This is a genomic window from Pseudoalteromonas sp. AWH4_217 (genome assembly GCF_056161105.1).
Window position 1 is genome coordinate 1 of record NZ_JBSWYM010000015.1, and the last position, 56438, is coordinate 56438.

Consider the following 56438-nt stretch of genomic DNA (forward strand, 5'->3'; position numbering starts at 1 on the left):
GCTTCGGTGGCCTTTTTTATTGCTTGAAAAGAGCTAACTCTTGGCAGCGATACCCACGACAAGAGTGGATCGATGACAGCCCGTGGATGCGTATGTTCCGCAACGCACGTAAGAATGTGAGTTAATTGAGAACTCTATAATAGAAAAAGGTCACTTCGGTGGCCTTTTTCATTGCTTGAAAAGAGCTAACTCTTGGCAGCGATACCCACGACAAGAGTGGATCGATGACAGCCCGTGGATGCGCATGTTCCGCAACGCACGTAAGAATGCGAGTTAATTGAGAACTCTATAATAGAAAAAGGTCACTGCGGTGGCCTTTTTTATTGCCTGTAATATCACCCTGTTCATCGTTTAGTATTATTTGTCCCTTATACTATCTCTCCTTAAGTTTTCTGTGCAAATACCGATAAGTTGTTTGAATTAGTGGCCCTCTTAATCGCCAAAGCGGTGCGGAAGGCCAATAATGGCAATCAAGGAGTGAGTATGGATATACAAATACACCCAGGCAGCGCGCCTGTAAGTAAGCCCGTATCGCATTCGCAAGTTCGCAACAACAGCGATAAAGTCTCTGATGCTACCCCAGGCGAAGAAGCACAAAGCGGCGATGAGGTCGACACAGCCCCCCCGTTGCTATCAAAAGAATTGGATGAAGAAGCGGGGCAATATAAAGAAGACAACCCGGTATTCAAAGAGGATTATGAGGATCTTGAAAAAGCCATGGAGCTGATCCAGGCCTTGATGCGTAAATTACAGGCCCAGATCAACAAGTTAATGCAGTCCGTTCAGCAGCGCCACTTGCAGGTACAACAGCACGTAGAAGCTGATACATCAGAGGAGTCAGTGACAATTGAGCATATCGGTTTGAAGCAATATCGTGACGCATCAAAGGTGGATGAAATCGAATTGCTTGAACAGCAGTTGTCCGAATATAAGCAACAGGAAGCGGATATTCGCGTTAATATGATAAAAATGATCCTCGCTGAGCGTGAGCGACTGGAAGAGCTTAAGCGCAAGGGTAAATTATAATCGTGTCTATTGCCAATATGATGGCTAACTTGTAAGGGACTTTTGCAGGCTTAACATCTTCTTACTTTGGCAAACATTACATCGCCATCAAGATCCCTTACACTTAAGCCAGTTTTCACTAACTGCCTGGTACCTATGCGGCGCTTTTTTCTTATTCTGCTGTTTGCCCTGTTTACGATAGGGATCACTGTCTATTATTTTCGCGTGCCACTGACACTCACCATTGGCAAGCAGATACTGACTGAAGAACAGGGCTTACTTGAGTGTCTGGACTGGTCAGTCGACAGCTGGGATCGCCTGGCGGTCGAGCGACTGTGCTGGCGCAGTGAAGCGGTGTCGGTTGAAATCAGTAACGCCACCTTTGATGGGGATCACTTTCAGGTAGCCAGTATGATGGTGACTCATCAGCATACCCAAACCGATAATACGACCGAGGTGGTCCATTCCCCGGCGCCTTTAGAGCTCGACTTGCCAGAAGGCATGCCTAGTTTTGAGGTTGAAGCGCTCACCGTATCCAGTCCGTTGCTGGCAGAGCCACTCAATCTCAGTGTAATGCAGAAGGGGGATTTCGCATTTGCCATCAGTGGTGATGTGGAGGCAGATGTTACCCTGAGTGATACACAATTGCGTGCAGCACTGAAGTTGTCCAGTCCGGTTATACAGACGTTTTTACAGCAAGCAGAACTCCCCGTTACTGTTTCTGAGCTGGCCGGAACCTTAGAGTCAACATTTGATGGTCAGGCTGTCAGTATGGATATCCTGCTGAGTAGCTTATTGGTTTATCCATCTGCTCAGTGCCAGCCAGTGGCCCAGGTTAACGGGGTTATCACGGGGCAGTGGGACCTCACCAGCAGTATTGGCAAGCTGGATCTGAGTCAGCTACCGGTTGAAGTGAATACATCCGGATGCGAGTTGCTGTTTGCACAGGCTAAAAAACCCTGGCTGGACAGCCTCTGGTCAAAGCAGTGGCAGATCCGAATGGCTGAGCCTGTGACATTTAATACGCAAATGGCCAGCTTACCAAAATTATATGTGTATGGTGCAAATGAAGCCACGTCAGCCACGCTAAGCGAACTGGAGTATCAGATTGCTGGTCAGCAGATACATGGTAAGTTGAGAGTTTCACATCAAAGCGAGGTACTTAATCTCCTTGATGTGCAAGCTGATTTTTTGCTCGCTGACATGCAGCTGGAGAGCACTGGTGTTGCCACGATTGAAGTGTCTCAGGCACCGGCAGGGCTGCCCTTTGATTGGCAGGAACTGGCGTTGCAAGGTCAGTTTTCACTGGCCGGAGATATGACTGAGCTGCTGACGTTCAATACCACACTGCAGCCACAGGCTAATTCAGTTTCGCTGCAAGAGATACGATTAGATAACCTGTCTGGCACCCTGTCCACTAGTACAGTGTTGGCCATGACTGAAGGCAATAAACTGGCGGAACATGCGCTATTTGAAAAGGTGAAGTGGGAATTAGAAACACAAGCCGAGCGCTATCAGATAGGCTCAGTTCAGGGGCGTAGTTTAGTCCTCAGCGGTCAGGGTGACGTCAACGGACAGCTGGAAACAACCATCAAAGCAGACATTCAGGTTGGCTCATTTAAACATGATGAGTTCCGTGGCAAAGATCTCAGCCAGCACCTGGCGTTTACCGGCCAGTGGCAACCAGAAGGACCAAAAGGTGAGCTATTAGGGCGTTCAACGATAGAGCTGCTCGCGCATCCGCAATTAGTCCTCAGAGATGTTGCGTTGCAAAGCGAAGGGAGTGTTGCCGGCAGCGAGCAATTGACATTAGATCACCTGCTCACACTGGACAATATTGAGTTGCAGCTGACACATCGTCTGGAAGCGGGATTAATGCCATTCACTCTGACTCTTGCCGAGCACGGCCTGGGCGCATTGCAACCGCTGGCCAGCCAGTTTGTACCTAAGCTCAAGATTGAGCAGGGTCTGATAAATGCCGAGATTTCAGGTGAATTAACGCGTCAGATATTTGATTTTCGGCTTAACGTGAATGATGCTGCATTTTTGTATGAGCACCATTATGTCTCTGAGCTGGATTTACCGGTAAAGGGCAAATGGCATGCTGGCGAATTAATCATAGAGTCTTCCCCCTTGAGTATCACTGAAGTACGCTCAGGGCCGGTATTAACGGAGGTGCGAGGTCAGCTAACGTCAGATAATAATCTGCCGGTATTACGTGAGCTTAGTGCCAGAGTCTTTGGTGGTCAGTTGGCGGCCGAGCAGGTATTACTGAGTAAGCAGGACCAGGAGATTTTAGTGACGGCCAGTGGTCTCGATTTGATGCTGATCTCAGAAGCGGGTAGGGAATCCGGGGTGGAGCTCCATGGCCGGGTATCTGGCAGGTTACCTGTGTTTATGCGCGGCGGCCAGGCTGAGATCCGCGATGGTTACCTCAGTAATGAGATAGATAGCATGCTGAAAGTAGAAGATAATGCGTCGTTTAATGCGTTAAAATCTCAGCGTCCGGAGCTGGAAACTGTGTTTGGCGTGCTGGATGAATTAAGTATTGAAACCTTGAGCTGTGATGTGAATATGGCTCAGGACGGACAACTGGAACTGGCTGTGAAAATTGCCGGCGAGAACAAGCAGCAAAAACAACCTGTGAATTTTAATTATACGCACAGTGAAAATATTTATACCCTGTTCAGGGCATTGCGCCTGAGTGACGAAATCACTCAGGAAGTAGAAAAAGCTTTAAACCAATAGGAGCAACTCAGCATGAAATGGATGCTAACTTTGGTGTTTGCTTGTTTGGTATCGGCTTGTACGCACAAAGTACAGGTCGAAACCAAAGAGCCTATCACCATCAACTTAAACGTCAAGGTTGACCACGAGATCCGTGTTAAGGTCGACAAAGAGCTGGATGACCTGTTCAGCGATGACAGTGAACTATTCTAAGGAGCCAGATCATGAATGCATCTAAGTTACTGACAACGATTGCCGCGGCTTGCATGAGCTTTTCGGTATTGGCTATTTCACTGGATGACGCTAAGTCACAAGGTCTGGTGGGAGAAACCGCAGCGGGTTACCTTGGCGTGATCAAAGGCAACGGTGAAGTCCGAAAACTGGTTGATGAAGTAAACAGTAAGCGCAAGGCCAAGTATCAGCAACTTGCCAAGAAAAATGGCATCAGCCTGAGCCAGGTAGAAGCTATGGCAGCTAAGAAAACTTTTGCAAAAACGGCCCCTGGCCACTTTGTTAAAGTCGATGGTAAGTGGGTTAAAAAATAGCAACCCGGGCGGCTCTAACCGCCCCAATATCTAATCCTGGCGCGGGTGACACTGGCGTAGCAGTTGCTGCCAAAAGGCGGCGCCTTTTCTGCGTGCCAGGCGGATATTATTATCCGGAATTGACTCCGGATCGTCGTAGGTTTCCAGCGCTTCTGCCATACTCGCTTCACGGATTACATGTAAAGCAGGATATGGAGCCCGGTTGGTGTAGTTGGCCGGATCATCTTGCTCTGAGTCAGCGAATACATAATCGGGGTGGAAGTTAGCAAGCTGGAAAACCCCCTCATAACCCTGTGCGACCAGCAGTGCATTGGCTAAATCGACCAAATCTAAGAACTCATCAAAATCGCTAAAGCCAGCAGTAAAAATAAGCAAGCTGGTTTCCCGCTCAGGTGTGTCTGACAGTGCCTGACACTCATCCAGCATGTCCATGACGGCATCTTCGTGTTTTTGTGACTCGCAGACACGGTAATGAATGGCATTTTGCTCAACTTCCTTACGGGCGAACGGACAAAAGTTATATTTTACGATCACTGAGCTGACCCAGTTTTGCATCGCTTTGACGGCAATATGGTGCATTTATTTTCCCAAAAGAGCGTTTATCATAGTAATACTGCGCGCAATGGCGCCTTGATTGCGTGCCAGACAGGCTTTGGCGTGTGCCCCAAGCTCTGTGGCATCTTGCTTCGAACGCAGATAGACCAGCAAAGTATCGGCAAGCATCTGAGGATCTGCCACCTCTATGGCACCTTGCATCGAGATTAGCTCGGGGTAAATATGGGCAAAGTTATAGGTATGTGGTCCAGTCACAACCCCCACCGAACAGGCTGCCGCTTCCAGCGGGTTGTGACCGCCACGCTCAATCAGGCTGCCGCCAATGTAGGCAACCTGACCACATCCGTATAGCAGCTTTAATTCGCCCAGAGTGTCTGCCAGCAGGACTTGTGATGATGCGTTGTATTGCTGACTGCGGCGGCTATAGCTAAGTGTCTGTGCTTCAATCAAAGCCGCGACTTTCTCAAATTGTTCAGGGTGTCTGGGAGCTATGATCAACAGCGCGTCGGGCAGCTGAGTCAATATTTGCTGATGCGCTGCCAGCACCTGTTCGTGCTCCATAGGGTGCGTGGATCCAGCTACCCAGACAGGCCGTGTGCCCAGTTGCGCTTTGAGTGTATCAATTTTTTCCTGTTGATTATCATCCAGGCTGATATCGAACTTGATGGATCCCGTTACCGTCACTTTTTCTCTTGCCAGTCCCAGTTCGACAAAACGTTCTGCATCCTCTTTATTATGGCTTGCGAGCATATCTATCTGGCCCATCAGAAAGGTGCTCAGTGGTGCTACTTTTTGATAACCGGCCTGAGATTTTTCAGACAGGCGCGCGTTCACCACAGCAACAGGACAGGCTGCCTTTTTTGCGTAATAGAATAAATTAGGCCAAAGCTCGGTTTCGAGCACCAGCAGCAGCTTTGGGCGCAATTGGTTGATAAATCGTCGTGCCGCGAAAGCAAAGTCAATTGGCAGGTAGCAAATCGTGATATCCCGAGTCTCTTTATCAAACAACTGAGTGAGTTGCTCCCGTCCCGTTGGCGTGTTGCATGTTAGTACAAAAGGGGCATCGGGGTGTTCCGCCAGTAGTACTTTGATAAGTGGTGCTGCGGCTAATACTTCGCCAACAGAGGCGCAGTGCACCATAATCGCCTGGCGTGACCTGCTTGAGGGGACAAAACCGAAACGCTCAGAGAAATTGGCCTTATATAAAGCGTTCTTTTTTCCTCTTATAACGTATAGATACGCCACAATGACAGGGCTCAGCACTAGCAGTAGCAGGGAATATAAACGTCTAATCATGGTAGCCATCAGTGTAAAAAACGCTTATTTTAACTTGTCGGACTGAAAAAGCGATAACAGGCGTACAAATTATCACAGTTGTTGAGGTGCTCCGCGGACGGGAATTTGCTAGGATCGGGCAAAATCTCCAATTTTAAAGGTTTTAAGTTGTCCTTTCGTACAATCACGCTGTCTTCTTTGTGCTTGCTAGGTGCAGCGCAGTCTTTTGCCATGCCAACGGCTTTTTTACCGCTCGGCAAAGACAACATTCTTGAGTATCAAATTGATCAGATGTTCGCCTTAACGGGCACAACGCCTATGGCAAAGCCATATCGTATTACTGAAGTCAATAAAACCTTGTTTGAGCTAAAAACACTAGACCCAGCTTTGTTTCAGAGTATAAAAACACGATTAGCCCCTTATCTGCAAAGAGACGCGATTACGCGCCGTGGCGTCAAATTACGGATAGATTCGGGCGAATCACAGCAGCTTGCGAACGATCGGGGAAATTACAGCAGTGAGTATGCGGAGCTATCGCTCGGTGGCGTATGGCGCGGCAGTGATACCAGTCTGGTTCAAATCGGTGCACAATATCGCGTAGATGCCGAAAAAATTGTGCCCTACAACACTTTTTATGCTTTAGGCGGTGAGAATCTACAACTGACTTTAGGCTACAAAGAGCATTGGTTCTCACCGTTCAAGCACAGTGCTCCGGTATACTCAAACAATGCCAAAGCTCCATTGTCAGCTTCATTAGGTTTAAACCTGCCGCTGGACAACTGGTGGAATTTTGATTTCGAGCTATTTTACTCCGAACTGGAACATGTAGAGAAAGGCATTCATTACCAAAACAAGCTACATGACGGTACACCAAAATTAGCGGGCACGCATATCAGCTTTGAACCGTTGGATAACTGGAAAATCGGCATAAACCGTATGATGCAGTTTGGGGGAGGACCAAGAAAAGTCGACCTGAAAGATGTCGTAAAAGCCTATTTTGACCCTGCCGGTAACGATAACAGCGGGCTAACAGGTGGTAGGGATAATGAGCTGGGAGATCAATGGGCTACTATCACCAGTACATTCACAACTAATTGGATCCAACCTGTTCAGTGGTATCTGGAATATGGTGGTGAAGATACCAAAAATCATAAAAACTACCAGTTTGGTAATACGGTAGCCAGTTTTGGTGTGTACCTGCCATCACTGACCAAAGATATCACACTGCGCTACGAATATACCAATATGCACAGTCTCTGGTATGTAAACGGAATTTATGAAAAATCGGGTAACACAATAGATGGTTTTGTGGTGGGTCATGCTGCGGCGAACCAGCGCACATTTGGAGATGCGACGCCTACAGATGTACACATGCTGGAAGTGAGCTATCGAGAGAGTCTGGAGTCTCTTTGGCGAGTTAAACTCTCAACTATAGACAATACCAGCAATTACCTTAATGAACTTGGTCAAACTGGCGATGCATATGAGCAAGCTGTTGAGCTGTCTGTCTCCAACACACGGCAGATGTATGACAAGCAAGTGGAAACAGCATTGACCTATGGTAAAGACGTGTTCGGAGAAAGCTACACTTGGCTGTCCGTCGATGTATACTGGTAATTGGGTGCGAAGTGCCTCCTAATTATTAAAACACGGGTTATATTTGATTTTGCAACGAATGCAAAGTCGCATTATTTTTTTAAGGATCACTATGTCAATCAATGATCACATCAAACAAAGCTATCAGGCCAGCTTAGAGCGACACATGGCGTTGTTCGCAAAAATGGCGGACTATCACACCCAGTCACTGGAATTACTGGCTGCTTGTAAAGCAACGCTGGAAGCTGGTGGCAAGGTGATCTGGTTTGGTAATGGTGGCAGTGCGGCTGATGCGCAACATTTAGCTGCTGAGTTTGTGGTTCGTTATAAGTTGGAGCGCGGACCACTGGCGTCCATTGCGTTGACGACTGACACCTCCATTTTGACCGCGCACAGCAACGACTACCACTTTAATACGGTTTTTGAACGCCAGGTTCAGGCTCTGTGTAAACCTGAAGACTTGGTGATTGGCCTGACGACTTCGGGTACCAGTGAAAACATTAACCTTGCACTTAAGGCTGCGAACGAAATCGGCGCTTTTACCGTTGCTTTGACTGGCCGCAGTGGTGGGACAGTAAAAGACATTGCTAAGTTGCCAATTATCATAGACTTTGACGAAACAGCACGGATCCAGGAAGCACATATGTTCATTGGCCACTGGTTATGTGAAGCTGTGGACATGGTCATTGCGGAGCAATCAGCATGAACCTGAGTGCACTGAGAAACTTAAATCAGGCCAAAGTTCTGGTCGTCGGCGATGTGATGCTGGATCGATATTGGCATGGTGACACAGGGCGGATATCTCCGGAAGCGCCTGTCCCGGTAGTTAAGGTTAGCAGCCTAGAAGACAAAGCCGGTGGTGCTGCAAACGTGGCGAAAAACATTGCCCATCTGGATGGACAGGTTGGCTTGTTGGGCCTTATTGGTGAAGACGACAATGGTCGTCAGCTTGAATCGATTCTGGCTAAAGAGCAGATTGCCTCGCAATTGGTGACGGTTGCTGAGCTGCCAACAATAGCTAAAATGCGCGTGATCAGCCGTCACCAGCAGGTTGTCCGGTTGGATCTTGAAGAGCCATTTATACAGTCTCATAGTCAGCTGCTGTTAACCCGCCTGGAACAGGTTGTCAACGACTATGATTTTGTCCTGTTTTCGGATTACAACAAAGGGGCGCTGACCTGCATTGAGGAGATGATTACCGTGGCCAAAGCAGCGGGTAAAACGGTTTTGATTGACCCGAAATCGTCTGATCTCAGCCGTTACCGGGGGGCGGATTATATTACGCCTAACCTCAATGAATTCCGCCTTGCGGGTGGGGATGACCGTGATGAAGCAGCGCTGACAGCCAGTGCCAGAGCACTGATAAAACAAGCCGGTATTGGTGCTATGCTACTGACTCGCTCAGAGCAGGGCATGTCGCTGATCACCCAAGATGAAAAACACGATTTTGCTGCCCAGGTCCAGGAAGTAAGCGACGTTACCGGTGCCGGTGATACTGTGATTGCAACACTGACGACTATGCTGGGGGCCGGATTTTCGCCCAGTGAAGCGGTCGAGCTGGCTAACCTGGCGGCAGGTATCGCAGTTGCTAAACTGGGCGCTGCGACTGTGACTCCAGAAGAGCTGAGCCGCAAGTTAGGCCAGTACCTGCGTCAGACTGGCGAGCATTATCAGACGCCATATGAAGAAGTGCTCAAGCACATTGAGTTTGCCAAGCAAAATGGTGAAACCATAGTGTTCACCAATGGCTGCTTCGATATTCTGCATGCCGGACATGTCCGTTATCTGGCGCAAGCAAAAGCCAGAGGTGACAGACTGGTAGTCGGTCTCAATAACGATGAGTCAATTGCCCGTCTTAAAGGTCCGGAGCGGCCAATTAACCCGCTCAATGAACGGGCTATGGTGTTGTCTGCGTTGGCCTCTGTTGACTGGGTGATCCCCTTCGGCAAAGAGAGTGAAAACGATACCCCTGCTAAACTGATTGAACAGATCAGCCCACATATCCTGGTGAAAGGTGGTGATTACCAGGTGTCTGAAATCGCTGGTGCTGATCATGTCTTAGCGATGGGCGGGCAGGTTGATGTCCTGCCATTTCTGGATGGCTGCTCGACGTCTAACATCATCGCTAAGGCGCGAGACACTGAATAACCCGTGATGTTATAGAACGAATAAGCCGGTTTATACCGGCTTTTTTGTCATTGCATCCTGGTAAGCATCGAGACATGTTTGCCAGTCGCGCTCAGAGCAGAAGAACTGTGCTGAACGGGATGCCTCTTTTTTAAGTGAGCGTGCCAGCCTGTCTATGTTTGCTTGTTGCCAGGCGGTCTCGGGCGTTCTGAGTGCACCTTTGTCAAAATCTATCAGGTAAACCTCGCCGCTTTCATCAAAGAGAATATTGTTGCAGTTTAAATCGTCATGATACGCACCGGCCTGATGAAATCGAGCGAGAGTGGATGCAACCTGCTGCCAGTCGTGCGCAGGCAAAGGGGCCGATTGCAGCCGTTCACATAAGCTTTGTGCACCAGCGATTGCATCCGTTAATATATCGGCGCGATAAATTCCGGCTGATACGCTCACGCGAGCTCCTAAAGGCGTTGGAACCGACAAGCTCAGATTGGCAAGCTGATTGAGCAAATCCAGCTCCTGGTACACTCGGGTATGTTTTAGGCCGGTATACAAGTATTGATCTTTGAGTAACTTGCCAATCAAGCCACCACGCCAATAATGTTTGAGCACCGCGATATTATGCGGTGTATAGCGCACGAACCAAGCCGCTGCGCGCCCCTGCTTAGAAGTCACAACGGCGTTGTGTTGTTGCCAGTAGGTCAGGTTAAACCAGTCCAGAGACAGGGCCTCAGGTGTATGGCTGGTACGAAGCAAATAATGAGTATGGTGTTTTTCTATTTTTAGCATGACTTCTCTGTAGTGCGCGCTGCAACGACAGGCGCCAGTGTAACGACTTTTCCCCTCGGGGAAAATCTCACTGGTTGCAAAATGATGGGTTTTATTTAAGATCGGATGCTTATTTTCAGTTACAGGCGAAATGTGTGTCTCAGGCAATTTCTTCTATTTGTATTCTTCGGCTTTCGGCTATTGGTGATGTATGCCATGCCGTTGCAGCGGTTCAGGCGATTCAGCGGGCGCACCCTCAGGCAAAGATCACTTGGGTGATTGGCAAGGTTGAAGCCATGCTATTGGCGGATCTGCCTGGGGTGGAATTTGTTATTTTTGACAAAAAGCAGGGCAAAGCGGCGTTTAAGCAGCTAAAAGCCCGGTTTAAAGGACACAAGTTCGATGTGCTTCTGCATATGCAGGTGGCGTTTCGCGCCAACCTGGCCGCCCGGTGTATTCCTGCAAAAGTTAAAATTGGCTTTGATAAGGGCCGCTCTAAAGAGCTGCATTCACTGGTGATCAACCAGCGCATTGAACCGCAAAGTGAGCCCCATGTGCTGGAGGGGTTTCAAAATTTTGCCCGTGCGATAGGTGCAGAGTGTGATGCCCCACGCTGGGAAATGCCAGTGAGTGAGGCAGATAAGCAAGAGGCAAGCGTACTTTTAAACGGGCTGACACGCATCTTTGTCATTTCTCCCGCGGCCAGTAAAGCCGAACGAAACTGGTTGCCTGAACGGTATGCAGCACTGGCAGAACATGCTGCGGCGCAGGGTTTTAGCGTGGTGCTCACTGGTGGACCGACTGAGCTCGAGCGCACTCTCAGTGACGAAATAATTCGTCATGCTCAGTGCGATATTTTAAATCTGGTTGGTAAAACAAAACTAAAAACCTTGTTATGCGTGTTAGAGCAGGCACAGCTGGTGTTGGCGCCAGACACCGGACCTGCCCATATGGCGGTGACGGTTGGCACGCCCGTGATTGGTTTATACGCACACTCTAACCCTAAACGCACCGGTCCATACCTCTATCAGGATTATGTGGTCGAGGTATACCATGACAGCGTCTTGGCACAAAAGGGCAAAACGGCACAGCAGCTTAAGTGGGGCACTCGTGTGAAGGGCAGCGATTTGATGAGTCAAATCTCTGTAGAGCGGGTGACTCAGATGTTTGATCATGTAGTACAGCAGGAACAGTTATGACACACAAAGCCGTGTTTTTAGACAGAGATGGGGTGATCAATCAAGACCATGCCTATGTCCACAAGATTGAAGATTTTCAATTTATTGATGGCGTGTTTGAGGCATGTCAACACTTTCAGGCTCAGGGCTACAAGCTAATTGTAGTTACTAACCAGTCAGGCATCGGCCGAGGTTATTATAACGAAGCTCAGTTTGCACACCTGACAGACTGGATGTGCCAGCAGTTTCTGGCCCATGGCATAGAGATTGAGCGTGTGTATTTTTGTCCTCACCATCCACATAAAGCCCAGCCTCCCTACCAGCGAGAGTGTGACTGTCGTAAACCTAATCCAGGAATGTTGCTTCAGGCTATTGAAGAGTTTGATATCGATCCCAAGCGCAGTGTGATGGTTGGAGATAAAGGATCAGACATGCAGGCAGCGCACGCTGCAGGCGTGGCAACCAAGATATTGGTGGAATCTGGCCAGACTTTCAGTGAAGAAGTGCGGGCAACGGCTGATTATGTGTGTAGCTCACTTCGTCAGGTTATTGATGTACCTCCGTTTATCTCATAAACGTTTACAATACGCTGGTGAACAAGATAATCACAAACCGTGCAATTAAGGTGCGAACCTTTTAAAATATCAACAATGATCTAAATGACACAGTCGGTATTGACCATAAACGATATCGGCGTTTTAGTGTGTGCCAGGTGTACACACTCCGTGCAACTAATGGAGACTCCCGATGAGAGCAGCGGCATTTTTCAGCCAGCTTCAGCAACAGATTGAAGAAGTAAAAGCTGAGGGTTTATACAAAAAAGAACGTGTGATCACTTCTCAGCAACAAGCAGAAATCGCAGTATCAACCGGCGAAAGTGTTATCAACTTCTGTGCAAACAACTACCTTGGCCTGGCCAATCACCCAGACTTGATTGCAGCTGCTCAGCGTGGTCTGGATGATCATGGTTTTGGTGTGGCGTCTGTGCGCTTTATCTGTGGTACTCAGGATATCCATAAAACACTGGAAGCCAAAATCAGCGATTTTCTGCAAACTGAAGACACCATCCTGTATTCTTCGTGTTTTGATGCCAACGCGGGTCTGTTCGAAACTATTTTAGGTCCGGATGATGCGATTATTTCGGATTCTCTGAACCATGCATCTATCATTGATGGTGTGCGTCTGTGTAAAGCAAAACGTTTCCGTTATGCCAACAACGATATGGCTGACCTTGAAAAGCAGCTGATCGCAGCAGATGAGGCGGGCGTAAAAACTAAGCTGATTGCAACTGATGGTGTGTTCTCTATGGATGGGGTTATCTGTAACCTGTCTGAGCTATGCGATCTGGCGGATAAATATGACGCACTGGTCATGGTCGACGACTCTCATGCCGTGGGCTTTGTTGGTGAAAATGGCCGTGGTACGCCGGAGTATTGTGGTGTTATGGATCGTGTTGACATCATTACCGGTACTTTGGGTAAAGCACTGGGTGGCGCGTCAGGTGGTTATACATCTGGTAAAAAAGAGATTGTAGAGTGGTTACGTCAACGTTCTCGTCCTTACTTGTTCTCAAACTCGCTGGCTCCGTCTATTGTCACAGCTTCAATTAAAGTGCTGGATATGATGAAAGAAGGTCAGGCACTGCGTAACAAGTTGTGGGAAAATGCCGCGCATTTCCGTACTAAGATGGAAGCTGCGGGCTTTACCTGTGCAGGTAAAGACCATGCCATTATTCCTGTGATGCTGGGTGATGCAAAAGTGGCATCAGATATGGCTGACCGTTTGCTTGCGGAAGGTATTTATGTGATTGGTTTCTCTTACCCGGTGGTACCAAAAGGCCAGGCACGGATCCGTACTCAAATCTCTGCGGCGCATACCACAGAGCAGCTGGACAAAGCGATTGATGCCTTTATCCGCATTGGTAAAGAGCTAGGTGTTATTTAATTACTCCTGGTGGCGTTCAGCTATAAGCGAATTTTAACGCAAGCCACAGGCTTGCGTGTTTCTAACGAGTGAAAACACATGAAAGCATTATCCAAGTTAAAAGCAGAAGAAGGGATTTGGATGACGGATGCGCCCAAACCGGAAGTCGGGCATAACGATCTGCTGATCAAAATCCGTAAAACCGCCATTTGTGGCACAGATGTCCATATTTATAAGTGGGATGAATGGGCGCAGAACACCATTCCAACCCCCATGGTGGTCGGGCACGAATACGTGGGTGAAGTGGTCGATATGGGTCAGGAAGTGCGTGGCTTTGAGATTGGCGACCGCGTATCGGGCGAAGGCCATATTACTTGTGGTCACTGTCGTAACTGTCGCGGTGGTCGCGTCCATTTGTGCCGCAACACAATCGGTGTTGGGGTAAACCGTGAAGGCTCTTTTGCAGAGTATCTGGTTATCCCGGCGTATAATGCGTTTAAGATCCCGGATAATATCTCAGACGAACTAGCCTCTATTTTTGACCCATTTGGTAATGCGGTGCACACGGCGCTGTCTTTTGACCTGGTTGGTGAAGATGTTTTGATCACGGGGGCTGGCCCGATTGGGATCATGGCTGCCGCTGTTGCTAAGCATGTGGGTGCCCGTCACGTTGTGATCACCGACGTGAATGAATATCGTCTTGAGCTGGCGCGCAAAATGGGGGCAACCCGTGCTGTGAATGTTGCCGAAGAAAAGCTTGAAGATGTCATGACAGAGCTGGGCATGACAGAAGGCTTTGATATTGGTCTAGAAATGTCGGGTGTGCCAGTAGCGTTTAATAGCATGCTAAATAACATGAACCATGGTGGCAAAATCGCCATGTTAGGTATTCCACCAAGTGATATGGCGGTAGACTGGAATCAGGTTATTTTTAAGGGCTTAGTGATCAAAGGCATCTATGGCCGTGAAATGTTCGAAACCTGGTATAAAATGGCCAGTCTGATCCAGTCGGGCTTGAACCTGGAGCCGATCATTACCCACCAGTTCCACGTCGATGAGTTCCAGCAGGGCTTTGATACGATGATCTCTGGTCAATCGGGTAAAGTGATCTTAAACTGGGATTAAGGTCCACACTTACCTTGTTAAAACACCTCGGGCCTGTGGCCATCAACGAGGTGTTTTTTGTGTCTGCTTAATGAATTGAGAGTATTATGAGTTTTAAACATATTTCAGTGGCCCAAACGAAAGACATGCTGGCGCAATCGGATCTGGTTATTGCGGATATTCGCGATGCTAACTCGTTTGCACAGGGACATATTCCCGGTGCCGAGCACCTGTCTAATGACAATCTGGGACACTTCTTACAGGAAAAAGAGTTTGAGCAGCCTATCATTGTCGTGTGCTATCACGGTATCAGCTCACAAGGTGCTGCAAATTATCTCGCTGAGCAAGGCTTTGAAGACGTCTACAGCATGGACGGCGGCTTCACACAGTGGGCACAGGAACTGCCTGATAGCGTAGCAAAATGAAACTGTCAGGCTCCCACAATAACCCTCGCGCGGTTCAGGGAGCCACAGCCTGTCTGAGGACTGAGCATATTCAATGCCGTGTTGTCAGAAAAAATGGACAATGGCCACAGGCAAATAATACCTGGCAGGAATGTGTTACCAGTCTATATCACGACCAGTTTCTCGATACCTTCTGGCAGCTGCCCCGACGGGCTCACCACTGGTATATCAGGGAACTTGGCTGAATATGTGGCGCCGTTTTTGCCAACTGAGTTGGATCCTCAAAGCTGTCTTTATTACCTCGTTGGGTATTTTTCTGAGTTTCTATGTGTATGGTGTCGAGTCTGTCTTTAATATCTTCCAGTTTGAGCCTCACACGCCCTGGCGCTGGATCACACCTGCTTTTTTGCACTTTGGTTTATTGCACCTGGTAGTCAATCTTTTCTGTTGGGTATATCTGGGCAATCTGATAGAGCGTCGTTTAGGAAACTGGGTGCTAAGCGCGCTGTTCATTGTCGGCGCCTTGCTGAGCAACTGGGTTCAGTATCTGTTGGCAGGTGCTAACTTTGGGGGGCTCAGTGGTGTGGTTTATGCCCTGTTAGGGTTTTGCTGGATCCACTCGGTATTACACCCTAAATCACCGCCGTTGATATGCGCGCCCGTTGTGGGACTTATGTTGGTTTGGATGGTGTTAGGTTTTACAGATGTTTTGTTTATCAACATGGCAAACTGGGCGCACTTGTTTGGTTTACTTGCCGGTATTGGTGTGGCGATCTTGGTCCGAGCCCGAGATTGAGCTGAGTAGCAGGCCCATTCGATGTGTCTAATGATATAAATATTTGGTAAACAGCACTTCCCGGATGATTTCTTGTCCGGTCTCTTCTTTTAATAAGGTTTTAAGCTTTTCAGCACAGCGCTGGCGAATTTCTTCACGTCCGGTTAGTGACTTTATTGTTTCTTCTGGCTCTTTACTTAAAATCTGGACAATGGCGTCACGCAGTAGTGGGGTGTGGTGTTCGACAACCGCGATATTACTCACGTCATCGAGCATTAAATCGACTGTAACGCGCACATACCCCAGCTTCTTATTAGATTGTCCGATATAGTTCGTAATGATGTCAGGCTCAAATCCGAAGTAACCAACGGTTGATTCAGCGCGTAAGTTTGTACTCACACAAATCAGCACAATTGCCATCAACGCGACACAGATACGATTCATAATAGCCTGAAAATACTTAACTAAATACCAACAATAGGATTAGTTTATACGTAAAACCAGTTTATGAACAGCAGTGAGTAGGGGAAAGGTAAACTTTTTTGCCGGAGTAAGCTTTGCTATTATGACGCGGTTATTATCTTAATTGAATTATCGACTTGTTTAATCTGCCAAAATTATTGCGATCAAGCTGGGAACCACTGTCCCGGTATAAGGACATCATTCCAGACAGGTTGCACCCGTTGTTGTGTGAGACTGGCTCTCTGACAGCTCTGCTACGTTCTCAGTGTGATGCTTTGCATGTAGAAGTACTCAGCGAACAAGTGTGTGTGCTGGAACATGAGGTGCAGGCTATTCTTAAGTGTGACAGCGCGCTATGTCGTGAGGTCGTGTTATATTGTGATGATATCCCTGTGGTGTATGGGCAAAGCTGGATCCCGGAAAGCGCGAATTCACTCGGGCTGAACAATATAGGTAACACGCCGCTGGGCGAGCGTTTGTTCGATCAGCAGGCATGGCAACGGGGTGAGATTGAGGTAACAAAACTTCAGAAAAAGACATTACCTTCATTTTTACCAAGTAAAGACGCATTAGGCAGCGATATCTGTTTTGCAAGGCGTAGTGTATTTACGCGCCAGGATTGCAAAGTACTGGTGTGCGAAATCTTCCTCAATGGAGTTTAAGGTATGAAGCTATCCCGGCTTCGAGCTGATCACATCGAAGAATATAAACAGTTAATGCGGGTTGAGAAGCCGATCGGCACTTTGTTGCTGATGTGGCCAACACTTTGGAGCTTGTGGATAGCGTCCGGCGGTGTGCCACATTGGCATTTGTTGCTCATATTTGTTTTGGGCACTTTCATGATGCGCAGCGCAGGCTGTGTAATCAATGACTTTGCTGATCGTAAAGTGGATGGTGCAGTTAAAAGAACAGCACAAAGGCCCCTGGCCAGGGGCGCTGTGAGTGAAGGTGAGGCACTGACCTTATTTGCCTCACTCATTGGTGCTTCTTTTATCCTGGTCCTGATGCTCAATTGGCAGACTATTTTACTGTCGTTTGGAGCCTTGGTGTTGGCGAGTATTTACCCCTTTATGAAGCGTTACACCCACCTGCCTCAGGTTGTGTTAGGGGCTGCGTTCAGTTGGGGGATCCCAATGGCCTTTATGGCGGCTCAGGAGACAGTCCCTATGATTGCCTGGGTGCTGTTTATTGCAAACCTGCTTTGGACGGTTGCCTACGATACTAAGTATGCCATGGTTGATAAAGATGACGATGTGGTCGTCGGGATCAAGTCGACTGCCATTTTATTTGGGCGCTGGGACAGACACGTGATCGCAGGGTTGAATGTGGCCTTTCTGGCTTGCATGGCCTGGGTGGCGACTCAGGTAAGTATGTCAATGTGGTTCTGGGTTGGGTTTGCAGTTGCCGGGATCTGGCTTGCAAAACTACAATGGCAGATCAATGACAGAAGCAGGGATAAGTGCTTTACGGCATTTTTGAGCAATAATTATGTTGGTCTGGCGATGTTTGCAGGTGTGGTTGCTGGCGTTTAATCAGCGAATAAAACGGCAGGGCTGAAATGACATTAAGGAAGGTGAGGGTGAGCGAATTTTTTACTTTCTGACTCCGTTCTCCAGGCCCAAAACTTCGCCATTCGAACTGAGTGTATTGCTTAAAACTCGCTCAAAACTCCCATTTAACTAAACAGGACAAGAAAAACGGTTAGCCATATTGGTTAACTGTTTACGGCTGTTGCAACCGCATTTTTCTGTGCTGTTTGTTCAATTAATGACAACAAGTTGCTGACGTGTGAACCACTACCAAGTTGGTGACTGGTTTGCACGACAATTTGTTCATGACTCGCATCCTTGTTAGTCTTAAGTAAAATTAGCTCAGGATCCTGTGCGATGACTTTAGAATGTTCAATGCTTGCAATTGCAAAGCTTTGGCTATTCTTCAGTCCATCAATCACCTGGCTGATGTTACCGATTTTGACGTTGGTTGACTTGTTAAGCCCTTCAACCGCCTCATTGAGCATATTCTGCACCTGTTTTGACTGAGAAAAGCAGCCATACATAGGGTACTGAGCAAGCTCGCTGCGACGAATACTATCTTGTGTTGCCAGTGGATGTTGTTTAGCAACAAACAAAACAAGTTGGTCGGGCAGGTGGATATCACTCACTAAGCTGGTTGCAGATTCCAGATAAACACTGATATCGATTTCGCCAAGCTGAAGCTTGCGAAGTAGATCGTGTTCACTTAGAAGTTGCATTTCAACTTTGACATTAGGGAAATCCGCCAAAAACTGTCCACATGACGTTGGCACTATGCTACTTGCTTGTGCAGTGTAACCAACAACAACGCGCTGCTGATCACGACCAAACAAGCTTTGTTTGATAGTGTTTCTGGTTATGTCTAATTCCGACAAGGTCGACTTACAATAATTTAAAAAAAGCTCGCCTTGCTCGGTCAGTTTGACGGAGCGGGTAGAACGTTTGACAAGTTCACAGCCAATTTCATCTTCCAGTGTCTGAATGCTTCTGGTGAGTGCGGAAGTACTGATATTGGTTTGTTCTGCGGCTTGCCTAAAGTGGCGTAAATTGCCTAAAGCAACGAATTGCTCGAGTTGTTCAAATCTCATGTGAAATTCCTTTTATTTCAACAAAAATGCAATGACAACGTTGATTCCCTAATACTAATACAGTTTAGAGAAACATCCAAGTGAATTTTTTACATTTCGCTTACAAAAACTAATCTGGATACTGATCACGTATTGCGACGAATTGTTCCAGATTTTCTACAAACAGATCAACCAGTTTGGGATCAAATTGTTGACCTCGTTGGCTTTTTATCTCGGTTAGAATTTCCTCAAGTGTCCAAACAGGCTTGTAACATCGAACACTACCCAGTGCATCGAACACATCTGCAAGCGCTGTAATTCTCCCAGCGATGTCTATTTGCTCACCTTTCAGGCCTTGAGGGTAGCCACTGCCGTCCCACTTTTCATGGTGTTGGTGAGCGATGATCGCGCCACATTGCAAAATATCATTTGTTGAGTTTTTTAGTATTTCATAGCCTTGTTGGGCATGTGTCTTCATTATTGCCCATTCTTCGTCATTCAGCTTTCCAGGCTTATTAAGAATGACGTCCGGGATACTTATTTTTCCAATATCGTGCAAGGGTGAAGCAAGCTTTATAATTTCGGCCTTATAATCGTTCAATCCGACCAGTTTGGCTAGTAATAAACTGTAATGTGCCACCCGCTTTACGTGTGAGCCTGTTTCTTTGGAGCGCTTCTCAACCGCTTCTCCGAGTATATAGGAGAGCTCTTTTTGTGATTCTTTGACTGTTTCTCTGAGATTCAGGTTGTCGTATGCAAGGGCAATGTTGTTAGCAAAAAATGCGAGTAACTGACAATCGGTAGGCTGTAACAGACCTTTTTTACTGACATACAGCATAGTCTCTAATCCAGCCTGGCTGGTAAAATAGCCCACATATTCATGATCTGATTTACTGGATGTTTTGCGATTATGTGTTTCTATAAAACGGCTTTTCACTTTATCGGGCAGTGCGGTTTGTTCTGGCTCAATACCTGCGCCAGAGGCAGCGAGTAACTGAAATTCAGCCCCGGCCCCATTTTGTTTGTTGACTGCGGCTGCGCAATAAATGTCCGAATCGCTTAGACCCATTACATCAGCAACGTGAGACAAAATGGTTGATGCGAAGTCCTGAACATTATTGCACTTCAAAAAGCTGGAGGATGCATCAATAATGCGCTCAAGTCCCTGTTTGTGTCGTTCAATTGTCTGTATATCTCGGTGGGAGCGCAACGCCGAGTAGAGTAAGGTTTTTAATTTGACCGCAGTCAGCTCAGTCTTGTTTTTATAATCGTTAATGTCGTAGTCGCGGATAACCGATTCTTCTGGTGCCTCACCGGGTTGTCCGGTGCGCAGAATCAGACGAATATCATGGTTGGCCATATCATTACGTATGAACTTGATAAGATCCAGACCGGCATGGTTACTTTCCATCACAACGTCAATTAAGCCAACTGAAATAGACTCTTCCGAATTCAGTATGTCCATTGCCTGTTTGGCTGAATACGCATGATGAAAGCGCAGTGGCTTTTGCTCAAACCGGAAGTCTGACAGCACCAGTTTGGTGACCTGATGAATGTCTTCTTCGTCATCAACCACCAGGATATCCCAATATGCATTATCTATGGTAATTTGCTCGTCATCCTTAAGTGGCTCATTTGAAAAGAGAAAACTGCTCACATAGAACCTCTGCTCAGTATGCATTCTCTGTTAGTATAGCCAGCAAAAAACTGAGTTGCTTAATCTTGTATTGGCTTTTTTTCAATATTGTTAAGTTCTATCGCAATGGCATCACAGGAAATGTGGATCTCGTACAAGGAAAGCAGCAAAGAGAGTGTCAGGCAGCACAGACTGGCGCCAAACAAGATTACGCCGAAGATAGCCACGTCGATAAACAATGCAAACATCGACAAGGTGCACAGTAAGAAGGCGATTACCCCCCATACCTGCATCAGGCGAATCAATTTGATACGTTTTTTGAGGTTGTCAATTTGGGCAATAACCAGTGGTCTGAGATGTTCCCCCTCTCTGGCGTTTAATTCTCTGATCAGCTGTGCCAGCACTAAAAAACGGTTGGTATATGCCAGCAGCAGCAGTGAAATTGCGGGGAACAACAACCCGGGTGTGGTGAGCGTCATTTTTGTACTCCGTATAAGCACGCTACAATAGTGATTATCATAGCAAAATTTTGGAGTCCGGCGATGAGTAATGCAATGTTTGACTGGACGTGTGTGTATCGCACGGATAACCCGTTAGAAGCCCATATTATTCTGGGCTTGCTGACACAGGCGAGACTCAAAACACATGTCGAGGGTGCAGTGCTTGCCACCGCATTGGGAGAGATACCATTTTGTCAGGAGACAATAAAAATATTTGTCTGCGCGATAAAAGTACCCGAGGCGGAGGAAATCTTGGTAAACTACCAGCAAAATAACTTATCGGAAGATTGGCAGTGCCGCGGCTGTTCTGAACACAATGGTTCAGGGTTTCAATATTGCTGGCACTGTGGAAAAAGCTATGACGAAAGCAAATAATTTTCAGCGCATCAGAGAGCTAAATTATTTACAAAAGGCTGTTCTGGCCGCGGCAATACTGGAACGTATGCTGCCCAACTATGGCCTGTTCAGTGAAGCAACCGGATTTGGCGATGAGGCGATATTGCGCAGTGCGCTAAATGTATGCTGGGAAAAAGTGCTTTTGCCAAAAAGCAAAATCAGTCTGGAAAAGCAAATCGAGAAGATTGAGCCCAATGTCCCGGAGCTGAAAGATTTTGATATGTTTGGCACGTATGCTGCGATCGATGTGGCAACCGCATTACTTGGTTTTATTCAGGGTGTGATGAGTAAGGACGAGAGCGAGTTTGTCAATGTGGCGAAGATCTCTCAGGCAACCGTCGCAAGATACATTGAGTTTTTGTTAATAGCAGAAGACATTCAGCCCGACAATCAACAGGTCAGAGAACACCCTCTGATGCAGTACGAAATTGAAGTACTTGGCGAACTCATAGATTGTGTTGCTGACATGCCTCGGATCGATAATCAATCGGTTAAAACACTCAAAGCATTGGCATTGAGCGATGGGCAGACCAATATCGGTCTGGCAATTGAAGTCTGATTTTTTGTCCAAATTTTTACTAGTGGAGAATCAAAATTGCGAATTTTAGGTATCGAGTCTTCTTGCGATGAAACGGGGATTGCTATCTACGATGATGAACAGGGGCTTTTGGCACATCAATTATATAGCCAGGTAAAAGTTCATGCTGATTATGGTGGGGTCGTTCCTGAACTGGCTTCAAGAGATCACGTTCGCAAAACCATTCCGTTAATTGAAGCCGCTTTTAAACAAGCAGGCTGTGGCCCCGAGTCTCTGGATGGCATTGCTTATACAGCAGGCCCCGGGCTAGTGGGCGCTTTGCTGGTGGGGACTTCTATTGGTCGTTCACTGGCATTTGGCTGGAACATCCCAGCTGTGGCGGTGCATCATATGGAAGGTCATTTACTCGCCCCGATGTTAGAAGAAGAGATGCCTGAATTTCCGTTTGTTGCGCTGCTGGTGTCAGGCGGTCACACTATGATGGTCAAAGTGGCTGGCATCGGTGAATATGAGGTGCTGGGAGAGTCTGTGGATGATGCCGCAGGTGAAGCCTTTGATAAAACGGCTAAGTTACTGGGACTGGATTATCCCGGTGGCCCCATGCTGGCTAAGCTCGCGACCAAGGGCGTGGCAGGTCGGTTTGTATTTCCGCGGCCCATGACGGATAGACCCGGGCTGGATTTCAGCTTTAGTGGCCTGAAAACAGCGGCCGCCAATACCATTAAGTCGGCCGGTGATGATGAACAAACCAAAGCAGATATTGCCCATGCATTTCAGACGGCAGTGGTGGATACGCTCGCCATTAAATGCAAACGGGCGTTAAAAGAGACAGGCATAAAGCGCTTGATCATCGCAGGGGGAGTCAGTGCTAATACGGAACTACGGACCAAGCTTGAGCGTATGATGCAGGGCATGCAAGGTAAGGTGTACTATCCAAGAACGGAGTTCTGTACCGACAACGGTGCGATGATCGCCTACGCGGGTATGCAGCGCCTTAAAGCTGGCCAAACCGCTGAGTTGAGCATGAAAACCCAGCCGCGTTGGCCACTAGATAGCCTGCCACCATTGTAATACGTTGGCACTAGTCGACGTTTTTCTTACCGAGCTTTGGCTCGGTGCCGTTCAGGAGTCGACGTATGTTGGCTCTGTGACGGAATATAATCAAGAGCGTCAGGAAGGACACCGGCAGCGTGTACAAAGGCTTTATCATCCAGGTATAGGCTGGTGCAGCTAATACTGTGACAATGGCCGCCAGTGATGAGTAGCGCGTGAGGGCGACAACCAGTAGCCATGTACCAATTAACATCCCACCGAGCGACAGTCCGATTGGCAGTAGGGCACCAAAGGCCGTTGCAACTGCTTTTCCACCATTGAAATGAAAAAACACAGGATAAATGTGACCCAGGCAGGCACACACTGCAACTATGCCCAGCCAGATCGGTTCAATACCAAGAAAATAGGCACCCCAAACGGGAATGGTGCCCTTGAGAATATCAAATACCAATACCAGTACTGCCGGGAGTTTACCGCCAAGACGCAGTACATTGGTTGCGCCTGGGTTATTTGAACCTGCAAAGCGGGGATCGGGCAAAGAAAAGAGTCTCGAAATCAAAATCGCGGAAGAGATTGAACCAAATAAATAAGCACAAACACATATTAAACTGACTATCACAAGCTTCCTTATTTTTTCTTGCCGTTATTTGGGCTATCATCGTCGCTTTATTTCAAGGCGGCTGGGTACGTGAAAAAGCCGATCCGAATCAGTCATGTCAGGAGTTTACATGGACACGGTCTATATCTCGCAATTACACGTCGAGACCATAATAGGAGTTTACGACTTTGAAAAAGAAAGTAAACAAAGCCTTTTCTTTGATATAGAGATGAAGACCGATATTTCGGCTGCTGCGCAACAGGATGACATCACTCTGGCCGTGGATTATGCCAGGGTGAGTGAGCGTGTAATTGCGCATACTGAGGCAAGCCGGGTTGAACTGCTGGAGACACTGGTCGAGCAACTTGCTGCCATTATTTTGCAAGAATTTGCAATTCAGGCAATCACCATTCGGGTCAGTAAGCCGGCAGCCGTTCCTCAGGCACAAACTGTTGGCCTGGAAATCACGCGGACAAGATAACATGGCGCACGTTTTTATCAGTATTGGCTCCAATGTGGAGCGTGATCGTCATTTTCGTCAGGGGCTTAGAGCCCTTATTGAATATTTCCCTGATTATATTCATTCAGATGTCTATGAAAGTGAGCCTGTAGGCTTTAGCGGTAAAAATTTCTACAACTCAGTGTTTGCGACGCACACGGACATGCCATTGCCAGACTTATGCACATTGCTTAAGCAGATAGAGCGTGACAATGGCAGGACGCCACAGGATAAGAAGTTCAGTCCCAGAACTCTGGATCTGGATATCCTGTTTTACGACGATATGATCTGTGATACCCCAGCACAATTGCCACGAGATGAGATCACCAAGAATGCATTTGTCTTAAGGCCGCTGGCGGAAATTGCGCCTGAATTTGTTCACCCTGTGCGGGGCTGCAGCATGGCTGAAATCTGGCAAGCGTATGACAATCAAACACAAAAGCTATGGAAAGTGGAGTTTTCTTTATCATGAGTATCATTGAAATCATTGTACTGGCTCTGATCCAGGGGTTGACCGAATTTTTACCTATTTCCAGCTCGGCGCATCTGATTTTGCCTTCGCAGATATTAGGCTGGCAGGACCAGGGGTTAGCGTTTGATGTGGCCGTTCACGTTGGCTCGTTGGCTGCTGTACTGATTTACTTTCGTAAAGAAGTGGCAGATATACTGGGTGCCTGGTTTAAATCGTTCGGCAAACAAGGTGTAACGGAAGACAGTCGCCTGGGCTGGTGGATCATTGTCGCGACTATCCCGGGTCTGGTCATTGGCTTCTTGGCCAAAGATTTGGTTGAGGACTTTGCCCGCAGCGCCTGGGTCATTGCGGCGACTACTATTATTTTTGGTCTCTTACTTTGGTATGCCGATGCCACAGCAAAACAAACTAAGACGATTTACCAGCTCAACTGGCGTAGTGCCCTGATCATTGGTTTTGCACAGGTGGTTGCCGCTTTACTGCCTGGTACATCACGCTCTGGTATCACCATGACGGCCGGTATGATGCTCGGACTAAATAAGCAAAGTGCGGCTCGTTTTTCGTTTTTGATGTCGATCCCGATTATTGCCGCCGCAGGTGGTTATTACACGCTTAAGCTGGCCACCGGAGATGAAGTGATTGATTGGGGGGCCATTGTGACTGGCACCATATTATCTTTTATTTCCGCTTATGCATGTATTCACTTTTTCCTTAAGGTGATTGAGCGCATGGGCATGTTACCGTTTGTTATCTACCGATTATTGCTGGGTCTGTTCCTGGTGATTTTCCTGATGGTGTAATGTCTCAGGGCGGGCTCAAAAGCCCGCCAACCAGCCTATATTGCTTTACGGTAGTACACCACATCCACAGGTCCATCCGGGCCGGTGTGTTTTCCTTCTTTTAAAAATGTCATCGACAGTTTCTGCATGATATTAATTGAGCCCAGGTTGTCTTTCAGGGCAATGGCGCTCAAATAATCCATCTTATTCTGCTCAGCAAGATGCTCTGCAATATGCTTAGCGGCTTCAGTGGCATAGCCTTTCCCCCAGGCCGCTTGTTTGAAGCGCCAACCGATCTCCAGATCTCGTTCTTCCATGTCACCCTCGAAGAAATTCATGGGGCGGATCAATACCCAGCCCAGAAATGTATCGTCGTCAAGTAAACTACAGTGCCACAGGCCCCAGCCTTGTTGCGGGTGAGTAAATTTTGCCAGGCGTGGCAGATAAAACTGCTCAATTTGCTCGCGAGAAGTTGGCTGGCCATTGGTAATGTAGCGCATAACAGCAGGATCACTGTCGAGTTCAGCGAGCAGATCACCGTCCTGTTGTGTCATAAGGCGGTATTTTAAGCGTGTTGAAGGCGCAATTATCATCATTGTTATACTGCTTTTATCATCAGAATTGTCTAAGATAGCCGGCCCAAGTTTGAGGAGAGAAGTGTGGAAAACTCGGTACTGGCATTACGAGCCCAACAAATAGCATCCGCGCGGCGGGAATTCAAGGCCCGGGGATCAAAACTACCCCGCTGCGAGCGGTGTTTACTGGCCGAACCTTTATGTATTTGTGCCGGTATTCAGGAGGCTGAATGTGGCAGTGCAGTGTGTCTGTTGATGTATCACAATGAGAGTTTCAAGCCTTCCAACACGGGCCGTCTGATTGCGGATATTGTGCCAGACAATTATGCGTTTCGCTGGGACCGCACCGATCCTGACCCTGATTTACTGGCTTTACTGAATGATCCTGCCTACCAGCCGGTGGTGGTTTTTCCGGCTGAGAATGTTGAACCTGAGCGGGTGATACATCAGGTGACGCAGCAAAGAGGCAAAACGCCGCTCTACATTTTTCTCGACGGGACCTGGCGTGAAGCGAAAAAGATGTTTCGAAAAAGCCCTTACCTGGATCAGTTTCCTGTCTTGTCCGTGACACCGGAAAGCTTGTCTGATTATAAGTTGAGGGTAGCTCCGCATGCTCACCAGCTGGGAACAGCGGAGGTTGCTTGTGTGGTGTTGGCAGAAAATGGCGAAACACAGGCTGCGGAATATCTGACTCAGCATTTTGTGGATTTCCGTGATGCGTATCTGAAAGGGAAGAAAAGCATATTGGCGTGAGCAGTTAAATGCGTAATACCAATTTGCTTAATTAAGTGTTCTATTTTGAGGCGAGAAAATATGTTCGATAACTAGGCAAAAATTTGCGAACTCATACCTTAGGTAAAGGTTCTAAATGAGAAATTTTTAACACAGTTAGCGTCATATTTGCTCCGTCAAATTGAACAGGTATTAAGTGAAATTGGTATAAATTTAAAAGGGCCAAAAATAAGAAGAGCGCGACCCTTGCGGGCCGCGCTTGACGGAATCTTCTAAATAGCGTCCTGCTATGTTGATGAGATCAACTCCTTACATGCTCGTCCATGTCTCGCCTTGCGTTGTCATTCTGCGAGATGTACATCCTGTACTGTCCTTAAAGCAATCAGCGCTCCCATATGCTGACTTAGTCCGTGCTTACCATCCTTTGTGTCGTCATCCTGACTTGTTCCTGTCTCCCTGTATTCCAATGCACCATCCACCTGTGCATCAACATCCTTACTTAAACGGCATGTCCTGTTGTCCGAAGCCTAATCCTAGTTCCTGACACTCCTACCGCACAAACTCCCTGACCGGCAACTCAATCCATTTCCCTGTTGCTTTGTGCTCTCCCCTTGAGATGACTAAAGTATATGAGACTCTGGGTGAGATAACACCACAAAAAAACGCTTTGAAATTCGGGTAATTAACTTGGCCACAAAAAAACTTGTTATCTAACAAAGACCTTTTTGTATTTTGTTGATAAAGTCAGCGTTATCTTCATAGATAGCGACAAGCTTAGTGAGAGATGTCTCACAAACAAACGTCCGTATGTCGCTATTTAATAAAATTGCAATATGCCGAACTATCGGCTGTATTTTGCCTGGTTTCGGGTTACCATACCCTGAGAATAGTAATTGTTTTTATTTGGAGCTCCTATGAAAAGTGCAATCGTAACTCTGCTTGCTGCTGTTACTAGTTTATCTGCTGTCGCTGCGGATGAGGTAAATATCTATTCCTATCGTCAACCTTTCCTGATCCAGCCGATTCTGGATGATTTTACTAAGCAGACTGGTATTAAAACTAATGTGGTGTTTGCGAAAAAAGGCCTGATTGAGCGAGTCAAACGGGAAGGAAAACATGGTCGTGCCGATCTTGTACTGACGTCGAACTTCAGTGCGATGATCCAGCTTGAGGAGCTTGGGTTGACTAACCCGATAGAAAGCGAAACGGTTGACAAAAATATTCCAGCTAGCTTTCGGGATCCGGATGGCCACTGGGTTGCACTGACCAAGCGTGTACGTAATGTTTATTCCTCAAAAGACAGATCAGGCAAGCTAACCAGCCTGAGCTATGAGGAGCTTGCAGACCCTAAATACAAAGGCAAAATTTGTACGCGTTCAGGTAAGCACCCCTATAACCTGGGGCTGGTAGCGTCCATGATTGCACACCATGGTGAGGCTGAAACCAAAACCTGGCTGCTGGGGGTGAAAGCGAATCTGGCACGTAAGCCACAGGGTAATGACCGTGCGCAAGTTAAAGCCGTAAAAGAAGGCCTGTGTGACCTGGCACTGGGTAACAGCTACTATTTTGGTAAAATGCTGGAAGACAGCAAGCAAAAAGCCTGGGCTGATGCGGTTTATATTAATTTCCCAAATCAGACCGACCGTGGCTCGCATCTGAATGTTTCGGGTGTGGTAATGACCAAGTACTCGAAAAACAAAGAAAATGCCTTGAAACTGATCGAGTTTATGACCGACAATAAAGCCCAGAACATGTACGCCTCGATGAATATGGAATATCCGGTTAAACCGGGCGTCGAATTGTCGAAACTAGTGGCATCCTGGGGCACCTTTAAGGAAGACAGCTTACCTTTGTCCGAGATCAGTAAATACCGTCCGATGGCGCTTAAGCTCATCGATGAGGTAAAATTTGACCTGTAAATGCAATTAAAACAAAGTCTGTCCTCGTGGCAGTGCGTGGCGTGGTTGATAGGCATAGCCCTGTCAATCCCGCTGGCATTTCTGATTTTCGAAGCACTGCAAGGTGAATCGGAAGTATTCAGCCATTTATGGCAAAGCGTGTTATGGGATTATACCCGTAACACCATAGTGCTGATCGCTGGTGTAGTGACGCTCAGCTCACTCATTGCCCTGCCGCTGGGGTGGTTAACAGCCTACTGTCAGTTTCCCGGTAAGCGGATATTTGAGTGGGCATTGATGTTACCCCTGGCACTTCCTGCTTACATCATCGCATACGTTTATACTGATTTACTCGATTACGCCGGGCCGGTGCAGATCTGGTTGCGACAGCAATTTGGCTGGCAGGGGCCGGATGATTACTGGTTTTTTGACCTGCGTACTTTGCCGGGCGCCATAGTTATGATAGCCCTGGTGCTTTATCCCTATCTGTATTTGATTTTCAAAACCGCTTTGAGAGAGCAGTCTTTCAAGCTGGTGCAGGCCAGTCAACTGATGGGCATGAGTCCGGCGCAGAGTTTCTTCAAAGTGAGCTTACCTTTATCCCGTGGTGCAATTGTCGCGGCATTGGCGCTGATCAGCATGGAAACTATGGCCGACTTTGCCACCGTGCATTACTTTGCGGTAAGCACCCTGACAACAGCTGTGTACGACACCTGGCTGGGATATTATTCGCTGACTGCCGCAGCCAAGATCTCGGGTATCATGCTGTTGTTTTTGTTTGTCGCGCTGTTACTTGAGCGTATGAGTCGTAAAGCACAAGTGGTACATGAACGACAGTCCGGGGTGAACGACACCTATCTTTACGATTTGACGGGTTATCAGGGGTGGCTGGCCTGGGGGTTTTGTATGCTGATCCTCGGTGTCGCGTTTTTTGTGCCGGTTGGCATACTCCTCAATTACGCGTGGCATTATTTTGATCAGGCCTGGAATGTGGAGTTTTTTACTTACGCGCTGCAGAGTCTGAAGATCAGTTTATACGTGAGTGTTATCGCAATGATGATCAGTTTATTGGTGGTGTATTATCAGCGTATTGAACCGGGCAAACTCTCCCCGTTACCAGGCCGGTTTGCCAGTACCGGATATGCATTACCAGGGACAGTTCTGGCAATTGCGGTGCTATTACCGCTCACTTTAATGGACACCAAACTAAATGAATGGTTTGATGGCTCAGGCTTTGAACCCGGCCTGTTACTGAGTGGTACTTTGTTCGCTATGGTTTTTGCCTATGTCGTGCGGTTTTATGCGATTGCCCACGGTGCCGTGGAATCGAGTTTCGTCCGTATTAGTCCGAGTATTGATATGGCCAGCTTATCTCTTGGGAAAGGGCGCTTTCAGACCCTGACCCGGGTTCATATGCCTTTACTTAAACGCGGACTGCTGACCGCTGGCTTATTGGTGTTTATTGAATGTATGAAAGAACTGCCAGCGGCACTGCTGTTAAGACCATTTAATTTTGAAACCCTGGCCACCCATGTTTATCAGTATGTCAGCGATGAGCAACTTGAACTGGCCTCTATCTCTGCCTTGTTTATCGTCCTGGTTGGACTGATCCCGTTATACTGGGTTAATCGCTCAATGGAACAACACAACTAATGCCAAGCTTAGAAATTCAATCGTTACACTACCATTATGATGGTCACCCAGTGATCCAGCAGCTTGATTTAACGGTGGCTGAGAATGAAATAGTTTGCCTGCTCGGTGCCAGTGGCTGTGGTAAAACGACAACCTTAAAGGCAATTGCCGGGTTATTGCATCCCCAGCAAGGTGAGATCCGTATCAATGGCAAAAGTGTCAGCGGCGAGCGACATTTTGTGGCGCCTCAGCACCGCAACATCGGTATGATGTTTCAGGATTATGCACTGTTTCCGCACCTGACCGTTGAGCAGAATATCGCCTTTGGTCTCAATAAACTGAGCAAGTCCGAAAAGCACAGTCGTGTGGCACAAATGTTGGAACTGGTGCATCTGGAAGGCTATGCGAAACGCTTCCCCCACGAGTTATCTGGTGGCCAGCAGCAGCGGGTCGCCATTGCCAGAGCCCTTGCATACCATCCCAACTTGTTGTTGCTGGACGAGCCGTTTTCAAACATCGATGCGCAGGTGCGCTTTCAACTGATCAAAGATATTCGCGATATTATTAAAGATCAGCAGGTATCGGCGATTTTTGTCAGTCACTCCAAAGATGAGGCCTTTGCTTTTGCCGATCGGCTCGCCATTATGCATCAGGGGCAAATTGCCCAACTAGGCACACCCAAAGAGCTCTTCCAGCATCCAAGCAGTCGCCAGGTGGCTGAATTTTTGGGACAGGGTGCCTACGTGACGGCACAGCGTCACAACGGTGCTCAGGTTGAAACGGCATTTGGATCTGTGGAGTCCCTGATTGATATTCAGAGCTCGGTACAGGAAGGACAAATATATCTCAGACCCAGTCATATAGAACTGTTTAATGCAGAGCAGGGTCAGGTTGAAGTGACGCAACATCGCTTTGTCGGGACTGAGTATTTGTATGCCATTGAGCTGGAAGGTCAGAAGTTAGAAGTAGCGATGCCATCAGATAAACCACTGGATCTCTCTCAGCCTGTGAGTTTGAAAATTAAGCCCCATGCGATAAACTTCTTTTCTTAAGGCATAACAATTCGTTACATTACCTAATAGCAAATTAGGGTAGGGCGATGACCGGGCGTGCGTGGTGATGCCCAAAAGAGACGGGTACAACCGCACCATCCAGGTTTAGTATGGCGCGTTGATTTGATGATAGGAAGGGGTGATGGCGCAAGCACAATCAGGGGTATGTGCCGAGGCAAATCTGCATGGTTTGCACTTATTTTTTAACGTACTGGATGGCCAGGACGAAGTTGTGCGCTCGGCGCTCAGTCAGGCTGGCAGGTTGCAGGATGAACTCAGTGATCGTTTTTCTGAGGCCATGCTGAGCAGTTTTGTGGCCATTGGCGCACAATACTGGCCCCACATTTATCCCGAGTTTATACCTCCTCAGCTAAAGAGCTTTCCCCTGATTAAAAGCAGTGAGCACTTGTGCCACAGCCAGCCGTTTGATCTGCTCTATGTGATCCGCTCAGACAGAGAAGACGTTAATCACTTGTTTGCGCAAAGTGTACTGCACATGCTGGCGGGCAGTGTTGAGCTGGTTGCTCAGGTACGCGCATTTCGATTTCTCGATGGCCGTGATTTCAATGGCTTTGTCTATGGCGCTGATATCCCCCATGGGCGCTTCAAACGCCAGGTTGCGCTGGTGAGCAACCCGGACGGCCTGGATGATCAGGGGAGTTATATTCACGTACAGCGTACTCAGTTTGATTTGGCTCGCTGGCAGGCATTGCCCTTGTCTGATCAGGAGCAACTGATGGGCCGTACTCGACTGGATAATGAGTTGATTGAAGATGCTCCCCCCTACAATCATGCCCGGCTCAACGAGATAAAGGACAGCGAAGGGAAGCCTTTGTTACTTAATCAAAGTATGCCGTATGGGGATGTTTATGAACAAGGCAGCCTGTGGCTTAGTTGCGCAGCGAAAGGCAATGCGTTTGAGCAATTACTGCATAGCCGGTTTGGGTTGTGTGGAGACGGTGATTACGACCCTCTGCTGGACTACTCTCAGGGTGACATGGGCGCTGCGTTTTTTGCGCCATCGCTAAATTTTCTAAAGCAAATGGCGCAGTAGTCACCGCTATCAGACATTATCAAACAGGGTCTTCACTCGCTCCAGAGTCTCATCAATCTCAGAGACCTTGGCGGGGGCAATAAAAATGGTATCGTCGCCTGCGATGGTACCAAGCACCCCGTCTGCAGAACCTAAAGAGTCCAGAAGTCGGGCAATGAGCTGTGCTGCTCCCGGGCTGGTACGAATAATAATCATCATTTCATTGTGTACTATGTCAATCACCAGCTGACGCAGCGGGCTTTTGGCTGTGGGCACACCCATTTCTGCCGGTAAACAATACACCATTTCCTGTTTAGCATTGCGGGTCCGGACAGCACCGAACTTGCTCAGCATACGAGAGACTTTGCTCTGGCTTATATTATCGAACCCCTGTTCTTTTAGGGCATCGACTATTTCACCTTGAGAACCAAAATTTTCTTCTTTTAACAGGGCCTTAAAGGCTTTGACGAGGGCTTCTTGTTTTTCCTGCGGCTGCATATTCAGTACTTCTTTGTGACTCAATTGCTAGGATTCTACACAAAACCACTCTGTTACCCAAATTTATGCACAAGAAGATTCTTCAAGCGGGCAGGATTTCCTATATATGAAACTGACATTGGGGCGTAAACCATTAGTAGCAGTATTTGTCGCGAACTTTACAACTATAGTCGAAAAAAAGACGAAAATTGCGCGGATAAATTTGTTTTTGGCGGCGCTTTTCATTATCTTTACAGCACATTTAATTCCACCTTCAAATTATGGAGAATTCCAATGAAAGTTGCTGTATTAGGTGCCGCTGGCGGTATCGGTCAAGCATTGTCTCTTTTGCTTAAAAACGGTTTGCCTGCTGGTTCTGAGCTTGCGCTATACGACGTAGCGCCAGTAGTACCTGGCGTAGCGGTTGATCTGTCTCACATCCCTACAGCGGTAAAAGTCGCTGGTTTTGGTAAAGATGACCTGGATGCAGCGCTGGTTGACGCAGACATCGTTCTGATCCCTGCGGGTATGCCACGTAAGCCGGGCATGGACCGTGCTGATCTGTTCAATGTGAATGCAGGCATCATCAAAACTTTGTCTGAAGGCATTGTTAAGAACTGTCCTAAAGCCCTGGTTGGTGTGATCACTAACCCAGTTAACGGCACAGTGCCAATCGTTGCTGAAGTGTTCAAAAAAGCAGGCACTTACGATCCGGCTCGTGTATTCGGTGTGACTACACTGGATGTTATCCGTGCAGAGACTTTCATCGCTGAGCTGAAAGGCCTGAACGTAAGCGATGTGAAAGTGCCAGTGATTGGTGGTCACTCAGGTACTACTATTCTGCCTCTGCTTTCACAGGTTGAAGGTGCTGAGTTCTCTGATGAAGAAGTCGCTGCACTGACCAAGCGTATTCAGAACGCCGGTACTGAAGTGGTTGAAGCTAAGGCGGGTGGCGGTTCTGCAACTCTGTCTATGGGCGCAGCTGCAGCACGTTTCTGCTTCTCACTGGTTAAAGGCCTGCAAGGCGAAAACGTCGTTGAGTATGCGTACGTTGAAGGCAACACTGGCGATGCAACTTTCTTCGCACAACCAGTACGTCTTGGTAAAAACGGCGTAGAAGAGCTACTGCCATATGGCGAGCTGAGCGCGTTTGAGCAACAAGCAAAAGACGACATGCTGGCAACTCTTGAAAAAGACATCAAAGAAGGTGTTGATTTCATGGCATAATTGCCAGCTTACTGAGCAAAACTTTTGCCTGGTAAGTGAAACGAAAAAAGCCTGTCATTAGACAGGCTTTTTTGTGTTCGTTAACACAGTGGTTAGTGCAGGATACGGGCACGAATGGTGCCTTCAACCGCACTCAGCTCTTTTAAAGCAACTTCAGAGTGATCGCTGTCTACATCAATCACCACGTAACCTATGCTGTCGTCGGTTTGCAGATATTGGGCTGCGATGTTGATACCATGTTGTGCAAACGCTTGGTTAATTTGCGTCAGCACACCAGGACGGTTCTCATGCACGTGCAACAGGCGACTGCGATTAGATAGCTCTGGGAGTGATACTTCAGGGAAGTTCACCGCCGTAACTGTTGAGCCATTGTCAGAGTACTTGGTCAGTTTACCGGCAACCTCGATACCAATGTTTTCCTGAGCTTCCTGAGTGGAGCCTCCGACGTGTGGCGTCAGGATCACATTGTCGAATTGGCGCAGTGGCGAGACAAACTCCTCATCATTAGACTTGGGCTCGACAGGGAATACGTCAATGGCTGCACCTGATAGCTTACCTGCACTGAGTGCTTCTGCCAGTGCATCGATATCCACGACGGTACCACGTGATGCATTGATCAAAATGGCACCTTGCTTCATTACTTCCAGCTCAGCCATACCGATCAGGTTTTTGGTTTGCGACGTTTCAGGCACGTGTAAACTCACCACATCAGCCCGCTGCAAGAGCTGAGTTAAGCTCTGAACCTGCTGTGCATTACCTAAGGTGAGTTTATCTTCGATGTCGTAAAATTCGACCTTCATACCGATGTTTTCGGCCATGATCCCCAGCTGCGTCCCTATATGACCATACCCTATGATCCCCAGCGTTTTACCGCGCGCTTCAAAGGAGCCGATAGCTGATTTGAACCATTCACCACGGTGTGCCATGGCGTTGCGTTTTGGAATGCCCCGCAATAGTAGCAGGATCTCACCGAGTACCAGCTCAGCCACCGAGCGCGTATTAGAAAATGGAGCATTAAATACGGCAATACCGCGTTTTTTAGCCGCGTCCAGGTCAACCTGATTGGTGCCGATACAGAAGCAGCCAACCGCAACCAGCTTTTCTGCAGCTCCCAGTACGGCTTCACTCAGGTGAGTACGTGAGCGGATCCCAACAAAGTGGACATTCTTGATCCGCTCAATCAGTTCACTTTCAGGTAGCGATGTCTTTACGTACTCGATATTGCTATAACCGTTGCGTTTGAGTGTTTCAACCGCGCTTTGGTGTACGCCTTCCAACAATAAAATGCGAATTTTGTCCTTTGACAACGATACCTTACTCATGACTTATTCCTGTTACTTAATTTGTGGCCCCTCTGGGGTACCTGTAATGACGATGTTGGCGCCGCGCTGAGCGAACAGGCCATTGGTGACAACACCGACGATTTGATTAATTTTTTCTTCCAGTTCAGTTGCTTGGGTGATGGACAGACCATGCACGTCTAAAATCACGTTGCCATTGTCCGTCACGACGCCCTGACGATAGACAGGGTCGCCTCCCAGCTTGAGTAACTCACGCGCCACATAGCTGCGAGCCATTGGGATCACTTCAACCGGTAAAGGGAACTGACCCAGTACGTCAACATGCTTAGTGTTGTCGACGATACAGATAAACTGTCTGGCAACCGCTGCAACAATCTTCTCGCGAGTCAGTGCTGCACCACCACCTTTGATCATCTGGTTGTGCGCATTGATTTCATCCGCACCATCCACATAGATGTCCAGCTCAGAGACATCATTGAGCTCAAACACCTCGATCCCCAGCGCCTTCAGCTTTTCTGTGGAAGCTTCTGAGCTTGAAACCGCCCCTTTAATAGTATCTTTGACACTGCCTAATGCATCGATAAAGTGGTTTACGGTGGAACCTGTACCCACACCAACAACTGTACCAGCTTCGACATATTGTAATGCCGCCCAGGCAGCTGCTTTTTTCATTTCATCTTGAGTCATAACGCGATCACTGTTTTAGTTAATTATTGGTTCGCAATTATACGCCCAAAGCGCAGAAAAGTATGCCAGATGCCTCTAATAGAAGAATTTATGATCTGGCACTAATGTGATGAATCAGTGGTGGGAAAAATACATTATCAACGCGTTTACCACTGATAGCATTTTTGCGGCGTGATTATGGTTGGTAAAGGCACGTCCCAGGCCTCCGTGGGCAGTGCAGGGACTTTCTGACAGTCATGTGCCAGGCCAATTAACTTTGGTTGTTGCCAGTTTTCACGATAATAACGCGCCAGCGTGCGATCATAGTAGCCGCCTCCCATACCGAGGCGATTGCCAGCGTCGTCAAACGCCACCAAAGGAAGCAGTAAATAGTCTAACTGCGCCAGTGGGCAAATTTGGCTACAATTTAATTCTGGCTCTAAGATAGCATAGCGATTCTGCCTCATGGGTGAGTTTTTTTCATACTTCTGAAACAGCAAAGTGACCCCGCTAAAGGGGTGGATTACAGGCAGGAAAAGCGTCACGCCTTTGGACCAAAGTGATTGAATTAAAAGGTTAGTTCTAAGTTCTCCATCGTTCTCTAAGTAGATCCCAATTCGGGCCTCTTTGGGTAAGTTTACATGTTGAATAAAATTAATAGTTAGGTTTTCTTCTGCATCTTTCTGCTGTATTTCTGAAAGTCCATTACGAATTTTTCTAATGTTTTTTCTAATTTCCTTTCTGATAGTTGCAGTATCTTCATCTAAACGTGAATTTATTTTCATTACATGGGTACCAACTCAGGGAAAGCGAGGCTGATGCCAAGAACGACCAGCAACAACACTAATAGTGATAGCAGAATATATAAGAGTTTTTTAGATCGTTTAGGAGGCTCACTGTCCAGCTCAAGTTCGCTGAACAGGGATTCGTCTTCCCATTCATCCTCTTCACTTTGCTCGTTCTGTACCTGCTTGCCGTCGATACGTTGTTCAAGTTCATCCAGTTTTTCTTCAATGCGGATCAGGCTGCTGGTGATGTAGTCCAGAGCATCAAATACGCGCTCATTCGCAGCGCTTTGAGCAACCCCTGTGCCTGATGAGGTTTGTGATTGTAATTTGCTCTGGATCCCATACATCGTAAGTAATTTTGCCTGCTTCAGACACTTTTGTTTGTCTGCGGGACCAAACAAGGGCTTACCTGAGGTAAAGTCGGTGACCTTTTGTTCCGGTACTTTTAATTTGGCTGCGAGTTGCTCTATGGCTGCCTGGTTGTCGGTACCGGGCTTAAAACCAGAAAACACAACGCGAAATTGCTCGCTCATGAGGTTTCCTCACTATCTGTACTTCAGGCCCACGGCTCACTCTGAACCCTGCGGATTGTTGTTAACTTATTGCTGAGTAAGCAGAATAAAAACATGGGCATCGTCAATTGTTGTTTTGAGTATACCTAACTTTTCCAATCTGTGTGTGAAGTTATCTGTGCGCGGTCGCAAGGGAAAGAAAAACGGCGCCTCAGTTGGGCGCCGTATTGTCGTCATTCAGCTGGGATCAATATTTCGCTGCCTGGTTGTATTTGAGCGAGTCTGTAATGAACGCTCGTAAGTCCTGATTGGCCTGAGTCAGGTCTGGGCGACGCAGATACATCATGTGGCCTGAACGATAACCCTTAAAACGTAATCTGTCCTGCATTTTTCCGCTGGGATCCAGGTGCCAGAGGTTGTACTTGCCATCAAAGTAGTTGGTGGCACCATCATAGTAACCTGACTGCACCATCACGTTCAGGTATGGATTCTTCGCCATTGACAATCGTAGTTGTTCACCCACCTCATTATTGCTGCGGTCCCAAGGGCGTACGTCACCAAACATGTTGTATTTTATGTCGGTTTTATAATTCAACTCAGAGCGGAAATAATGATTAATGGCTGGTGTAAATGCGTGCAACCAGGCATCTAATTCTGGCCAGTAATCAGGGCCTTCACCAGCTTCTCGTCTATCAATCCCCAGGTAACGCGAGTCCAGACGGCCGACAGTATAACCCCGTTCGCGTAACAATTCTTTCCAGAAAGCATGGTTAGGAATGTCGAGGTTATTCTGCAGAACGAACTGCTCCGATAGCCCACTGAAGTGCGCAACTTTTCTAGCTACTTCCCGGCGTGCCTGCTCACTCAACATCGCCCCTTTGGCCAAAGCGGGCAGGTAATAATCTAAGGTATACGCTTCTACCTGCTCAAGTACGCTCAGCAGGTCCTGGTTTTGCAGCTCTTCAGAGAGCGCATTGTGATACCAGGCCGTCGCAGCAAAGTATGGCAGCCGGTTGGCACTTTTCACTGGCCCTTGGCGTTTAATGCCAATATCCGTCGGAGAAACCAGTACGACGCCATTGAGAAATAGCCACTGCTTGTTTTGTAGCTGATGGGCTAAACCAGAAACACGGGTCGTCCCATAGCTTTCTCCGATCAAAAACTTCGGAGACAGTGCGCGGTCATGACGGTTAATAAAAGTATTCAGCCAGCCCGCGAGATATTCCACATCGGCATTGATACCAAAAAAGCGTTTTTGCAGAGTTTGCTTGTCGGCCATCGAACCATCTTGTTCGGGTAATACACGCGAATATCCTGTATTAACTGGATTCACAAACAGGATATCTGCCACATCCAACACGGAATCCGGATTGTCTTTCAAGCCATATGGCTGCATTGGGTAGCCTTCATCGTCTATTTTCAATACCCGAGGACCGGTATAAGCGATGTGCATCCAGACCGAGGCTGAACCCGGCCCGCCATTGAATGAGATTAGTAACGGGCGGGTGGCGGGATCTTTGACTTTGCTCTTTTTATAGTAAGTGTAATGCAGCGTCGCGATGGGGTGGCCTTCTTTATCCCATACCGGTTGAGTGCCCGTGGTGGCGGTGTAGGCAAAGCGCGCTCCGTTAAAAGTGCCTTTGTGCTCAGTGACAACCTGGGCATCAATTTGTTGGGTTAACTGACCTTGGGTTTGGGCTTGTGCCAGTCCTGTTTGCGGCAGCGTGGTAAGCAGGGTCGCAGAAAGAGCGAAAAGTAATGGCTTCAACAACATATTCTTTTAATTTTTGATGAAATGAATCGCGCTATTTAAGACGGATATGACGGAGAATTCAAAGAACTTGAGACTAATAGCCAAAAAATAGGCTATGTGTGCCAGGTGTTAATTTTTATAGTTTGATTGGTTTCTTTTTTGTGTTTTAAATCACTAGAACAAGTGGTGGTTCGGTGCGGGCCTGTTGCTGTCTGTTTACAATTTAATTGAGTCGTGAGTTTTTTTTGTCACAGAAATCGCGTATATTTAATCCTTATGTCCGTAGTATGAAAGTATTTAGCACTGTTAAATTCTTGTATCTCTTCCCTTTTCTCGTAGTTTTTAGTAGAGCATAGTAATGCAAAGAGTATTAATCGTCGAAGACAGTAAGGTCGTGCAGCAGATCCTACGCCACCTTGCGTCACAACACCTGGATGTGGAAATTGATTATGCCTGGTCACTGAAAGAAACCCAGGCATTACTCGAGAGCCAACATTACACCCTGGCACTGGTTGATCTGACCTTACCTGATGCATCGGATGGTGAAGTGGTTCAGCTAACCCTGAGCCGCAATGTCCCTACGGTGGTACTGACCTCTAAAATAGATGAATACAGTCGTCAGCAAATGCTTGAGATGGGCGTTGTGGACTATGTGATTAAAGACAATCGGGATTCCTATTTGTACGCCATCAAATTGGTATCGCGTTTGTTGCGTAACGAGGGGTGCCAGGCGCTGATTGCAGACGACTCCATGATCAGTCGTGCTGTGATGCGGCAAATGTTGGAAAAGCAACTGTTCACTGTATTTGAGGCTCAAGATGGTAAGCAAGCCCTCAATATGCTCAATGCTAAACCAGAGATAAAACTTCTTTTGACCGACTATGCGATGCCGACTATGGATGGCTTTGAGCTGGTCAAAGCCGTGCGAAACAGTCGTGGGCGAGATGACCTGGCTATCATAGGTTTGTCAGGAGCGGGCAGTCACGGTTTGTCTGCAAAATTCATTAAATATGGCGCCAATGACTTTTTGACTAAGCCGTTTATGAATGAAGAGTTCCACTGTCGTGTAATGCAAACTATGGATCAGCTAAACCTGATTGCAGACATTAAAGAATATGCCCACCGGGACTTTCTGACGGGCCTCTATAATCGCCGCTATTTTTGCCAGCACATGGATAAGGTACTCAAAAATAAGCCGGATCAGTTCACGCTGGCCTTGCTCGACCTGGATCATTTTAAGGCCATCAATGATCGGTATGGCCACCTTGGTGGTGACAAGGTCTTGTCTCAGGCTGCGGAATTGTTGAATAGTTCATTCAATCATTGCTTAGTTGCTCGTGTGGGTGGAGAGGAGTTTGCGGTGCTGATGCCGGGAAATGATCTGGATGTGGCCAAAGACAGTTGTCAGGACTTTAGAGAACGTTTTGCCAATACCCAGTTTATGATCCAGGATGAGTCGCTGCACTGCACGCTCAGCGTTGGGATTGCCCGGTGCGATAAAGCGACACTCAGCGATGTTATGCGTGCGGCAGATAATGCGCTATACCGAGCGAAAGAGGCCCAGCGTAACTGCGTCATGGTCAGTGAAAGCTAAATCGGGCGACGCCACATTCAACTTTGCACCATTTCAAGTCAGACAACAAACAAGCGCACCAGTACGGTGCGTTTGTCCTTTCTAAAACGCGATAAAAATATCCTAACCGAATAAAAAATAGAGACTTTTATTTTTGGCACAAAGGTTGGATTACCCCCTGTGACAGGATCAGCTGCCCTGGGGGGGCAAATAATGAAAATGATAAGCGCAATAATTAAACCGTTTAAGCTGGATGAAGTCCGCGAAGCCCTGGCAGAACTTGGCATTGAGGGCATGACCGTGGTTGATGTAAAAGGCTTTGGCCGCCAGCGTGGTCACACCGAGCTGTATCGTGGAGCCGAATATCAGGTCGATTTTATTCCTAAAATTAAGCTGGAAATTGCCACGCGTAGTGAAAATACCCAACGTGTTGTTGACGCTATCACTGAGATCGCCAGCACGGGCAAAATTGGTGACGGCAAAATCTTTGTTTATGACCTTGAACAGATAGTCCGGATCCGCACCGGCGAACTCGACGAAGAAGCGATTTAAGGGGCAAGACGATGGAAAACACGGTAATCGAATTACAATTCTCTCTGAACACATTTTACTTTCTGGTCTCCGGCATTCTGGTGATGTGGATGGCTGCGGGATTCGCCATGCTTGAAGCTGGGCTGGTTCGCTCCAAAAACACCACTGAAATTCTGACCAAAAATATTGCCCTGTATGCCATTGCCTGCACCATGTTTTTACTGGTCGGCTATAACATTATGTATGTGGATAATGTAGAGGGCGGAGTGGTGCCTAACTTTGGGGCGTTGATTGGTAGTGCTGCAGCGGATGCGGATCACGCACTGGAATCTGACTTTTTCTTTCAGGTCGTGTTTGTAGCCACGGCGATGTCGATTGTCTCCGGCGCGGTTGCAGAGCGCATGAAGCTCTGGGCATTTTTGCTGTTTACAGTCGTCCTGACAGGCCTCATCTATCCGATTGAGGGATACTGGACATGGGGCGCTGGGTTTTTGTCTGAGCTGGGTTTTGTAGACTTTGCGGGGTCTGCCATTGTGCATGGTGCCGGTGCAGCTGCCGCATTGGCGGGGGTATTGCTGCTGGGAGCTCGAAAAGGTAAATATGGTAAGAATGGAGAAATTTACCCAATTCCAGGTTCAAACCTGCCACTGGCGACACTGGGGACCTTTATTTTATGGATGGGCTGGTTTGGTTTTAATGGCGGCTCTCAGTTGTTTTTGGCTGATAAAAGTAACGCTATCGCCGTCAGTCAGATCATGGTCAATACCAATGCGGCGGCGGCTGCCGGTGCCATTGCCGCATTGGTGGTGTGCAAACTGATGTGGAAAAAAGCGGACCTGACTATGATCCTAAATGGTGCGCTGGCGGGCTTGGTCACCATTACGGCAGAGCCTGCGTCACCGACCCCCATATTGGCCTGTATCCTTGGTATGTTGGGGGGATCTTTGGTGGTATTCAGCATCGTTGCATTGGATAAGCTACGCATTGATGACCCTGTTGGCGCTATCTCGGTGCATGGTGTATGTGGTGCGCTGGGTATTATGATGGTGCCATTCTCCAACAGTGACGCTAGCTTTGCGACCCAAGCCATTGGTCTGGTGACTATTCTGGGTTTTGTATTCATTGCGTCATATATCGTCTGGGGTATGATCAAAACGCTGATGGGGATCCGAGTCGGGGAAGAAGAAGAGCTCAGTGGCATGGACCAGCATGACTGTGGGATTGATGCTTATCCGGAATTTGTGACCATTCGCAATAAGTAGGGAAGAAATAACCAAAAAGTGCGGCTCATCGCGCTTTTTGGTTTAAGCGGAAGTTAATCTGAGATAATCTAGCATCCATTAACTCTCAGAAAGCATTCTATGGGCAATGGCAGACAATAAAAAAGCACCAGGCAAACCCCGCAAGTCCCCGCGTAAAACACCTGCCAAATCAGGCAAAAAAAAGACAGCTAAGTCTGCAATGACAGTAAAGCACCGTTTGAGTGCATTTCGTCGTCGGGTCCTGAGTACGCTGTGGTCGTTGTGCTGGAAGCTGAGTCTGGCCATGGCGTTTGCCGTTGCCGGTTATGTGGTTTATCTCGATGCCAAAGTCAGTCGTCAATTTGAAGGCAATAAATGGCAACTGCCAGTACAGGTATACGCCAGGGCGATGTCGTTTTATCCGGATCAGTACCTGGCTGAGCAGGAGGTGATTTGGGAGCTGGAGCGGCTGAATTATTCACGTGTTAATCGTATTAGACACACGGGGCAGTTCGTGGTTCAGGGGCGCACCATCACCGTTTATCGCCGTACTTTTGAGTTCCATGACGGGGTTGAACAGGCCCGTATATTCACGCTGAACTTTGCCGGGAAAAAGCTTGCCAGCATAGTTAATGAGCAGGGCAGACGAATTCAGGCGGCAAGGCTGGAGCCTGTGCAAATTGCCCGGATAGGTAATGAAAGCCGTCAGGACAGAGAGTTTGTGCCACTGGCGAAAATACCGGATATTCTCAAAGATACCTTGCTGGTTGTTGAAGACAGGGCGTTCTATGACCACCATGGGGTATCCGTTTGGTCAATCATGCGTGCCCTCTACCATAATATTCGTGCCGGACGCACTGTGCAGGGAGGCAGTACCCTGACCCAGCAACTGGCAAAGAACTTTTATCTGACCCGAGAGCGCTCTTTGCTGCGCAAAGTCAATGAGGCCTTTATCGCCCTTATTTTAGATTTCCGTTACAGCAAAGATGAGATCCTGGAAGCTTATCTCAACGAAGTCTACCTGGGTCAGGCTTACAATCAGGGAGTGCATGGAATGGGTCTGGCTGCCGAGTTCTATTTTGCAAAGCCGGTCGATGAACTTGAGTTTGATCAGATTGCCATGCTGGTTGCTATGGTGAAAGGCCCTTCGTATTACAACCCACGCCGTTATCCGGAGCGCACGATGGAGCGACGCGATCTGGTCCTCAGGTTGATGGCTGAGAATGGCCTGATCACCACGAATGAATACCGCCAGGCGCTGGAGCGGCCCATTAGTATACAGCCATTAAAAGAAAGCCTGATGCAAACCTACCCGGGATACCTGGAGTTGGTCAATCGTGAATTACAACGCCTCTTACCTGATGAAAACGTGGTGAACGCCGGGATCCGGGTATTTACTTACTTCGACCTACAAAAACAGACGGCCATGGAAGATGCCATCAGTGAGGGGTTACCCTATCTTGAGCGACGTTTTTCGACGGCGCAACTGGAAGTGGGCATGGTTTCGGTGAACATTGAAAAAAGTGGTGTTTCTGCACTGGTCGCCGGGCGTCAGCTACGATACTCCGGGTTTAACCGGGTACTGGATACCCGCCGTAATGTGGGATCTCTGGTAAAGCCAGCTATTTACCTGTCAGCGCTGGAACAACCCCAGTATAATTTGGGCACTTTGCTTGAAGATGCTCCGCTGCAAGTCACCAATGCAGCTGGCAAAACCTGGCAACCGGAAAACTTTGACCACAAATTCCGGGGAGCCGTGCAGCTGTATCGTGCATTTAGTGAAAGTATTAACATCCCTGCCGTGAACCTGGGTCTGGATGTGGGCGTTGATTCGGTTGCCCAGACTATGCAACAGTTGGGAATAGACAGTGATGTTCCTCTTTACCCTTCTATGTTGCTGGGCGCTGTTGAATTGTCGAGCTTTGATGTCGCACAGATGTACACGACACTGGCCGCCAATGGTCAGTATGCCTCACTCACGAGTATCTCTGCCATTACCAACACCACGGGCAAGCGTTTGTATCAGCATCACGTTGCCCCGCAACCTCGCTTTTCTCAGGAAGCCATGTATATGACGCGTTATGGACTTAAAAGAGTAACAAAAAGCGGCACCGCAAAGCGCCTGAATCAGCACTTTCCGTCTGTTCAGCTGGCCGGTAAAACGGGAACAAGCAATGAGTTGAGAGACAGCTGGTTTGCGGGGTTCGATCACAACACAGTGACGGTGACCTGGGTCGGCCGTGACGACAATAAACCTGCAAAACTGACTGGGGGCCGAGGGGCGCTGGAACTCTACATTCGCTATTTAAAACCCCTGAACCCGCAGGCGATAGCGGATCAGCGTCCTCAGGGAATACGCTGGGCGTTCATCAATGAGCAAACCGGAGAGCAAGCGGCACCACATTGTGGTCCAACTATCCAGTTACCCATACGTATTGAGGAATTTAACCCACGCCCCGGGTGTGGTTAACCCTAAGACTGATTTTCATCTGTTACTCGGTTTTGAACTTAGCGATCAGCTGTTTTAACGTGGCCGCCATATTACTGAGTTTCTGAGCATCGCTTTTTGTGGCCTCTGCGGAACTCAGGGTGTGGTCAGCAAGGTGGCTTATTTCACTTGACTCTGCAAGTGCCTGTTGGGTTGCAACAGCCTGGCGTTTTACCTGATCGCTGATCACATGACCCTGCTGATCAATATCGGCCATACTTTGTTCGGCGGCACTGAGTACCTGGTTTGTCTCATTCGCTGCACTGACACCTTGCTCCATTTTTTCGACACTGCTGAGCATTTTCTTTTGCGTATCATTCGAGGCTTGTTGTAATGAATGAATGATTGAGTGGATTTCTTCAGTCTGTTGTTGAGTTCTCTGCGCCAGAGTACGTACTTCGTCTGCCACAACGGCGAATCCGCGCCCTTGTTCTCCTGCCCGTGCCGCTTCTATGGCAGCGTTTAGTGCGAGCAGATTGGTTTGCTCCGCAATTTCACTGATCCCCAGGCTAACCTTACTGATGTCCTGACTATCCTGGGCCAGTTTATCCAGCGCAATACGACTTTCTTCGAATTCTTGTTGTAATACCGTCATGTGCTCTGCCAGCCGGGTGGTATTTTCACTGCCCTGCTTGACCTGCTGCGCGGCAGTGGCGGCCAGCTCTGTGGCATGATGAGCTGAGTTTTCAACGGCATCCGCAGCATTGGCCATTTCACTGAGTGCCTGGTGAACTGTCTGGATTTTAGCTTGTTGCTGTGCCACGTCTTCTCTGGTGTCCTGGCTGATCTGACTGAGCTTATCTGTCGCGCCGTATAAGTCGGTTGATGTGGTTCTGACATTCCCCAGCAAGTGGACAAAGGCATCCAGCACGGCATTATACTGGCGCAAGATTTCGCAAAGCTCATCTTTGCCCCGAGGGACCGCTCTGACTGTTAAATTACCCCCGGAAGCGTGTTGTGCTGACGCTGAAAACTCCGCAATGGTATCTACCACAGCAAAATAGAAACCGAGCATAAGATAAAGTGCTAATAGCAGGCTGAGCACAGAGGCCAGCGCCACCAGATTACGGATCCTGCGTTCGCTCGTCAGTTTGGTATCGAGTAGTGTTTTCAATGTCGGCGTTGCTTCGTTGATCAGACCACTGAGATGGGTCAGCACATCACGGTGCGCGCTGTTAAATACACTGTTGGTCAGCTCAATGTCATCGGGCTCAAGCAGTTTATCTTTGATGGCTCTATGGTAGTTATCAAGTGAGCGATTCAGCGCTGAAATTTTGTCTTTGAGACGTTTATTCACTTGTTTGTTATGCGCCGTTGCCACACCCAGTTTGTCGTTCATCTGCGCTTTCACCAGTGGCAGGACTTTGTTTAGGTTAGACAGTGCGATAAAAGAATCTGGCGTAAAACGGCCTCGACCAATGATATCAGTAGCCTGCTGGGCAATATTGTTCACCTGGGCTATCACGTTTGGCAGGGATTCGACCAAAGAGCGATTGAGGTAAGAGCGGCTGAGATCATTGTCTATGGCGAGCTTAGATGTGATTGACAGGTGTTCCAGTTCATTACCTGGCTTTAGACCGGTGGCAAAAGGACTGCGTGCCAGCACCTGAGCATTACGCTGGGCTTGCTGGTTGAGTAGGTTTTCCAAAATAGGAGGATAAAATTGGAGCCCGGCACGCTGTTGTTGACTGACCTGAATAGACTGGGTCAGGGTCGAGTTCAGAAAAAACAAGCTCAGACTGAGTGGTACCAAGAGAATACCAAATACCAGGCTGATTTTAGTTTTGTATTTTAGCTGTGCCATAAAAGCGATGGCTGGGCTGGCGGCTGATCTGAGTCCTGTCATAATGTTATCTTTGCTTATAAGTCACTGTTAGGAGACCGAGAATAAGCAAAGAATAGTTCAAAGCATCGAAAGTTTTTACTGTCAGCCATAAAAAAAGCCCCAAAAGGGGCTTTTTAGATAGGTGAGCTATACGGATTGATCAGCCGGCAAGCTTCGCAAAAGCGCGTTCTGCAGCTCTGATAGTTTCAGTAATATCTTCGTCGCTGTGCATAGTGCTGACAAACCCGGCTTCGAACGCGGAGGGTGCCAGATAGACACCTTCTTCCAACATCAGGTGGAAAAAGCGCTTGAAACGCTCTAGGTCGCATTCAGTCGCCTGCTGATAGGTATCAACACGTGCAGCCTCTGTGAAGAAGAAGCCAAACATACCGCCAGCATAGTTGGTGGTTAGTGCAATACCCGCTGCATCTGCAGCACGCTTGAAACCGTCACAAAGTTGCTTGCTTTTGGTCTCAAGCGTATCGTGCAGCCCGGGCTCAGACAGCAGCTCAAGGGCTTTCAGACCAGCGGCCATGGCAATCGGATTACCGGATAGCGTACCAGCCTGATAGACTGGGCCTACAGGGGCAATGTAATCCATGATTTCACGCTTACCACCAAAGGCACCCACTGGCATACCTCCGCCGATCACTTTACCCAAACAAGTCAGATCCGGCTCGATATTGTAATAGGCCTGAGCACCGCCCAGTGCAACCCTAAAGCCTGTCATGACCTCATCGAAGATCAGGACAGATTGATGGGTATCACAGATCTCACGCAGACCTTCCAGAAAGCCTTCGACCGGAGGAATACAGTTCATATTGCCTGCCACAGGTTCAACAATGATACAGGCGATTTGATCCGGGTATTGTGCAAAGATGGCTTTCACTTCGTCGATATTGTTGAACGATACCGTGAGTGTATGTTTGGCGAAATCAGCGGGGATCCCCGGAGAGTTAGGGACGCCCATTGTCAGCGCGCCTGACCCTGCTTTAACCAGCAGAGAATCCGCATGACCATGATAGCAACCTTCGAACTTCAAAATTTTATCTCTGCCGGTATAACCGCGAGCCAGACGGATGGCACTCATCGTCGCTTCTGTACCTGAGCTGACCATACGTACCTTGTCAATTGACGGAACAAGCGCTTTGACTTTTTCAGCCATTAGAATTTCGCTTTCTGTCGGAGCGCCATAGCTCAGGCCATTTTCAACGGCATCCAGCACCGCCTGTTTAATTTGAGGGTGGTTGTGGCCCAGGATCATAGGTCCCCAGGAGCCAACATAGTCGATATAACGTTTGCCATCGGCATCAAAGGTATGCGGGCCTTCAGCCTTATTGATAAACAGCGGCGTGCCACCCACGCCGTTAAACGCACGAACGGGTGAATTAACGCCACCCGGGATAGATTCCTGGGCACGAGAGAAGAGATCTTGACTGATTGTCATAATGTGTCCTTTGTTATGTGCATAAGGTATCTGGTGTTTTTACCAAATACCTCAAATCATGAAAACGAGTGTAACAACTTAGCTGTCGCGCTTGCGGCTGAACCAGGGCACATCCACTTCATACTGCTCAACCTTGTCGGCAACGCCCAGTGTCAATGCAAACAGCGCCATGCGGATCAACACGCCGTTTTGAACCTGACGGAAGATAGCCAGGTTATCGTTATTGTTTAAATCATTATCCAGCTCGTTGGCATCCCCGCGGCTGTCGCGCGGCAGCGGGTGCATCAGTACCGACTCCGGCTTACAATGCGCGTCATAAATCGCCTGACTGATGCGAAAGCCACCACGGTATTTATTGGCTTCTTCCTGTGACGGGAAACGCTCTTCCTGAATACGTGTCTGATAGACGATATCTGCAGCCAGATTACCTTCCATCTGAGATACCAGCTCAACTTGATGGCCAGCATTGCTGACCGCATCAAGAATATAATCTGGCATCTGCAACCCGTCCGGGGCAACCATGGAAAAGCGCACGTTTTTGTAGTGACACAGTAATTTAGAAAGGGAGTGGACTGTTCGGCCATATTTAAGGTCGCCAACCAAAGCGATGTGCATGCCGTCAATGCCCCGCTCAAATCGCCCCAGTTCACGTTCAATCGTCAGCAGGTCCAGCAAGGCCTGAGTGGGGTGCTCGTTCGGACCATCACCACCATTGATCACTGGCACGTCAGAACCCGTGGCAAATTCTGCCACTGATCCCGCATCCGGGTGGCGCATCGCCACTGCATCTGCATAGGCCGAGATGACTCGGGCTGTGTCATACAGGGATTCGCCTTTGGCTAAAGCGGAACTTTGCATACCTGTGGTTTCGCGGACCGTACCACCTAGCAAATTAAAGGCGGTTCCGAAACTGACACGCGTTCGGGTACTGGGTTCAAAAAACAGGTTGGCTAATACAGCACCTTCTAATACGTTGGTACGTTTGTGCTTCTTAGCGTAGGGTTCCATTTTCTTAGCAACACTGAAAATCAGCTCAATGGCATCTCTGTCGAGTTCGTTGACGGAGAGGATGTTTTCACCTTGGAAACTTAACATGCGGCGATTCCTAATCACAGATTGACAACAGGAGGCGGGGAGCACTCCTAACCGAGCTCGCAAAGCAGGGGCATAAAGCACACGCTGCGTTGGGTAACTGGAGCGACATAATAGCACAATTGTGGTTTTTTGGGCGTGGAAAATGACGGCTGACTCGCCGCCATACTGTGATATCAGAAAACCGGTTTCAAGATAGCGAGCATCACAATGATCAGCAGCAAAACAACCGGGAATTCGTTAAAAATACGATAGAAGCGATCGCTGCGCTGATTTCGATCGTGCTTAAAGTCTGCCAGGAGTTTGAAACAATAGGCATGATAGAGATACAGCATGATCACCGGTACCAATTTATAATGTAGCCAAAGGTTAGCGCGGAACCATTCGCGCCCGTAACTGGCGATCAGCAAAATGCCAAAGACTGCAGTGAGAATGGCAAACGGGGTGACAAAATAGAGCAGACGACGCTCCATGATTTTAAGCATTGCCGAGCAGGGCTTTTCGTCAGTCATAGCATGGTAAACAAATAGCCTGGGCAGGTAGAAAATCCCGGCAAACCAGGCAACCATAAAAAAGATGTGCAGCGCTTTGTACACAAGTATTGTCGTCATAAAACCCCTTGGTTGTCTTTAGATGCAATTACAGCAAGCTGTTTCTCGTAGTGAGAATATGGCGGATCTGATCCCACCTTAGCAAGCCCATAATTTGTTCGTTATTCTTTTGATTATACACGTATACTGCGCCGGATCGCTTGTCTTTAAGAATGTCGAATGCGTCGGCGAGTGTGGCTTGTGTACTCAGACCTTGAAGCTCAATATAGGTGATAGTCATGCTCTGCTCTGAAATCAAACTAAGGTCATATTCCGCGAGTCGATAACCATGCTCCTCGTCGTGCACTATCAGAGGCGTCTGACTGTCGATGGCTGACAGAGTTTCTCTTATCTGATCCTTATCATCTGAATAGAGGAGCTTGAAGCCTTCTTCCATTTCTTCCATGATCCCCACCTTTTGCAGGGCCTCTTTGGCGGGAGAAACCTGATAGGGCAACCCCTGGAAATCAAGCTGTTGCAAGAAGATTGAGCGGTTACCAAATACCTGCAGTGCGGTGACATAGGCACAGGAAATCACTATCATGGCTGGCACCACAATCTGTGGACTGGAAGTCAGTTCCATGACCGCAGTTAAGGCAGCCAAAGGCGCATGTAAAGTGGCCGCCAGCAGGCCTGCCATACCCAGTACGCCATAAGTACCAGCAATACTGACATCCGGTGAAATATACTGAGCGAAATACGCCATCAGGGTGCCAATTAACACGCCTAAACCAATCACCGGGCCGATGATACCACCTGGGATCCCAAGCCCAATGGCAAAAATAGTGGCAAGTAATTTAGCAATCAAAATTGTGGTGAGTAATTGAAGTTCGCCGGGGGTTTCGACTGCGATCTTAATGGCGCTCATTCCCGAACCCATGGCTTCTGGTACCAGAAAGCCGATCAGGCCGGCCAGTAACCCTGCAAGCATCAGACGGGGAAACATACTGATGGGCTTAAACGTTTTTATGATGAGCATCAGGTTTTGGTTAAATGCAAAGGCGATGGCTCCAAGCACAAAACCGCATAAAATGAGAAATGGATAGTGCCAGAACGAGAGTGTTGAAACGCTGATCAATGACAATTCCAGATCATGGCCAAACACATATTGTGTGGCCAGTGCGCCAGTGACAGCGGCAAGCATAATAGGCACAAAAATATGGATCTTATATTCCCTCAGTACCACTTCCATAACGAAAATCACCGCAGCCAGAGGTGTATTAAATGATGCAGCGATGCCGGCTGCAACACCACATCCGGCGAGTGTACGGGCTGCATTCATGGGGAGGTGCAGACGCTCAGCCAGAATGCTGGCACCGGTGGCACCCATGTGCACGGACGGGCCTTCTCGGCCAACGGAAAAACCACTGATGAGCGCGACGGCACCACCAAAAAATTGGTTGACCGAATTCCAGATTGGCATTTTTCCGTAGTGCTGTTTGATGCGATAGATAACAAACGGGATACCAAGGCGGTAATGCTTAAAGCCCGTCAAGCTGGCAAACAAAGCGATCAGCAAAGCGGCACCAACAGGCAGTAAAATGCGCTGGTGCTCTGGCAATGTGGTGAAATCATCCGGACTATCTAAAAATACGCTTTGCACCAATAAGATGGTCAGACGAAATAAGATGATCAAGACTGCAGCAATCAAGCCTGCGCCAATTCCCAGCAAGCAAAGCTGAATGGACGTTTTTGGTTTCGCTAAGCGACGGCGTAAATTATCGAGCGACATACAATATTGGCCTGTAGAGAGTCTTAGTTGTGAGCAGCCTAGTGCCTTAGTGCTGCATTGAGTACCTTTAATGCATCTGATAAGTGTATCAAATATTCTAAGTCCTTGTAATTAAGTAAATCAGGCAACAGAGTACTTGAGTAGGAGTTTAGCGCTTAAACCGGCACATAGCGAAGGTGACTCTATACTTGATTAAAATAGTCAGGTATTAGATAATTCCGCTATTAAATGTACAGGGGTCGAATACACATGTCTGATCAGATACCGATTAAATTTTCCGACGCGGCGGCAAATCGCGTGAAAGAGCTTATCTCTGAGGAAGAAAACCCTAACCTCAAGCTGCGAGTGTATGTGACTGGTGGTGGATGTTCTGGGTTTCAGTATGGTTTTACTTTTGATGAAAAAACCAATCCAGGTGATTTAGAAATCGAGAAAAATGGGGTGTCTATGGTTGTGGACCCTATGAGTATTCAATACTTGGTTGATGGTGAAGTAGATTACACCGAGGGCCTTGAAGGCGCGCGTTTCTTTGTCAGTAATCCTAATGCAACGACGACTTGTGGTTGCGGCGCGAGCTTCAGCGTATAAAACGACGCTAAATTGGCGTTTTTGAACACCCTGGCCATGCACTCGCATGGCTTTTTTGTTTCTCTATTAGACAAACAGCTACCATTCTTTGTCCCTGAGTTCTGGTACAGTATAAGGTACTGTGTTGATCGTCTGTGGGAAGTCAGAGCAGTCTTTCTAGCCTGGGTTGGTAAGATGCATCATAAGTACAAAGAATCCCAACACCAAAGTGGAAAAAGCGAGAATATAGATGAATCCGCGTTTACCTTGTTTGAGCGGAACGCCGTTGACGCGCAAAAAGTAATACCAACCCACACACAGCAAAATGGGTAGCAAAAATATGAGCCGGATCATCAAAAATTCTCCTAAAATTTGTTATTTTGTTACAGACTAGCTCTAAACCACTATTTTTTAAAGAAAAAATAAATTATTTCGTATACTGGTACAAGTTATAAAATTTTTGTTAAAGTGTCACAGTAATCTTACCTCTCTATTTTAGGTAAGAAAGTTGAAAATTTAATTAGGTGTTAGAGAAAAGATCGTCTATACCTAATTTGGTACATAGGAACAAGCCAGCGTAAATCGGTATTTCATGATTTGTTTACCTGACTTGCTATATAACAAGCCGCCAGTCGAGACGGGCAAATTTCGTATGGCGGTATTAATTAATCATCGAGTAGGAGATGTTTTATTATGATGGGGAAAACGGTTTCTTCTGAAGAAAACAGTAAGTTGACTAAGTGGCTGAAATCAAAACGTCACGAGAAAGGTCATACAATGCGCAGTTTGGCTCAGGTGTTAGGTACACCGCATTCTTTCATTGGCAAAATTGAAAATCAGGAACGTCGTTTAGACGTGATTGAGTTTCTGCGTTACTGTGAAGCGCTGGAAGTCGACCCATATGAAGGTCTGGCTCTTATCAAAGAAGAGCAGATGTAAACGACTGGCATCGCCAGTATGTGTGCAGGTGCAAGGAGCTGCACCTCTATCCTCTTAAAATGGACCTGACACACCAGTCATTTATTCCGCCATTACTTACCCTGACTATGATAGTTTCGCTCAATCTCGTAGAGCTTATGACGAATGGCATACAAGAAGATCAGAGACGGTACAACCATCAAAGCTGTCAGCGCGAAAAACACTGCCCAATTGCCACCTAACCAATCATCAATAACGACACCACTGTAACTGGATAGCACCGTTCTTCCCAGGCTCCCCAGTGATGCCAGCAGGGCGTAATGGGTTGCGCTGAAAGCGCGGTCGCAGAGCATTGAAATGAATGCCACCATGGCCACCAGTGACCAGGCCTGAGTAAAGCCATCGATCACGATTGCAAGGGCATATAAATGCTCCTTTGGTCCCGCAATGGCAATCCAGGAGAACATCAGGTTGGATGCGGCCATTGCAACACCACTGATAAACAGCCCTTTTACGATGCCATATTTGTGGTTAAAGATACTGCCCAAAAACGCAAAAATAATTGTGATAAGACCGGTACCGAGCTTTGAATATTGAGCTATCTGACTGTTAGTAAAACCAATTTCTTTGTAGAAAACGATAGACATACGGGCCAAGAAGGCTTCGCCGATCTTGAACAAAAAGATGAATGCCAGCAATGCCAAAGCCGCTTTTACGCCATTGCGATTGAAGAAACTGCGAAACGGCTCTACCAGTGTGACGGCAAGCCACGCGAGCATGCGTTGCAGCCTGCTGTGAGCCAGCCCGGCCAGTTTCGACTGGTATTGTGCTTGTAGCTGTTGTTGGGTGTGCTCACGGTGGGAATGAGGTTCTCGCGCCATCAGCGTAATGAAAAACAAAGCCACCATGATCATGGCCAGTAATGCGTAGATGTCGGCCCAACTGATTCCAGGCAGATCCGCTGCAAAAAACGGAATAGCACCAAGCAGGGCGTACCCACTCCACCACCCTGACGTCGCCATGGCTGCCGCGGCGGTAGATTTTTCACTTTCCTCTGGGGGAAGGATGTCGATCCGATAAGCGTCTATTGCAATATCATGGGTAGCCGCACTCAGAGCAATAATGAAACACAATAATGCAGCCTGATAAAGATCCGCTTTGAGGTCGACCTGACTTAACGCCAGTGCTGACAGCGCAACAATCAATTGCCCGGCGGCTATCCAGCTGCGTCTTTGTCCCAGCCACTGGGTCAGTAAGGGCAAGCGAACCCGGTCCAACAGAGGGGACCATAAAAAGTTGATCGTGTAAGCACTGAAAACGATACCAAACAAGCCTATCATACTGCGGCTCAGGCCTTCATCTTTGAGCCAGGCAGACATCACTGAACCAATGAGCACCCAGGGAAAGCCCTGGCTAACCCCAAATGCAAATACGGTGAGCAAGCGCTTATCCCGATAGTAACTGGCATAGTCACGCAGGCTGGATGAAATGATCATAGTGTTTTCCAACATTGTATCGCCCGCCTTGTGGTGAGCGATACAGGGTAAGTGGTTATTCGAAGGTCTCTTCCGGCAGCATTTCAATGCTGTGGATGATCACGGGCACTTTGGGGATAAAGGTGTAACCCAACTTTTTATTGTAGTCAGTTTCGACCTGCATAATTTTGTCCAGTGTGTCAAAGCCATCTGATACGCTGCCAAATACCGCAAAACCCCATCCGCGGCCTGGGTTAAGGTGGTCGTTGTCATCCATGTTAAAGAAAAACTGGCGCGTACCTGAGTGTGGTTTATTGTCCTGATAGGCCATTGCTATGGTGTACATATTGTTCTTCAGGCCATTGCCACTTTCGTTAAAAATAGCCGGACGCTCAAACATGCCATCATAGTCTTTATCATAGCCACCACCCTGGATAACAAAATCCCGCTCGTTCGCGTCATCCCGCTCAACGCGGTGAAAAACAGAACCTTTGTAATCTCCGTTGATCACATAGGTCAGAAAGTTATTAACCGTGATTGGGGCACGGGAGCGGTCGAGTTCGACGATCACTTTACCCAAAGAGGTGTTGATCTGAACTTTAGGAAAAAGGTTGTCTTTTTGGACGAAACGTCCTTCTTTATTGTTTGCAAATGAGAAACAGCTCACCAATGCCAACATGAACAGAATAAGGGTACGAAGCATAGCTAGACCTTTTTATTGTTGTAAAAAGTTGATCAATTCTTTGTCTGACAACATGCGGGTGATCACCTGCTCGGCGAGGCGGTTTAACTGTCCCTCAACTTGAGACTGGTCATGTTTCAGCGGTTTACTGAATTGCGCTTCGCCATTGAAGGATTTTGAAAAGGTTCGCTGTCCTTTGATTACTTCGACAACAAAATCAGCATTTGCCGTGCTTTCGTGACGACTGAGAGATTCATCAACCTTGGCGACAAAGGTACGAATACGCAGTGTCAGCTGAGTGTCACTGTGTTGTGCCAGCGTCACGCCGTTGGCTTCCAGAGCCTGAGAAAGCAGCTTGGTTAAAGTGACTGGCAAATCCGCATTTGGCAGATAAACAGCGGGCTCTTGTTCCAGCACTTTAATGGTAAATTTAGTGGTACGGTTGTCGACAACCTTAATTGCCATTGTATTGGATAGCTGGCTTATATTACCGCCCTGATAACTGGGATTGAGGATCACAGATTTTGGGGCACTACTACATCCGGCCAGTAGTGTGATTGCTGCACCGAAGAGAGTTGCAGAAAATGCTAAACGCATGATTAGCTCCTTTTAATAGAACTGAGTACCGTAAACTTTTTATTATTGCCTATCACCTTACAATTCCCGAACAGGCGCTGCAACTTATCAAGGTAATCAAGGTGACGATTGCCAATGATCCTCAGCTCGCCGCCATTTCTCAGGGTATGCTTGGCCTGCAAAAACATCTGCCAGGCGATGTGGTCGGTGATAGCTTGTGCCTGATGAAAGGGGGGATTACATAACACCAAATCTGCGGTATTGGGTGCAAAGTCACTGAGGCAGTCATTTTGAGTAAACTGACAATCTGCCAGCCTGTCTGGCAAATTAAAACTGACGTTCTCTTTGGCACTGGCCACCGCCATGGCAGACTCATCTACAAAAGTTACCTGGGCATTTGGCATACGTGCCAGAGTTTGCAGTCCGATCACGCCGTTACCACAGCCCAAATCGATTACCCGCAATGGCTTCTTACCCGCCGGCAGGTAATTCATAAAAAAGCGTGCGCCGATATCCAGTGAATCCCGGGAAAACACATTGGCAT

At 47.8% G+C, this 56438-nt stretch carries 58 protein-coding genes (1 of these 58 running past the window's edge); 33 read left to right on the forward strand and 25 right to left on the reverse strand.

Going from position 1 to position 56438, the window contains the following annotated elements:
* The first annotated feature begins 483 nt into the window (after positions 1-483).
* From ACXAH1_RS17545 to ACXAH1_RS17560, 4 genes are all read left to right on the forward strand, one after another.
* On the forward strand, positions 484-1026 hold the full coding sequence (locus tag ACXAH1_RS17545; protein WP_475198459.1) for a hypothetical protein: 543 nt from the start codon (positions 484-486) through the stop codon (positions 1024-1026).
* A gap of 135 nt (positions 1027-1161) precedes the next feature.
* Positions 1162-3753, forward strand: a complete 2592-nt coding sequence (locus ACXAH1_RS17550; RefSeq protein WP_475198460.1) for an intermembrane phospholipid transport protein YdbH family protein — start codon at positions 1162-1164, stop codon at positions 3751-3753.
* Between the two features lie 12 nt (positions 3754-3765).
* Positions 3766-3945 carry a YnbE family lipoprotein gene (locus ACXAH1_RS17555; RefSeq protein ID WP_010383032.1) on the forward strand — a complete coding sequence of 60 codons (180 nt, stop codon included), beginning with the start codon at positions 3766-3768 and terminating at the stop codon, positions 3943-3945.
* 11 nt (positions 3946-3956) lie between these two features.
* Positions 3957-4277: a YdbL family probable chaperone protein gene (locus ACXAH1_RS17560; RefSeq protein WP_475198462.1), complete on the forward strand. Its 321-nt coding sequence runs from the start codon at positions 3957-3959 to the stop codon at positions 4275-4277.
* A gap of 30 nt (positions 4278-4307) precedes the next feature.
* On the opposite strand, the gene ACXAH1_RS17565 is transcribed toward ACXAH1_RS17560, so the two are convergent.
* Positions 4308-4856 (reverse strand): DUF1415 domain-containing protein, encoded by a 549-nt coding sequence (locus ACXAH1_RS17565; protein ID WP_253046062.1) that lies wholly within the window; start codon positions 4854-4856, stop codon positions 4308-4310.
* A complete protein-coding gene (waaA, locus tag ACXAH1_RS17570; RefSeq protein ID WP_475198463.1) occupies positions 4857-6128 on the reverse strand; it encodes a lipid IV(A) 3-deoxy-D-manno-octulosonic acid transferase in 1272 nt (423 codons plus the stop codon).
* Between the two features lie 147 nt (positions 6129-6275).
* Between waaA and ACXAH1_RS17575 the strand changes: the two genes are divergently transcribed.
* From ACXAH1_RS17575 to hldE, 3 genes are all read left to right on the forward strand, one after another.
* Positions 6276-7724, forward strand: coding sequence for a capsule assembly Wzi family protein (locus tag ACXAH1_RS17575; protein ID WP_475198465.1), 1449 nt, complete (start codon positions 6276-6278; stop codon positions 7722-7724).
* A 91-nt stretch (positions 7725-7815) separates the two neighbouring features.
* Positions 7816-8409 carry a D-sedoheptulose-7-phosphate isomerase gene (locus ACXAH1_RS17580; protein WP_054014557.1) on the forward strand — a complete coding sequence of 198 codons (594 nt, stop codon included), beginning with the start codon at positions 7816-7818 and terminating at the stop codon, positions 8407-8409.
* On the forward strand, positions 8406-9851 hold the full coding sequence (gene hldE / locus ACXAH1_RS17585) for a bifunctional D-glycero-beta-D-manno-heptose-7-phosphate kinase/D-glycero-beta-D-manno-heptose 1-phosphate adenylyltransferase HldE (RefSeq protein ID WP_475198466.1): 1446 nt from the start codon (positions 8406-8408) through the stop codon (positions 9849-9851). Before ACXAH1_RS17580 ends, hldE begins: the two co-directional genes overlap by 4 nt.
* Before the next feature lie 30 nt (positions 9852-9881).
* Here the strand turns inward: hldE and ACXAH1_RS17590 are convergent, their stop codons facing one another.
* Entirely contained in the window at positions 9882-10616 is a 735-nt protein-coding gene (locus tag ACXAH1_RS17590; protein ID WP_475198468.1) for a 3-deoxy-D-manno-octulosonic acid kinase, read from the reverse strand.
* Between the two features lie 134 nt (positions 10617-10750).
* Between ACXAH1_RS17590 and ACXAH1_RS17595 the strand changes: the two genes are divergently transcribed.
* The 6 genes from ACXAH1_RS17595 (at position 10751) to ACXAH1_RS17620 (ending at position 16000) form a co-directional block, all read left to right on the forward strand.
* Positions 10751-11794 carry a glycosyltransferase family 9 protein gene (locus ACXAH1_RS17595; RefSeq protein ID WP_475198469.1) on the forward strand — a complete coding sequence of 348 codons (1044 nt, stop codon included), beginning with the start codon at positions 10751-10753 and terminating at the stop codon, positions 11792-11794.
* A complete protein-coding gene (gene gmhB / locus ACXAH1_RS17600) occupies positions 11791-12348 on the forward strand; it encodes a D-glycero-beta-D-manno-heptose 1,7-bisphosphate 7-phosphatase (protein WP_475198470.1) in 558 nt (185 codons plus the stop codon). Before ACXAH1_RS17595 ends, gmhB begins: the two co-directional genes overlap by 4 nt.
* 172 nt (positions 12349-12520) lie before the next feature.
* Entirely contained in the window at positions 12521-13717 is a 1197-nt protein-coding gene (locus ACXAH1_RS17605) for a glycine C-acetyltransferase (protein WP_138550438.1), read from the forward strand.
* A 78-nt stretch (positions 13718-13795) separates the two neighbouring features.
* Entirely contained in the window at positions 13796-14821 is a 1026-nt protein-coding gene (tdh, locus tag ACXAH1_RS17610; RefSeq protein ID WP_253046070.1) for an L-threonine 3-dehydrogenase, read from the forward strand.
* An 86-nt stretch (positions 14822-14907) separates the two neighbouring features.
* On the forward strand, positions 14908-15225 hold the full coding sequence (glpE, locus tag ACXAH1_RS17615) for a thiosulfate sulfurtransferase GlpE (protein ID WP_054014564.1): 318 nt from the start codon (positions 14908-14910) through the stop codon (positions 15223-15225).
* Positions 15226-15451: 226 nt separating this feature from the next.
* Complete coding sequence (locus ACXAH1_RS17620; RefSeq protein ID WP_475198472.1) at positions 15452-16000, forward strand: rhomboid family intramembrane serine protease; 549 nt, start codon at positions 15452-15454, stop codon at positions 15998-16000.
* Between the two features lie 27 nt (positions 16001-16027).
* On the opposite strand, the gene ACXAH1_RS17625 is transcribed toward ACXAH1_RS17620, so the two are convergent.
* Positions 16028-16399 (reverse strand): flagellar basal body-associated protein FliL, encoded by a 372-nt coding sequence (locus tag ACXAH1_RS17625; RefSeq protein ID WP_432760826.1) that lies wholly within the window; start codon positions 16397-16399, stop codon positions 16028-16030.
* A 179-nt stretch (positions 16400-16578) separates the two neighbouring features.
* Here ACXAH1_RS17625 and ACXAH1_RS17630 point away from each other — a divergent pair, with 179 nt between their 5' ends.
* Both ACXAH1_RS17630 and ubiA read left to right on the forward strand, forming a co-directional pair.
* On the forward strand, positions 16579-17103 hold the full coding sequence (locus ACXAH1_RS17630) for a chorismate--pyruvate lyase family protein (RefSeq protein ID WP_475198474.1): 525 nt from the start codon (positions 16579-16581) through the stop codon (positions 17101-17103).
* Positions 17104-17106: 3 nt separating this feature from the next.
* A complete protein-coding gene (gene ubiA / locus ACXAH1_RS17635; protein ID WP_475198476.1) occupies positions 17107-17973 on the forward strand; it encodes a 4-hydroxybenzoate octaprenyltransferase in 867 nt (288 codons plus the stop codon).
* Between the two features lie 182 nt (positions 17974-18155).
* Here the strand turns inward: ubiA and ACXAH1_RS17640 are convergent, their stop codons facing one another.
* The 3 genes from ACXAH1_RS17640 to ACXAH1_RS17650 all read right to left on the reverse strand — a co-directional run bounded on the left by ACXAH1_RS17640 (position 18156) and on the right by ACXAH1_RS17650 (position 21155).
* Entirely contained in the window at positions 18156-19061 is a 906-nt protein-coding gene (locus ACXAH1_RS17640) for a LysR family transcriptional regulator (RefSeq protein WP_054014569.1), read from the reverse strand.
* 109 nt (positions 19062-19170) lie between these two features.
* The gene (locus tag ACXAH1_RS17645) at positions 19171-20697 is read right to left on the reverse strand and encodes a DUF3369 domain-containing protein (RefSeq protein WP_253046077.1); all 1527 of its coding nucleotides are present in this window, start codon (positions 20695-20697) and stop codon (positions 19171-19173) included.
* Positions 20698-20756: 59 nt separating this feature from the next.
* On the reverse strand, positions 20757-21155 hold the full coding sequence (locus ACXAH1_RS17650) for a DUF2721 domain-containing protein (RefSeq protein WP_253046078.1): 399 nt from the start codon (positions 21153-21155) through the stop codon (positions 20757-20759).
* 63 nt (positions 21156-21218) lie between these two features.
* Between ACXAH1_RS17650 and ACXAH1_RS17655 the strand changes: the two genes are divergently transcribed.
* The 3 genes from ACXAH1_RS17655 to tsaD are packed head-to-tail and all read left to right on the forward strand — an operon-like array spanning position 21219 to position 23181.
* A complete protein-coding gene (locus ACXAH1_RS17655) occupies positions 21219-21551 on the forward strand; it encodes a putative signal transducing protein (protein ID WP_253046079.1) in 333 nt (110 codons plus the stop codon).
* Positions 21535-22131 carry a YjaG family protein gene (locus ACXAH1_RS17660; RefSeq protein WP_253046080.1) on the forward strand — a complete coding sequence of 199 codons (597 nt, stop codon included), beginning with the start codon at positions 21535-21537 and terminating at the stop codon, positions 22129-22131. Before ACXAH1_RS17655 ends, ACXAH1_RS17660 begins: the two co-directional genes overlap by 17 nt.
* A gap of 36 nt (positions 22132-22167) precedes the next feature.
* Complete coding sequence (gene tsaD / locus ACXAH1_RS17665; protein WP_253046081.1) at positions 22168-23181, forward strand: tRNA (adenosine(37)-N6)-threonylcarbamoyltransferase complex transferase subunit TsaD; 1014 nt, start codon at positions 22168-22170, stop codon at positions 23179-23181.
* Positions 23182-23191: 10 nt separating this feature from the next.
* Here the strand turns inward: tsaD and plsY are convergent, their stop codons facing one another.
* The gene (gene plsY, locus ACXAH1_RS17670) at positions 23192-23782 is read right to left on the reverse strand and encodes a glycerol-3-phosphate 1-O-acyltransferase PlsY (RefSeq protein ID WP_253046082.1); all 591 of its coding nucleotides are present in this window, start codon (positions 23780-23782) and stop codon (positions 23192-23194) included.
* A 109-nt stretch (positions 23783-23891) separates the two neighbouring features.
* Here plsY and folB point away from each other — a divergent pair, with 109 nt between their 5' ends.
* Genes folB through ACXAH1_RS17685 form a run of 3 tightly spaced genes read left to right on the forward strand, consistent with a single transcriptional unit; the run spans position 23892 to position 25532 of the window.
* Positions 23892-24242, forward strand: coding sequence for a dihydroneopterin aldolase (gene folB / locus ACXAH1_RS17675; RefSeq protein WP_138550426.1), 351 nt, complete (start codon positions 23892-23894; stop codon positions 24240-24242).
* 1 nt (position 24243) lies between these two features.
* On the forward strand, positions 24244-24732 hold the full coding sequence (folK, locus tag ACXAH1_RS17680; RefSeq protein WP_475198481.1) for a 2-amino-4-hydroxy-6-hydroxymethyldihydropteridine diphosphokinase: 489 nt from the start codon (positions 24244-24246) through the stop codon (positions 24730-24732).
* On the forward strand, positions 24729-25532 hold the full coding sequence (locus ACXAH1_RS17685) for an undecaprenyl-diphosphate phosphatase (protein ID WP_253046084.1): 804 nt from the start codon (positions 24729-24731) through the stop codon (positions 25530-25532). Before folK ends, ACXAH1_RS17685 begins: the two co-directional genes overlap by 4 nt.
* A 35-nt stretch (positions 25533-25567) precedes the next feature.
* Here ACXAH1_RS17685 and ACXAH1_RS17690 read toward each other — a convergent pair whose 3' ends face one another.
* A complete protein-coding gene (locus ACXAH1_RS17690) occupies positions 25568-26107 on the reverse strand; it encodes a GNAT family N-acetyltransferase (RefSeq protein ID WP_253046085.1) in 540 nt (179 codons plus the stop codon).
* 63 nt (positions 26108-26170) lie between these two features.
* Here ACXAH1_RS17690 and ACXAH1_RS17695 point away from each other — a divergent pair, with 63 nt between their 5' ends.
* From ACXAH1_RS17695 to ACXAH1_RS17715, 5 genes are all read left to right on the forward strand, one after another.
* Positions 26171-26839, forward strand: coding sequence for a tRNA-uridine aminocarboxypropyltransferase (locus ACXAH1_RS17695; protein ID WP_475198486.1), 669 nt, complete (start codon positions 26171-26173; stop codon positions 26837-26839).
* 893 nt (positions 26840-27732) lie between these two features.
* Positions 27733-28737: a Fe(3+) ABC transporter substrate-binding protein gene (locus ACXAH1_RS17700; RefSeq protein WP_475198489.1), complete on the forward strand. Its 1005-nt coding sequence runs from the start codon at positions 27733-27735 to the stop codon at positions 28735-28737.
* Positions 28738-30369, forward strand: coding sequence for an ABC transporter permease (locus ACXAH1_RS17705; RefSeq protein ID WP_475198490.1), 1632 nt, complete (start codon positions 28738-28740; stop codon positions 30367-30369). It abuts the gene before it with no gap.
* Positions 30369-31400 (forward strand): ABC transporter ATP-binding protein, encoded by a 1032-nt coding sequence (locus tag ACXAH1_RS17710; RefSeq protein WP_475198491.1) that lies wholly within the window; start codon positions 30369-30371, stop codon positions 31398-31400. The genes ACXAH1_RS17705 and ACXAH1_RS17710 overlap by 1 nt, the downstream gene beginning before the upstream one ends.
* Positions 31401-31542: 142 nt before the next feature.
* Positions 31543-32454 (forward strand): Dyp-type peroxidase, encoded by a 912-nt coding sequence (locus tag ACXAH1_RS17715; protein ID WP_253046090.1) that lies wholly within the window; start codon positions 31543-31545, stop codon positions 32452-32454.
* A 9-nt stretch (positions 32455-32463) separates the two neighbouring features.
* Here the strand turns inward: ACXAH1_RS17715 and argR are convergent, their stop codons facing one another.
* Entirely contained in the window at positions 32464-32931 is a 468-nt protein-coding gene (argR, locus tag ACXAH1_RS17720; RefSeq protein WP_054014583.1) for a transcriptional regulator ArgR, read from the reverse strand.
* A gap of 273 nt (positions 32932-33204) precedes the next feature.
* On the opposite strand from argR, the gene mdh reads away from it, so the two are divergent.
* The gene (mdh, locus tag ACXAH1_RS17725; protein ID WP_054014584.1) at positions 33205-34137 is read left to right on the forward strand and encodes a malate dehydrogenase; all 933 of its coding nucleotides are present in this window, start codon (positions 33205-33207) and stop codon (positions 34135-34137) included.
* A gap of 92 nt (positions 34138-34229) precedes the next feature.
* Here the strand turns inward: mdh and serA are convergent, their stop codons facing one another.
* From serA to ACXAH1_RS17750, 5 genes are all read right to left on the reverse strand, one after another.
* A complete protein-coding gene (gene serA / locus ACXAH1_RS17730) occupies positions 34230-35459 on the reverse strand; it encodes a phosphoglycerate dehydrogenase (RefSeq protein WP_475198495.1) in 1230 nt (409 codons plus the stop codon).
* Positions 35460-35471: 12 nt separating this feature from the next.
* Complete coding sequence (rpiA, locus tag ACXAH1_RS17735; RefSeq protein ID WP_475198496.1) at positions 35472-36125, reverse strand: ribose-5-phosphate isomerase RpiA; 654 nt, start codon at positions 36123-36125, stop codon at positions 35472-35474.
* A 146-nt stretch (positions 36126-36271) separates the two neighbouring features.
* Positions 36272-36889: a 5-formyltetrahydrofolate cyclo-ligase gene (locus ACXAH1_RS17740; protein ID WP_475198498.1), complete on the reverse strand. Its 618-nt coding sequence runs from the start codon at positions 36887-36889 to the stop codon at positions 36272-36274.
* Positions 36889-37425, reverse strand: a complete 537-nt coding sequence (locus ACXAH1_RS17745) for a hypothetical protein (RefSeq protein ID WP_475198500.1) — start codon at positions 37423-37425, stop codon at positions 36889-36891. The genes ACXAH1_RS17740 and ACXAH1_RS17745 overlap by 1 nt, the downstream gene beginning before the upstream one ends.
* 226 nt (positions 37426-37651) lie before the next feature.
* On the reverse strand, positions 37652-39178 hold the full coding sequence (locus tag ACXAH1_RS17750) for a S10 family peptidase (RefSeq protein WP_475198501.1): 1527 nt from the start codon (positions 39176-39178) through the stop codon (positions 37652-37654).
* A 337-nt stretch (positions 39179-39515) separates the two neighbouring features.
* Between ACXAH1_RS17750 and ACXAH1_RS17755 the strand changes: the two genes are divergently transcribed.
* From ACXAH1_RS17755 to mrcB, 4 genes are all read left to right on the forward strand, one after another.
* On the forward strand, positions 39516-40751 hold the full coding sequence (locus ACXAH1_RS17755) for a GGDEF domain-containing response regulator (RefSeq protein WP_475198502.1): 1236 nt from the start codon (positions 39516-39518) through the stop codon (positions 40749-40751).
* Positions 40752-40943: 192 nt separating this feature from the next.
* Positions 40944-41282, forward strand: a complete 339-nt coding sequence (locus ACXAH1_RS17760) for a P-II family nitrogen regulator (RefSeq protein WP_138543947.1) — start codon at positions 40944-40946, stop codon at positions 41280-41282.
* An 11-nt stretch (positions 41283-41293) separates the two neighbouring features.
* On the forward strand, positions 41294-42523 hold the full coding sequence (locus ACXAH1_RS17765) for an ammonium transporter (protein WP_138550412.1): 1230 nt from the start codon (positions 41294-41296) through the stop codon (positions 42521-42523).
* A 106-nt stretch (positions 42524-42629) separates the two neighbouring features.
* A complete protein-coding gene (mrcB, locus tag ACXAH1_RS17770; RefSeq protein ID WP_475198505.1) occupies positions 42630-44972 on the forward strand; it encodes a penicillin-binding protein 1B in 2343 nt (780 codons plus the stop codon).
* A gap of 22 nt (positions 44973-44994) precedes the next feature.
* On the opposite strand, the gene ACXAH1_RS17775 is transcribed toward mrcB, so the two are convergent.
* The 5 genes from ACXAH1_RS17775 to ACXAH1_RS17795 form a co-directional block, all read right to left on the reverse strand.
* Positions 44995-46836 (reverse strand): methyl-accepting chemotaxis protein, encoded by a 1842-nt coding sequence (locus tag ACXAH1_RS17775; RefSeq protein WP_475198506.1) that lies wholly within the window; start codon positions 46834-46836, stop codon positions 44995-44997.
* Positions 46837-46975: 139 nt separating this feature from the next.
* Positions 46976-48262: a glutamate-1-semialdehyde 2,1-aminomutase gene (gene hemL / locus ACXAH1_RS17780; protein WP_475198507.1), complete on the reverse strand. Its 1287-nt coding sequence runs from the start codon at positions 48260-48262 to the stop codon at positions 46976-46978.
* 78 nt (positions 48263-48340) lie between these two features.
* The gene (locus ACXAH1_RS17785) at positions 48341-49357 is read right to left on the reverse strand and encodes an aspartate carbamoyltransferase (protein WP_475198510.1); all 1017 of its coding nucleotides are present in this window, start codon (positions 49355-49357) and stop codon (positions 48341-48343) included.
* A 173-nt stretch (positions 49358-49530) separates the two neighbouring features.
* Positions 49531-49965 (reverse strand): CopD family protein, encoded by a 435-nt coding sequence (locus tag ACXAH1_RS17790; protein WP_475198511.1) that lies wholly within the window; start codon positions 49963-49965, stop codon positions 49531-49533.
* A gap of 28 nt (positions 49966-49993) precedes the next feature.
* A complete protein-coding gene (locus tag ACXAH1_RS17795; RefSeq protein WP_475198514.1) occupies positions 49994-51676 on the reverse strand; it encodes a chloride channel protein in 1683 nt (560 codons plus the stop codon).
* A gap of 249 nt (positions 51677-51925) precedes the next feature.
* Between ACXAH1_RS17795 and erpA the strand changes: the two genes are divergently transcribed.
* On the forward strand, positions 51926-52264 hold the full coding sequence (erpA, locus tag ACXAH1_RS17800) for an iron-sulfur cluster insertion protein ErpA (protein WP_054014597.1): 339 nt from the start codon (positions 51926-51928) through the stop codon (positions 52262-52264).
* Between the two features lie 156 nt (positions 52265-52420).
* Here erpA and ACXAH1_RS17805 read toward each other — a convergent pair whose 3' ends face one another.
* Positions 52421-52597 carry a hypothetical protein gene (locus ACXAH1_RS17805; RefSeq protein WP_164881440.1) on the reverse strand — a complete coding sequence of 59 codons (177 nt, stop codon included), beginning with the start codon at positions 52595-52597 and terminating at the stop codon, positions 52421-52423.
* 339 nt (positions 52598-52936) lie between these two features.
* On the opposite strand from ACXAH1_RS17805, the gene ACXAH1_RS17810 reads away from it, so the two are divergent.
* A complete protein-coding gene (locus ACXAH1_RS17810) occupies positions 52937-53182 on the forward strand; it encodes a helix-turn-helix domain-containing protein (RefSeq protein WP_010382949.1) in 246 nt (81 codons plus the stop codon).
* A gap of 92 nt (positions 53183-53274) precedes the next feature.
* Here ACXAH1_RS17810 and ACXAH1_RS17815 read toward each other — a convergent pair whose 3' ends face one another.
* The 4 genes in view from ACXAH1_RS17815 to ACXAH1_RS17830 are tightly spaced (at most 55 nt apart) and all read right to left on the reverse strand, a layout consistent with a single transcriptional unit that may run on beyond the window.
* Entirely contained in the window at positions 53275-54657 is a 1383-nt protein-coding gene (locus ACXAH1_RS17815; RefSeq protein ID WP_475198614.1) for an AmpG family muropeptide MFS transporter, read from the reverse strand.
* Between the two features lie 55 nt (positions 54658-54712).
* Positions 54713-55315: a peptidylprolyl isomerase gene (locus ACXAH1_RS17820; protein WP_054014657.1), complete on the reverse strand. Its 603-nt coding sequence runs from the start codon at positions 55313-55315 to the stop codon at positions 54713-54715.
* 36 nt (positions 55316-55351) lie between these two features.
* Positions 55352-55915, reverse strand: coding sequence for a YajG family lipoprotein (locus ACXAH1_RS17825; RefSeq protein WP_253046100.1), 564 nt, complete (start codon positions 55913-55915; stop codon positions 55352-55354).
* A 2-nt stretch (positions 55916-55917) separates the two neighbouring features.
* Positions 55918-56438, reverse strand: the 3' end of a protein-coding gene (locus ACXAH1_RS17830; protein ID WP_475198615.1) for a methyltransferase. The gene runs 643 nt beyond the window's last position; 521 of the gene's 1164 nt are visible here — the last part of the coding sequence; its start codon lies off the right edge, out of view — the gene reads right to left on this strand; the stop codon is at positions 55918-55920.

Excerpts from the sequence above, each read along its gene's own strand:
- ACXAH1_RS17550 (WP_475198460.1), top strand. The coding sequence starts at position 1,162 with ATGCGGCGCTTTTTTCTTATTCTGCTGTTTGCCCTGTTTACGATAGGG.
- ACXAH1_RS17810 (WP_010382949.1), top strand. The coding sequence starts at position 52,937 with ATGATGGGGAAAACGGTTTCTTCTGAAGAAAACAGTAAGTTGACTAAG.
- ACXAH1_RS17565 (WP_253046062.1), bottom strand. The coding sequence starts at position 4,856 with ATGCACCATATTGCCGTCAAAGCGATGCAAAACTGGGTCAGCTCAGTG.
- ACXAH1_RS17690 (WP_253046085.1), bottom strand. The coding sequence starts at position 26,107 with ATGATGATAATTGCGCCTTCAACACGCTTAAAATACCGCCTTATGACA.
- ACXAH1_RS17805 (WP_164881440.1), bottom strand. The coding sequence starts at position 52,597 with ATGATCCGGCTCATATTTTTGCTACCCATTTTGCTGTGTGTGGGTTGG.
- ACXAH1_RS17785 (WP_475198510.1), bottom strand. The coding sequence starts at position 49,357 with ATGTTAAGTTTCCAAGGTGAAAACATCCTCTCCGTCAACGAACTCGAC.
- erpA (WP_054014597.1), top strand. The coding sequence starts at position 51,926 with ATGTCTGATCAGATACCGATTAAATTTTCCGACGCGGCGGCAAATCGC.
- ACXAH1_RS17555 (WP_010383032.1), top strand. The coding sequence starts at position 3,766 with ATGAAATGGATGCTAACTTTGGTGTTTGCTTGTTTGGTATCGGCTTGT.
- rpiA (WP_475198496.1), bottom strand. The coding sequence starts at position 36,125 with ATGACTCAAGATGAAATGAAAAAAGCAGCTGCCTGGGCGGCATTACAA.
- ACXAH1_RS17545 (WP_475198459.1), top strand. The coding sequence starts at position 484 with ATGGATATACAAATACACCCAGGCAGCGCGCCTGTAAGTAAGCCCGTA.
- ACXAH1_RS17740 (WP_475198498.1), bottom strand. The coding sequence starts at position 36,889 with ATGAAAATAAATTCACGTTTAGATGAAGATACTGCAACTATCAGAAAG.
- ACXAH1_RS17560 (WP_475198462.1), top strand. The coding sequence starts at position 3,957 with ATGAATGCATCTAAGTTACTGACAACGATTGCCGCGGCTTGCATGAGC.
- ACXAH1_RS17650 (WP_253046078.1), bottom strand. The coding sequence starts at position 21,155 with ATGACGCTCACCACACCCGGGTTGTTGTTCCCCGCAATTTCACTGCTG.
- waaA (WP_475198463.1), bottom strand. The coding sequence starts at position 6,128 with ATGATTAGACGTTTATATTCCCTGCTACTGCTAGTGCTGAGCCCTGTC.
- ACXAH1_RS17815 (WP_475198614.1), bottom strand. The coding sequence starts at position 54,657 with ATGATCATTTCATCCAGCCTGCGTGACTATGCCAGTTACTATCGGGAT.
- ACXAH1_RS17660 (WP_253046080.1), top strand. The coding sequence starts at position 21,535 with ATGACGAAAGCAAATAATTTTCAGCGCATCAGAGAGCTAAATTATTTA.
- mdh (WP_054014584.1), top strand. The coding sequence starts at position 33,205 with ATGAAAGTTGCTGTATTAGGTGCCGCTGGCGGTATCGGTCAAGCATTG.
- ACXAH1_RS17745 (WP_475198500.1), bottom strand. The coding sequence starts at position 37,425 with ATGAGCGAGCAATTTCGCGTTGTGTTTTCTGGTTTTAAGCCCGGTACC.
- serA (WP_475198495.1), bottom strand. The coding sequence starts at position 35,459 with ATGAGTAAGGTATCGTTGTCAAAGGACAAAATTCGCATTTTATTGTTG.
- ACXAH1_RS17825 (WP_253046100.1), bottom strand. The coding sequence starts at position 55,915 with ATGCGTTTAGCATTTTCTGCAACTCTCTTCGGTGCAGCAATCACACTA.
- ACXAH1_RS17700 (WP_475198489.1), top strand. The coding sequence starts at position 27,733 with ATGAAAAGTGCAATCGTAACTCTGCTTGCTGCTGTTACTAGTTTATCT.
- ACXAH1_RS17760 (WP_138543947.1), top strand. The coding sequence starts at position 40,944 with ATGAAAATGATAAGCGCAATAATTAAACCGTTTAAGCTGGATGAAGTC.
- ACXAH1_RS17755 (WP_475198502.1), top strand. The coding sequence starts at position 39,516 with ATGCAAAGAGTATTAATCGTCGAAGACAGTAAGGTCGTGCAGCAGATC.
- ACXAH1_RS17750 (WP_475198501.1), bottom strand. The coding sequence starts at position 39,178 with ATGTTGTTGAAGCCATTACTTTTCGCTCTTTCTGCGACCCTGCTTACC.
- tdh (WP_253046070.1), top strand. The coding sequence starts at position 13,796 with ATGAAAGCATTATCCAAGTTAAAAGCAGAAGAAGGGATTTGGATGACG.
- ACXAH1_RS17605 (WP_138550438.1), top strand. The coding sequence starts at position 12,521 with ATGAGAGCAGCGGCATTTTTCAGCCAGCTTCAGCAACAGATTGAAGAA.
- ACXAH1_RS17775 (WP_475198506.1), bottom strand. The coding sequence starts at position 46,836 with ATGACAGGACTCAGATCAGCCGCCAGCCCAGCCATCGCTTTTATGGCA.
- ACXAH1_RS17765 (WP_138550412.1), top strand. The coding sequence starts at position 41,294 with ATGGAAAACACGGTAATCGAATTACAATTCTCTCTGAACACATTTTAC.
- ACXAH1_RS17620 (WP_475198472.1), top strand. The coding sequence starts at position 15,452 with ATGTGGCGCCGTTTTTGCCAACTGAGTTGGATCCTCAAAGCTGTCTTT.
- gmhB (WP_475198470.1), top strand. The coding sequence starts at position 11,791 with ATGACACACAAAGCCGTGTTTTTAGACAGAGATGGGGTGATCAATCAA.
- ACXAH1_RS17705 (WP_475198490.1), top strand. The coding sequence starts at position 28,738 with ATGCAATTAAAACAAAGTCTGTCCTCGTGGCAGTGCGTGGCGTGGTTG.
- ACXAH1_RS17655 (WP_253046079.1), top strand. The coding sequence starts at position 21,219 with ATGAGTAATGCAATGTTTGACTGGACGTGTGTGTATCGCACGGATAAC.
- ACXAH1_RS17590 (WP_475198468.1), bottom strand. The coding sequence starts at position 10,616 with ATGCTAAAAATAGAAAAACACCATACTCATTATTTGCTTCGTACCAGC.
- hemL (WP_475198507.1), bottom strand. The coding sequence starts at position 48,262 with ATGACAATCAGTCAAGATCTCTTCTCTCGTGCCCAGGAATCTATCCCG.
- glpE (WP_054014564.1), top strand. The coding sequence starts at position 14,908 with ATGAGTTTTAAACATATTTCAGTGGCCCAAACGAAAGACATGCTGGCG.
- ACXAH1_RS17790 (WP_475198511.1), bottom strand. The coding sequence starts at position 49,965 with ATGACGACAATACTTGTGTACAAAGCGCTGCACATCTTTTTTATGGTT.
- mrcB (WP_475198505.1), top strand. The coding sequence starts at position 42,630 with ATGGCAGACAATAAAAAAGCACCAGGCAAACCCCGCAAGTCCCCGCGT.
- ACXAH1_RS17685 (WP_253046084.1), top strand. The coding sequence starts at position 24,729 with ATGAGTATCATTGAAATCATTGTACTGGCTCTGATCCAGGGGTTGACC.
- ACXAH1_RS17640 (WP_054014569.1), bottom strand. The coding sequence starts at position 19,061 with ATGAGATTTGAACAACTCGAGCAATTCGTTGCTTTAGGCAATTTACGC.
- ubiA (WP_475198476.1), top strand. The coding sequence starts at position 17,107 with ATGAAGCTATCCCGGCTTCGAGCTGATCACATCGAAGAATATAAACAG.
- hldE (WP_475198466.1), top strand. The coding sequence starts at position 8,406 with ATGAACCTGAGTGCACTGAGAAACTTAAATCAGGCCAAAGTTCTGGTC.
- ACXAH1_RS17795 (WP_475198514.1), bottom strand. The coding sequence starts at position 51,676 with ATGTCGCTCGATAATTTACGCCGTCGCTTAGCGAAACCAAAAACGTCC.
- folK (WP_475198481.1), top strand. The coding sequence starts at position 24,244 with ATGGCGCACGTTTTTATCAGTATTGGCTCCAATGTGGAGCGTGATCGT.
- ACXAH1_RS17625 (WP_432760826.1), bottom strand. The coding sequence starts at position 16,399 with ATGGCAATTGTGCTGATTTGTGTGAGTACAAACTTACGCGCTGAATCA.
- ACXAH1_RS17580 (WP_054014557.1), top strand. The coding sequence starts at position 7,816 with ATGTCAATCAATGATCACATCAAACAAAGCTATCAGGCCAGCTTAGAG.
- folB (WP_138550426.1), top strand. The coding sequence starts at position 23,892 with ATGGACACGGTCTATATCTCGCAATTACACGTCGAGACCATAATAGGA.
- ACXAH1_RS17820 (WP_054014657.1), bottom strand. The coding sequence starts at position 55,315 with ATGTTGGCATTGGTGAGCTGTTTCTCATTTGCAAACAATAAAGAAGGA.
- argR (WP_054014583.1), bottom strand. The coding sequence starts at position 32,931 with ATGCAGCCGCAGGAAAAACAAGAAGCCCTCGTCAAAGCCTTTAAGGCC.
- ACXAH1_RS17710 (WP_475198491.1), top strand. The coding sequence starts at position 30,369 with ATGCCAAGCTTAGAAATTCAATCGTTACACTACCATTATGATGGTCAC.
- ACXAH1_RS17715 (WP_253046090.1), top strand. The coding sequence starts at position 31,543 with ATGGCGCAAGCACAATCAGGGGTATGTGCCGAGGCAAATCTGCATGGT.